Below are 55819 nucleotides of genomic sequence, written 5' to 3'. Positions count from 1 at the left end.
GGCCGACGGCATCGGCGCGCGTACCCGATCGAAGTTCCACGGTGACCGTCGAATCGGTCTCGGTCACGCCGGCATCCACGCCGTAGCACTCCGGCGATCCGGTCTCGAAGTTGACCGCGATCCGATCATCGGCCACCCGTGACCAGGACGTGAACGGAATCGGATGCGCGCCAACGATCGTCGGATCGGCGACGAACATCCGGCCCGCGTCGGCGGGTGTACCCTCGGTCGGCGTACTCTTCGCCGCACTCGTGGTCGTTTTCACTTGTGTCCCACCGTTATCGGAGCCACCGCATGCGGTGACGGCGAGGCCGACGAACAATGCGACGGCGACTGCGGCTGGCCGAACTCGCGACATCCGATACATACCGACCACCCTAATCCACGAGCCGATGCGTCGAGGCAAACCGTGTCAGCAAACCAGGAGAACAGTCGCGTCCGATTGTGCGACAAGATGATAGAGCTATGAAGCCAACACAGTGAACATTCGGCTAAGCCTGCGCGTAATACCTCCGCGCCGCTCGCCCGCACAGTACATTCGGGGGCCGATGCGTGCCAAGCGGCACGCATCGAGTCGGAATGGTTGGCACAGTAAAATCTTCGAAAGGAAGAACGTGGGCGACACGCTGCGCGTAGGTGAAGAACTCGGGCTCGGCCAGTCTCTGGTCGGCGGTGCGTACACCCTGACCCTGCAGCCCGATGGCAATCTGGTGCTGTCGGAACCGGATGGAAATGTCGTGTGGTCCACTCTGACTCACGATCAAGGTGTCGAGCGGGCCGTCCTGCAGGAGGACGGCAACTTCGTGCTCTACAAGGGTGAGGGCGCCGCCTGGGCGACCGAAACCAATGGCCGGGAAGCGGACCGGCTGACCGTGCAGGCCGACCGCAATGTGGTGCTGTACGGCACGGACGGCAGCGCGCTGTGGGCGTCGGACACCCAGACCGACAACCCGCTGCCCGCCCCGGAGCCGGAGCCGGTTGCCGAGCAGGCCGCCGCGCCCGCCGCCGAAGAGGTTCCGCCCCCGCCGCCGGCCGCGCAAACCTACACGGTCGAGCCGGGTGACACCCTGTGGGCGATCGCCGAGCGCTTCTACGGCGACGGCAACCGCTACCAGGAGATCGCCGACGCCAGCGGCATCGACAACCCGGATGCCATCAACCCCGGCCAGGTGCTCACCATCCCGTGACAATCCCCGTGACGTGCTGACGACGAAGGGCCCCGAGGCTGTTTCAGCTTCGGGGCCCTTCCACGTCGGGGTCTACCGGCTGGTGAACGGCAGAAGTGCCATCTCGCGGGCGTTCTTCACCGCGACGGCGACCTGGCGCTGCTGCTGCGGGGTGAGCCCGGTGACCCGGCGGCTGCGGATCTTGCCGCGGTCGGAGATGAAGGTGCGCAGCAGGTTGACGTCCTTGTAATCGACCGTCTCGACGCCCGCCGCGATCAGCGGGTTCTTCTTCGGGCGACGGGCCTGCTCGGCGCGAACCTTCTTCGAGGGTGCTCGCTTGACTGCCATGTGACGGGTTCCTTCTCGAGATCAGTGGTTGTCTACCAGCTCGATTTGTGCACACCGGGGAGCTCACCCCGATGGGCCATCTCGCGTACGCGTACGCGGGAGAGTCCGAACTTCCGGAGATGACCGCGCGGTCGTCCGTCCGCGGCGTCCCGATTGCGCAATCGTACCGGACTGGCATCGCGGGGCAGCCGCTGTAGCGCCGACTGTGCCGCCGCGCGGTCTTCCTCGGAGGTGGTCGGCTTACGGATCAGTTCCTTGAGCTCAGCGCGCCGCACCGCATGGCGGGCGACGATCTCCTTGCGCTGCTCATTGCGGGCGATCTTCGACTTCTTGGCCATCAGCGCTCCTCGCGGAAGTCGACGTGCCTGCGCACCACCGGATCGTATTTGCGCAACACCATGCGGTCCGGATCGTTGCGCCTGTTCTTCCGCGTGACGTACGTATATCCCGTTCCCGCAGTGGATTTCAGCTTGATGATCGGCCGGATCTCGGTCGATTTCGAGGCCATGATGCTCCTGTCAGATCTTGTCGCCGCGGGCTCGGCTGTGTCCTTTTGACCGCTTCGCTTCGCTCCCGCGGATCCGGGCGACGACCGCCTCGATCCCGTCCCGGTCGATGGTCTTGATGCCCTTGGCGGAGACGTTCAGCGTGATGCGCCGGTCCTCGCTGGGCAGGTAGTAGGTCTTGCGCTGGATATTGGGATTCCAGCGCCGGCTCGTCCGTTTGTGCGAGTGCGATACGGACTTGCCGAATCCCGGCTTGCGCCCGGTGACCTGGCAGTGGGCCGACATGCGGACTCCTTCCAGTATTTGACAATCATTTTCGACAACGGCTGTTCGACAATGTACCGTTGCCTGACAGCAAATGAAAATCGTTATCGAAAGGGGTGCTGCGTGGAACCCGCCCTACTCCCACCCGGGAGGCAGTCCGACCGGAGAACGCCCGTCGTGGTGCTCGCCGGATGCGCCGGAGCGGCCGCGGCGGGTGTGGCACGACTGGCCGCCGCGCTGCGCGAGACACCGGGCACCGTCACCATCCGCCACGACCTGAGCGGACTCGGCGAGGGCATCGTGCATCGCACGGTGCGCATCGGCGAGCAGGAGACCTCGACCGTGCTGGAGTTGGCGCACGGCTGCGTGTCCTGCACCCTGCGCATCGATCTGCTGCCGCTGCTGTGCGCGCTCGCCGCCCGTGAATCGGTGGATCGCATTGTGCTGGAACTGGATCCGGCCTTCGAGGCGGAAGCGGTATGCCAGGCGATCGAGAATATCGCCGTCACCGGAGTGGTGGGCCGGGTCGACGGCCCGGCCGGCCGTGACGTGCGGGTCGAGGCCGTACTCACCTGTGTGGACGCGCGGACCTGGATGGCCGATGCCACCGGCGAGGACACCCTCGCCGAGCGCGGACTGGCGACCGCCGACGACGACCGGACCGTGGCCCAGGTGGCGGTCGGCCAGGTCGACTTCGCGGATGCCGTTGTGGCACACGGCAGTACCGGCGATCCCATCGATCGGGTGCGACTCGCCGCGGTGCTGTCCCGGCTCGTGCCCGAAGCGCCGGTGGCCTGGATCGACGATATCGATCTGCTCGACTCGGCCGATATCGAGGGATTGCTCGCGCGCATCCCGGCCCATTCGCGACGCGGCCGCGTCTTCGATGCCCATGCGCCGCTATTGCGCGGCCAGCCGCCGCTCGGCGCCGAATACGGTGTCGCCCTGGTCGAATTCGCCGCGAGCCGCCCGTTCCATCCGGCCCGCCTGCACGAAGCCCTCGATGTGCTGTTCGACGGCGTCGTGACCGCACGCGGACGGATGTGGCTGGCCACCCAACCGAACGAGGTGGTGTGGCTGGAATCGGCGGGCGGCGGATTGCGCGTCGGCGGCGCGGGACCGTGGCTGGCCGCGATGAGTCCGAGCGAGCTGGAACAGGCCGACCCCATGCGCCGGGCCATGGCCGCGCTGCGCTGGGACGAGCAGTTCGGTGACCGCGATATTTCGCTGGTCATCCTGGCCCATGACGCGGACCCGGCCGAGATCCGGCAGGCCCTGCACTGGGCGCTGGTCGAGGACGACGAACTGCGACTGGTGGAACGCGCACCCGAGCGGGTCGCGCAGTGGGAGGACCCCTTCGGCGAATGGCATGCCGACCCCTGCGAGTCGGGCGAACCGACCGGCCTGCCGATCGACGGTCAGGCGAAAAGCCCTGGAGGAGAAGCGAAATGAAGACTTGCCGAAAAAGAGTCACAAGCCATCCGGATTACCACCCCGTGGTGTTCGAGGATTCGAGTACCGGAAAGCGGTTCCTGACCCGGTCCACTGCCGCCAGCGCACGCACTGTCGAGTGGGAAGACGGCAATACCTACCCGCTGCTGGTCGTGGACGTCACCTCCGATTCGCACCCGTTCTGGACCGGCGCGCACCGCGTGCTGGATACCCAGGGCCGGGTGGAGAAGTTCGAGCGCAAATACGGCAAGCGACCGCGGGCCGCGTCCCAGCCTTCACGAGGGGAGGGCTGATATGGCGGTGCCCAAGCGCAGGATGTCGCGGTCTAATACGCGCAGCCGCCGCTCGCAGTGGAAGGCGACCCCACCGGACCTGGTGCCGGTCAGTGTCGGTGGGGTCGTGCACAAGGTGCCGCGTCGGTTGGTGCGGGCGGTGCGGCGCGGGCTCATCGATCCGGAACGGATCTGATCCGCGCTCGAACGAACGGCGGCCCGGCAGATGGTTCTGCCGGGCCGCCGTGTACTGCCGAGGGGGCGCTCAGCCCTCCTTTTCGGCGAGTTGCACCAAGGTGGCGGCGAGCTGGAAGAACTTGTTGTTGCCGAGGTCGGCGATGGTCTTGATTTTCAGAGCCTCCAGCAGCTGCTTGTCGTGCGCCGGGGTGAGGCCCGCCAGCGCCGACGGCGGGGCGGAGAGGATGTCCTTCAGCGACTTGTTCTCGAATTCCTTGTCGAGAGCCTTGTCGAGCACCACGTTTACGGTCATGCGAACTCCTTCGTACGAACCGGTATGTGCAAGCTGACGATAACTCGTGCGCTGCTGGCGTGGGATGGAACGCGCAGGGTCGATGGTCGGTCGACCGGAATGACTCGATGTCGGTCTCGGATCGGAACCATTCGAGAATGTGGCAATCGGATAGCTATCCAAGTGGATCGTGTTACGTGGCAATTTTTCAGTTCCGCGATTGCGATGTGGTAGCTCATCGGTCAATTACGTACTGTGAGTTGGTTTTTCGTATCCGTAAAAGTCCTGGTGCAGTGATGATTTCGTGCTCTCGCGCCGGTACCCTCATCCGGGAGGGCGGGTTCTCGGAACCCCGGTTCACCGGATCTCCGGGAACCCGCTCATCGCCAAACTTCCGGCCTCTCTGCCGATTTCCCCACTTCCCGGCCACCGGCCAGACCTGGCAAGTCCGGCAACAGGGACTCCAGTCGAGCCAATTGTTCGCCCAGGAAGTCGGCCGGACCCTCGATCAATGAGAGCGGCCACGGCCAATGCGGCCCGTCCAACCGCTTCACCTCTTCCACCAGATCCGCGGTGGTGGCTTCGAGTTCGCTGATCTCCGTACGCAATTCGCCGACTTGCGTACGCAAATCGGCAGATTCGTCCTCCAGCTCCTTGATCCGCTGCAGCGCCGCCGCCACACCGTCCACCAGCGTGCGATAGCGGCCCTCCGCATCGGTGCCGAGTTGCGGCCAACCGGACAGCTCCGGACCACGCAGCTGGATCTGGATATCGCGCAGCACTGCCTCTTGTTCCGGCGTCACGTCCGGTTCCTCCTGTACGAAGTCCCACTGACCGAAATCGATTGTCTCGGCTTCGTTTACATCGCAGAGCACGCCCCCGACGACCACCTGCCGCAATGTCTGATGGATATTGCGCCTGGTCTCCACATTGGCACCCGACCAGGCGTCGGTCTGCCACGACCAGGCCGCGGCGTCCGCGTCCAACGCCCGGCTGATCGACCAGAACCCGCCGTAGATACCAACATTCGCGGCCCCGAGCACGGTGGCCGCACCTTCGAGATAGGCGTTGATCGCCACCTGATCCTGCGGTGTCGAGTCGAAATCCCCGGAGAAGTAGATCGGCCGATCCGACCGACCGCCACAGCGCAGAACCTGCGCCAAACCCGCACGGGCATCGACGATTCCGGCGTTGTAGCCGTCCAGCATCCTGGCCGCGGTGGTCTCCCAGTTCGACACGATGGAGATGCCATTCGCCCGCAGATCGTCGGCCTCGGCCGGGGTCAACTGTTTGCCGGGCAGGGTCGGACCACCCTCGGAGAGGTAGCGCACGACGAAATCGAAACCGGCCGCTCGAATTGCCGCGCCGCCGGGACGGCCCGCTGCGTAGTCCAGCCCCAAACGCATATCTCTCACTGTAGGGGGTGTCGTGGGCCGAAATCGGCGGCATTGCCGAACCCACCGAAACTGTCGGCGCCCGGTGGTTGACCAGGTCCGTGGAGGTGCCTATTCACTGGAAACGGAGATGACCGATGCCCATACGCAACGAGGCATGGCCGGAGGGAACACCGGCCTGGATCGACTGTCAGGTCGAGGATCCGGGTAAGGCCGCGCAGTTCTACGAGGGTTTGTTCGGCTGGGAGATCCAGGACGGCGGCCCGGATTCGGGCGGCTATCCGATGGCATTGAAAGCCGGCGCGCCGGTGGCTGGAATCGGTCCGAAACCGCCGTCGATGCCGGGCACGCCATCGGTCTGGACCACCTACTTCGCGGTCACCGATGCCGACGCCACCGCGGCGAAGGTGCAGCAGGCGGGCGGTGAGCTGATCGTGCCGACCTTCGATGTCATGGAGTTCGGCCGGATGTTCGTCGCGACCGATCCGGTCGGCGCGGTCTTCGCGGTATGGCAGGCGACGGGACACAACGGCGCGGCCGTCTACAACGAGCACGGCGCCTACGGCTGGAACGAACTGCACACCCGCGATATCGAGGCGGCCAAGAAGTTCTATGGCGACGTATTCGGCTTCAGCTACACCGAATTCGACTTCGGCGACGCCGAGTACGTGGTGTTCACCCCGCCGTCCAGAACCGAGGGCGTCGGTGGCATAGCCGACGAGTCCAATAAGCCCGCCGACGGTATGCCGTCGTATTGGCTGGTGTGGTTCCAGCACGACGATGTGGACGCCGGTGTCGCCAAGACAACGGAATTGGGCGGCCGGGTGCTGCAGGCGATCGCGGATTCACCCGCTGGACGCTCGGCTGTCATCGCCGGTCCGCAGGGCGAGGCGATCGGCATCATCGATCCGAGCAAGACCGTCGGGGCGATGCCGGCACCCAAGGCCTGACCCTCCTCGGATCCGATCGGCAGCGAGCTCCAGTCGGCTCAGCGCACCGACTGGAGCTCGGACCGGAGCCGGTCCGGCCGCAGCTCGGACCGGCGCTTGGCCTCGAGCGCCGCCGCCGTCTCGCGTCGGTCCGGTGCGATGAGCACCGCGCTGATCGGGACCGTCAGCGCGAGCGATCCGATGACGAACATCGGGAAGACGAATTCGAACAGCGTGAGTCCGTCCGGTGCCTTCGCGGTGGTATCGATGTTCGGGTCGACGGCCGCGACCCCGGCGTAATACATGCCCGCCACACCGACGGCGAATAGCAGCACCGTGGCCGCTCGCGCGAGCAGACCGTGCAGCGCCTGGAACGACCACAGCGTGCCAACACCGGTGAGCACCGCGACCGCCATCGCCACCGCCGCGAGCCACGGGGAGATATCGATCGAACCCTGGATGCGGATGGATCCGAGCCCCAGATACAGGGTGAGGCCGATGCCGAATCCCATGACCAGTCCGCCCGGGATGAGCCGGGCCAGTTGCAGCCGACGGCCGATGATGATCAGCGCGACGAATACCGCGACGAACGAGGTCACCATGGCCGTGATCATCTTGCCGCCGTCGAAGCGCGCGGCGGTACCCGAAATATCGAGGCCGAGCAGCGCGACCGAGGTCGACAGCCAGGCCCCGACGCCGCCGAGCGCCACCGCGGCCGAGGTCACCCACACCAACCGGAACCGCGACGATCGCGCCGCGTGTAGTACGCAGGCCAGCCCGACCACGGCGCCGAGCACCGAAACACCGAAGGAGAGTGCGGCGACCCAGTACCCCATCGAGAACTGGTCCACCACTGCGCCGTTGTCCGCCGCAGCGAACAACCGGACGTCATGCATGTCGAGCGGTTCCTTCCAATTCGAGCGCCTTCAGTTGGGCGATCGCGTATTCGGTGACGGCCGCCAGCGCCTGGCGGACCTCCATGGCATTGCGCGCGTCGATATCCACGATGGGCACCCCTTCACGCACCGAAAGCGCCTCGCGCAGTTCGGCGATCGGGAAGCGGGGCGCGTCCGGGAAGCGGTTGACCGCGATCAGGAACGGCAGCTTGCGCGCCTCGAAGAAGTCGACGGCGGCGAAACTGTCTTCGAGCCGTCGGGTGTCGATGAGCACCACCGCGCCGATGGCGCCGCGGATCAGGTCGTCCCACATGAACCAGAAGCGGCGCTGGCCGGGCGTGCCGAACAGGTACAGCACCAGGTTGCCCGGCAGGATGATGCGGCCGAAATCCATGGCGACCGTGGTGGTTTCCTTATCCGGGGTATCGGCGAGATCGTCGATACCGTCGGAAAAGCGGGTCACCATGGCCTCGGTGCGTAGGGGAACGATCTCCGATACCGCGCCGACGAAGGTCGTCTTGCCCGCGCCGAAGCCGCCCGCGACCACGATCTTGGTCGAGGCGACGCGAGTGTCGGCCTCGGCGGATCCGGCGTTGCCGGATCCGGAGTTGCCGGGCTGCCCGTAATTTCCGCCTTGCCTATAGGGCACGGAGTCCACGCAAAGTCCTCTCCATAAGGGAACGGCGCTCGTCGAAGCTCGCCTCGTCGGTCAGTGTCGAATGCACGCGCAGCGCGCCGTCGACGACGAGGTCACCGACCATGACCCGGACCATGCCGAGCGGTCGATCCAGGTGGGCGGCGATCTCGGCGACCGACAGCCGGTGCGTGCCCAGCCGCAGGATCTCGGTGCGCAGATCGCCCGCCGGCCAGTCGAGATGCGCAGTGTACGACAGGGTTTCGATAACCGCTTCGAGCGGTAGGTCGACCGCGGGTTCGGTACGCCCGGAGGTCAGGGCATACGGTCTGACGCGGGTGGTCGGCCGGTTCGGTCCGTGGCCGAATGGACTCGACATCGTTGGATCAGACGGCTGTCCGGGCGGTGGCCGTGACCACCGTGCCCACACGGTCGACGAGCAGGGCCATTTCGTAGCCGATCCGACCGATGTCGTGCGACTTGTTGGCGAGCACGGCCAGGTGCGACCCGTTGCCGACGCTCATCACCAACAGGTAGCCGCGCTGCATCTCCACGATCGACTGCATCACCTTGCCGCCGTCGAACAGCGATGCCGCTCCGGTGGCGAGGCTGGCCAGACCCGCGGTGACCGCGGAAAGCTGTTCGGCGCGGTCCGCGGGTAGATTCGGGCTGGTCGCCTGCAGCAGACCGTCCGCCGTCACCAGCACCGCGTGCGACACTCCGGGCACATCCTTGGTGAAGCGGGCAACCAGCCAGTTGAGGTTCTCGTCCGTGGTGCTGTTCGGGTTGGTCATACAAGCCCTCCGTCGTTGTACTGCGCTTCGGCCCGCCCGCTGCGGACCCCACTGAGATGCCTGGTCAAGTTGTTCCGGATCTCCTCCGGATCGCGTACGCCTGGTTCCTCCACCGGTGCGAGGCCGCCGGGCACCAATTGCGCTCCGGGCCTGCGGATCGGCAGTCCGCCGACGGTGCGCGCCTCGGCGGTCGGATGGCTGGCCTGCTCGGCGGCCGTCCAGCCCGCGTCGGCGGGGGAGGTCCATGCCGAGGGCGATGGTTGCGCCGTCGCAGGTTCGACCAACCACTCCGAGACCATCCGCTGATAGATCGGGGTGGGCGATTCGCCCTGCACGGGCTGTAGTCGGGTCGAGGTATTGGTTGCGGCGTCGGCCGAGACCGGCTGTAGTCGGGTCGAGGTCGGCTCGGGTTCCGTTGCGGCGCCGGGCCTTCTGGTCGGCAGCGGCGGCCGCAGGACGGCGGTCGGATGCGGCTCGGCGGGCTCGCGGGAGACTATCGGGTTCGATCCGGTGTCCACCGGTTCGTCGGGCTGTTCGGCCCACAGATCGGTGACTGCGCCGAGGGGCACCTGCGGTTCCACGTCGATGACCGAATTCGGTCCGGTGGCAGGCTCATCCGTCGGGGTCGGCGGCCCGAACGGCGCGATGCGGGACCGGTCGTCCTCGCCGCGGCGGCTGCTCGGGTTCTCCGCGAATACGTCGACCGAGGTTTCGGTGTGATCATCGCCGGGTATCTCAGGAGCGTCGGCGACGCGCATGGTCGGACGACGTTGTGGCAGACCGGAACTGGTGACCGCGAACCGCGACGGTTCACGCTGTGGCAGGCTCGGCACCGGCACCAGCGTGCGCGGCGGCTGTTGTTGAGAGGTAGCGGGCAACGCGGCCATGGCCTGCGCTTCGATGGCCCGCTGGTTCGGATCGGTCGCATCGAGCGGCGGCGCGACCAGTGCGCCGGGCAGGTGCACGCTCGCGGTGATGCCGGGCTGCTGCGCCATGGTGGAGGTGCGGCGCAGGCTCACCGTGATGGTGTGCCGCTTGGCGAGGCGGCCGACGACGAAAAGGCCCATGCGGCGGGCGGTTTCGACGGTCACCTCACCACCGGAGGCCAGCCGGTCGTTGGTGAGCTGCAGATCCTCGAGTGACATGCCGAGGCCGCGGTCGGTGATCTCGATCAGGTAGCCGCCGTCGACCGCGCGCGCCACCATCACCGCGACCGGTGTGGTCGGCGGGGAGTAGCGCAGCGCGTTATCGATCAGTTCGGCCAGCAGATGTTCGATATCGACAGCGGGCTCACCGGCGACGATGCCGTCGGGAACCGCGCCGATTTCGACCCGCTGGTAGTCCTCCACCTGGGAGACAGCACTCCAGAGCATGTCCGATAGCGGCACCGGGTGTAGTTGACCGCGGCGTAGCGCGGTACCGGCGAGCACCAGCAGGTTGTCGCCGTTGCGGCGCATGCGGGTGGCGAGGTGGTCGAGGCGGAACAGGCTTTGCAGCCGCTCGGCATTGTCCTCGTCGTGTTCGAGATCCTCGATCAGCGACAACTGCTGTTCGACGAGGGATTGACTACGGCGGGAAAGGGTTTCGAACATATTCCCGATCTGCAGTCGCAGTCGGGCCTGATCGGCGGCGAGATTCAGCGCCTGCTCGTGGATTTCGTCGACGGCGCGGGCCAGCTGGCCGACCTCGTCGGTGGTGTGCACGCCGACCGGGGTGATCTCCGGGGTGGCGCCACCGCTGCGCACAACCGCGAGTTCGTCGGGCAGCTTGACGTGCGCGACCTCGAGCGCGTCGCGGCGGAGCCTGCGCACCGGCACGACCAGCGTGCGCGCGACGGCGAGGGCCAGCGCAAGACCGGCAAGCAGCATGCCGATGACGATCGTGGTCTCGCGCAGCGCACCGGTCTGCGCCTCGGTGGTCCGATGCGCCAGCGCCCTATCGATGGTGTCGGCGAGGGAATTGGTCGTCTTCTCGTAGGTGTCCGAGCTGACCTGTAGTGAATCCAGGACGGCCGGATTCGATGTCGGATCCCCACCGTTCTGACTGAATGCGCCGAGGCGGATGCCGACCGCGTCCAGCAGTGGCCGCATATTCGGCGCATTGTCCGGAAGGATGATGCCGTAGGTATTGACCATGGTCATCTCGGCACCGGCGGAGGTGAGCACCTTCGCGCGCACGCTCGGATTGCGGCCGGCTTCGGGGGAGCCGATCATCATGCGCTGCTGGGTGAGTACCCGCCGGGCGTTCTGGATCGCGCCGATCTGCAGGAAGTAGCGCTGGATGACGAGGTCCTCGACCGAGGGCGAGAGCGCATACGCGTTGCCGATGCGAACCGCGATCTCATCGGCCTGTTCACCGACCATCATCGGCGATCCGTTGCGCAGGCTATTGCGCATCGTGGTGCCGGTGGCGACGGCCGAGGCCAATTCGGAGGTGACCCGGGTGCTCACCTTGGTGGTGCGCATTCCGGCCTCGAGATCGGCGAGCGCCTGATCGAATTTCGTCAATGCCGCGTCCGTCGCCGGATCCGCGGTGTTACCCCAGGAGGCGGTCGCCGCGACCGCGAGTTGTTCGGTGGCCGTTCCGAACTTGACGATCGGGCGAATGATGATGACCTGTTCGGTCGCCGCATCCAACTGGGACATGGTGCGCAGTTCGTTGTTGATGCGGAGCACGGCGAAGACGGTGGCCAGCAGCACGGGCAGGACCAGCACGATGCCAACCTTGCGAGTGACCGACCAGTTGGACAGACTGAATTGCCAGGACCGCGGTGCAGCTTCCATCCGCTTCCGTTGCCTCCGCTTCACGAGCTTGCACGTGTGCCCCCGGATGGCGCGTGGCTGTTCGGTTTTGATTCAACCCGCTGAGAACCAACTAGAGGTCTTCTTTTTACCGCAGGGAACATACCGCGCAGAGTGACTAACGGCAATCTGGGGCAGTCACTCTGTAATTCACTCGAATATGGCTACTCAGAACGGGTTTCGTCGCCCAAAACGGTTGCCCGTTTCCGTCGAGATCTGTACGTGATCACAAACCTGCTGGTCGCTCGTCCAGCCCCTAGTGGGCGGCATCGATGCTGGCGCGGCGTGTCGGGCAGCGCCCTCTCAGTCGACTCTCAGTCGATGCGGTCAAACTGGGGGCATGCGCATTCTGGTGGTCGACGACGATCGTGCCGTCCGGGAATCGCTGCGCCGGTCACTGACCTTCAACGGCTACACCGTCGATCTCGCGGTCGACGGTGTGGACGCACTGGAGAAAGCAACCGTGCAGCGACCGGACGCACTCGTGCTCGATGTGATGATGCCCCGGATGGATGGGCTCGAAGTTTGCCGACGCTTGCGCAGCACCGGAGACGATCTGCCGATTCTGGTTTTGACGGCGCGGGATTCGGTTTCCGAACGGGTAGCCGGACTCGATGCCGGAGCCGATGACTATTTGCCGAAACCATTCGCGCTAGAGGAATTGCTGGCCCGATTGCGCGCGTTGTTGCGCCGCCGGGCCACCGATTCCGGCGAGGTTTCCGAGACCATGACGTTCGCTGATCTGTCGCTGGATCCGGTGACCCGCGAGGTGACGCGAGGCGACCGCTCGATCAGCCTGACCCGTACCGAGTTCTCGCTGCTGGAAATGCTGATGGCCAATCCGCGCCGGGTGCTGACCCGCAGCCGCATTCTCGAGGAGGTCTGGGGCTACGACTTCCCGACCTCCGGAAATGCGCTCGAGGTCTATATCGGCTACCTGCGCCGCAAGACCGAGGCAGAGGGCGAGACCCGGCTCATCCACACCGTGCGCGGTGTCGGCTACGTGCTGCGCGAAACACCCCCGTAGGCGAGTCGACACGCCATGGCCAGAACCAATCCCAAGCGACAAGTGGTCGCCGCGCTCGGCGCATATCCCTCGGAACCGCCGGATATGCGCCCGCCCATGCCCCTGACCAGGTCGGTCTCCCTGCGCTGGCGGGTCACCCTGCTCGCCGCCTCGGTGGTCGCCATCGCCGTGGCCGTCACCTCTATCGCCGCCTATGCCATGGTGGCCCGCGCACTGAACGCCGATGTGGACGCACAGCTCGAGGCGCGCGCGAACACCATGATCAACAATAATTTCGACAGTTTGGGTTTCCAGTCGATCGTGCTGGCCGGCCTGTACTCCAATGATGTCGGAGTGGCGTTGATATACGCGAAAGACAAGGCGTATATGCCGCCACAGCAAACGATTCCGCCGGTCGGTACCCAGGAACTCGCGGTCGCGAACGGTGAGCTGCCCTCGTCACTGCGCACCGTGAGTAATCAGCGGGTGCTCGCCATGCCGACGCATTCCGGCGCGACGCTGGTCATCTCGCAACGGCTGCAACCGACCCGCGAGGTACTGGACAGGCTCGCTTGGTTGCTGTTCGTCGTGGGCGGTTGTGGTGTGGTGCTGGCAGCGGCAGCGGGTACCGCGGTCGGTCGCACCGGGCTGCGCCCGATCGGAAGGCTCACCGCGGCGACCGAACGGGTCGCCCGCACCGATGATCTGACGCCGATTCCGGTAACGGGTGACGATGAACTCGCAAGGCTCACAGAGAGCTTCAACACAATGTTGCGCGCACTCGCCGAATCGCGCGGTAGGCAACGTCGATTGGTCGCCGACGCCGGACATGAATTGCGCACGCCGCTGACTTCGCTGCGCACCAATATGGAATTGCTGATCGCCTCCAGCCGCCCTGGCGCACCGCAGATTCCGGAACAGGACATGGCCGAGCTGCGCGCGGATGTGATGGCTCAGATCGAGGAATTGTCGACCCTGGTCGGCGATCTCGTGGATCTGGCCCGGGAGGACGCACCCGAAACCGTTTACGAGCGAGTGGATCTCGGCGAGGTGGCCGAGCGCGCGCTCGAGCGGGCCCGCCGCCGCCGCGGTTCCATCGAGTTCGCCGCGCAGCTGCAGCCCTGGTTCGTATACGGCCATGAGGCGGGCCTGGAGCGGGCGATTCTGAATGTCCTCGACAATGCCGCGAAGTGGAGTCCGGCGGGCGTGCAAGTGAAGGTCACCATGCGGGAAACCGGTCGCGGCTTGCTCGAGCTCGATGTCGACGACGCCGGACCGGGTATCCCCGCCCCCGAGCGCGAGCTGGTGTTCGACCGTTTCTATCGGACCACGGCGTCGCGGTCCATGCCGGGCTCGGGGCTCGGCCTGGCGATCGTCAAACAGGTGGTGACCAAGCACGGCGGCACGATCACCATCGAGACCTCCGAGCGCGGCGGCGCCTTGATCCGGATCGTGCTACCGGGTGCCGCGAGCATGCTCGACGGCGTGGTCGACTCCGTAACCGATTGACGCCGTTCGAGACTAAGGTGGTGGCGGGCCGTACCCGGTCCGTCCGCAATACTCGGAAAACTGAAAGCAGCGTCTCAGTCCGCTCTCAGTCGTCGTCGCCAAGCTGGTCGAAGACGTAAGGAGAAAAATGACCGAGGATTCCAAGGAAGGCTTGACGCCGCAGCCGGATAACGCCGACGCCGCGCCCGGTCCGCATCCGACCCAGGAGATCCCGGTCGCACCACCGGGCCAGACCTACGCGCAATCCGGATACGGGCCTCAGGCACCGACACCGCGTCCAACGATCTGGCAGCAACGGCAGCAACGCATGCCGCCCAACCCGACTCAGCAATTCCCCGGTCCCGAAGCGGGTCCGGAATATTCTCGGCAATTCCCGGGTCCCGAGGCGGGCCAGGAATATGCCCAGGCGTCCTATGCCCCGCCCACCCCACCCGGCGGGCCGTATCCCGGCGCCGTATTCGCCGCCGAGCCGCAGCCCGAACCCGCACGCCGCCCGGTCCGCACCGGTCTCGTCGTCGGCGCGGTCGCGCTCGCACTCGTCAGCGGTGGTGTCGGTGGCGCGGTCGGCTCGCTGGTCACCCGCTCCGATAACGGCCACGCCACGGTGACCAATGCCCTGGAAGCGCCCAAGCCCAATGTCAGCAATGTCGCCAACGCACCGGCCGGCTCCACCCAGGCGGTGGCGCAGAAGGTGCTGCCGAGCGTGGTGATGATCAAGGTCGCCAGCAATCGCGCACAGGGCGAGGGCTCCGGTGTGGTGTTGTCCTCCGACGGTCTGATCCTCACCAATAACCATGTCGCCTCCGGAGGTGGCGCCAACGCCAAAATGGAGGTCGCCTTTGCCGACGGCACCACCGCACCGGCCACGCTGGTCGGCGCCGATCCGGTCTCCGATCTGGCCGTGATCAAGGTGCAGGGCAAGGACGGACTGACCCCGATCGAACTGGGCAGCTCGTCGGATCTCGCGGTCGGCCAGCCGGTCATCGCCATCGGCTCGCCGCTCGGGCTGGCGGGCACGGTGACCACGGGCATCGTCTCGGCACTCAACCGTCCGGTCTCCACCAACGGTGAGGGCACCCCGAGCCAGGTGCAACCGGTCATCGACGCGATCCAGACCGACGCCGCGATCAACCCGGGCAACTCCGGCGGCGCCCTGGTCGATGCCAACGGCAAGCTCATCGGCATCAATACCGCCATCGCCAGCCTCGGCGGCAGCGAGGCGACCGGTCAGCAGAGTGGTTCCATCGGCCTCGGCTTCGCCATCCCGGTCGATCAGGCCCGCCGGGTCGCCGGCGAACTCATCAAGACCGGTCACGCCACCTACGCCCAGATCGGCATCAAGCTGCGCCCGCAGGACGCCGCCGCACGGGTGCTCGAGGCGACCGCGGACGGCCCGGCCGCCAAGGCGGGCATTCCGGCCGGTTCCATCATCACGAAGGTGGACAGCCGCACCATCGACTCGGGCGACGCGCTCATCGCCGCCGTCCGTTCCCATCAGCCAGGAGACAAGGTGAAGGTCACCTACACCGATGAACAAGGCAACAACCCCAAGACAGTCGAGGTGACGCTCTCCGGTGCGGCCGCGGACGGTGGCCGATGATGCGGGTCCTGCCGGGCGGATTGTCGGCACGACCGGGAGCCGACGCCCACCTCGTCGATCTGGACGCTACGGTTACCAACATGGAAATCGATGCTCCTGTCGCGGGGCGTGCTCTGGTGGTGGTCGTCGACGATCGAACGGCGCATGGAGGTGTGGATTCGCTCGGGCCGCTGGTCACCGAGCTGCTCACCGAGGCGGGTTTCCTGGTGGACGCTTCGGTATCGGTGCAGGCCGATGAGGTGGAGATCCGCAATGCGCTCAACACCGCGGTGATCGGCGGTGTCGACCTGGTCATCTCCGTCGGCGGCACCGGTATGTCCCCGCGCGATGTCACGCCGGAGGCCACCTCGCAGGTGCTCGACCGGGAACTGCCGGGGATCAGCGAGGCGCTGCGTTCCTCCGGTCGCGTAGCCGGTTCGCTCGACGCCGGTCTCTCGCGCGGTCTGGCCGGAATCTCCGGCAGCACATTGGTGGTAAACCTGCCGGGCAGCCGGGCCGCGGTCCGCGACGGCATGGCAACCCTCGGTCCGCTCGCCAGCCGAGTGATCGGCGAGCTGTCCGGATTGGCGGAATAAATTACCGCCGCCGACTCTTCCGACGACCCTCGTCCGGCGACACGCCGGGCGAGGGACGCGGCGCGTCTGGCAAAAATTTTCGGTGAGGTCCTCCCGGAGACAACCGGTGACGAGCGCGGCGACGAGACCGAATCGTTATCCGACGACTGGCTCAGGTCGCAGGTGCCACCCCATCACGGCTCGTGACTCATCTACGGTCCAGCCACGTACCATCGTTCGCGATTGCGCCTTCATCCATTGCGAATTCCTCACGCTGAAGTTTGCTAGAGCTTCAAGTACGGTGCTGTCCCGTAGTTACCATCGGCATCGTTGCGACTGCGGCCACCTTTTGAGGGTGTTCGGGTGGCGCTTATTTCCTGTTTATGCACGTCAAGCAATATGAGCATTTGAGACCCTGTGATCTAGATCACATTGATCTTAACGAAAACTTACGTTGCCAGACCGTTACTGGTCGGTTTAATCTCGCCACGAGCCACCCACGCTGCTGGACCTCGCGGGCCCGGGTGCGGCACGTACGTTTGTCGACTCGGCGGAACCCGGCTCGGTTCCGATGCCAGCACTGACCGTTGCGCCGAAATAACAGCCGGTTACATATCGGCAACAATCGGGGCACAAACTGAGCTGGGCCTGAGAGGACCAACGTCCAGCCTCGATGGTCGAGGTTGACTGTTAGAACCTGATGAGGGGAAGTATGAGCGAGAACCGCACCAACGGTCTGCGCCGCGGTGCCCGGATCGCGGGCGTCGGCGCTGCCGCGGCCGTGGCCATGGGCCTGCTTTCGACCGGTGCTGCCAATGCCGATACCTTCGTGCCGTTGCCGGACGGCCAGAAGAACGGACCCGATGTGACGCTCACCCGTACTGGTGAGCACGCCCTGATTTCGCCTTCGTTGGCGGCCAACGGTGCCGGCCGTGTGGTCTGGGTTTCGGGCAACGCCGTTGCCGATGTGAATGTGACGCCGGAAGGTACGGTCGGCCCGAACAACGGTGCCTCCGGCGCCCCTGGTACCAACAACTCCTCCACCCACGGCGCATCGCAGCTGAGCACCGGCTACATCGTCGGCTGCCAGGTCAGCATCGCCAGCGACGCCATCTCGGCCGGTGTTTCCGGCGGCATCAACCTCTCGGGCGGTTCGCTCGGCGGTTCGATCGGCCTCAACCTCGGCCCCGGCGAGGTCAAGTTCGTGCAGATCGACTACAAGGACATTCTGAAGCCGGGTCGCTACTCGGTCGAGTACCAGGATGCCGAGATCGAGATCCAGGGCTGCGCGGGCTACGCCCAGGCGCGTGCCTACACCGTCGTCGAGATCATCGGTGACCACTACTCGAAGACCACCCTCTACGGGCAGCCGTTCAGCATCGGCTGACGTCGGTCAATCCACGAATATTCTTCTCGCTCAAGCGATTCAACCCTCGAGGGATTAATAGCATGATCAACCGTAAGAACGTGGCACGGGTGGCCGGTGTCGGCGCCGCTGCCACTGTCGCTCTTGGCCTGTTCTCCACCGGCGCCGCGAACGCCGATACCTTCGTGCCGCTGCCGGGTGGCTCGATTACCAAGACGCTGTCCGACGGCACTGTCGTCACCATCAGCCTGACCGGCGAATCCGCCAACATCAACCCGTCCATGGGCTCGACCCCGCTGCACCGCAACGCGTGGGTGTCCGGTAGCGCCCAGGTCTCCGTGTCCGGTGACGGCGGCGGCTCGATCTTCCCGGGCTACACCGTCGGCTGCCAGGTGAACATCTCCGGTGGCGGTGCCACCGGTGGTGTCGACGGCAGCGCGGACTGGAGCGGTGACACCGTCACCGGTAGTGTCGGCGCGACCAGCGGTGCCAACCTCACCCTGGGCCCCGGCCAGTCGCAGTCGTTCTACGTGCTCGACCTCGAGCAGGCCGACGACTTCGGCAACGAGGCGCACAAGAAGCGCAACAAGTTCAAGAACGGCAGTGGCTCGGTCACCTGGGCCGATGAGACCATCGGTCTGACCGGCTGTGGTGGCTACGCGCAGGCGCGTGCCTTCATCAGCGTCGAGGTGGAGACCGACAACGTCATCACCTGGACCACGCTGTGGGGCCAGCCGTTCAGCCTCGGCTGATCGACAGGGGCATCATCGAACCCTGAAAACGTAAGCGGGCTCGTCGCATTCGCGACGGGCCCGTTTTCGTTGTGAAACCCGCTGGTACCCAGCCAAATTCGCAGATCGTAGCGGATCGAGCGGTAACATGTGCGAAATCTCACAGGAATTCGGCGGAAACCACTAATATTGTGCGCACCCAAGATCGTCCACAGACGAGATTGTCGGCAAACTGCTTGCTGGCCAATGTCTTTCCAGCGAGCGGTGTCCGCATGAAAGGGTTTTCGGCCTCGGTACCCCGAGGACGACCGCTAGAATCCGATGAGGGGAAGTATGAGCAAGAACCGCACCAGCGGTCTGCGTCGAGGTGTCCGCATCGCGGGTGCCGTTGTCGCCGCCGCTGCTGGGATGGGCCTGCTTTCGACCGGCGCTGCCAACGCCGATGTTTTTGTGCCGTTGCCGGACGGCCAGAAGCTGGGCCCGGGTGTGACCGTCAGCCGGACGGGTGAACACGCCTTGATTTCACCATCTTTGGCCGCCAATGGCGCGGGCCGAGTCGTGTGGGTCTCGGGTAACGCCATTGCCGATGTGTCCATCACTCCCGAGGGCACCATCGGCCCGAATAACGGCGCCTCCGGGGCGCCGGGTACCAATAACTCCTCGACGCACGGCGCATCGCAGCTGAGCACCGGCTATATCGTCGGCTGCCAGGTCAGCATCGCCGATAACGCGATCTCGGCCGGGGTTTCCGGCGGCATCAACCTCTCGGGCGGTTCGCTCGGTGGGTCGATCGGCCTCAATCTCGGCCCGGGCGATGTCAAGTTCGTTCAAATCGATTACAAGGACATTCTGAAGCCGGGTCGCTACTCGGTCGAGTATCAGGATGCGGAGATCGAGATCCAGGGCTGCGCGGGCTACGCCCAGGCGCGTGCCTACACCGTTGTCGAGATCATCGGCGACAACTACTCCAAGGTCACCCTGTACGGAGCGCCGTTCAGCATCGGCTGACCGCGGTGGGATCTGTCGAATCTCTACTCGCCGAATCGAATTCATCGAACTCAATCGCTAGGGGTAGTACCAATCATGATCGATCGTAAGTTTGTGGCGCGCGTCGCCGGGCTCGGCGGTGCCGCCGCGCTGGCACTCGGCCTGTTGTCCACCGGTGCGGCGAATGCCGACACCTTCATTCCGCTGCCGGGCGGTCAAATCGTCAAAACGCTTTCCGACGGAACGGTTCTCACCATTCGGCTGGTCGGCGAATCGGCCAATATCAATCCGTCCATGGGCGCAACACCCGTGCACCGCAATGCGTGGGTGTCCGGTAGCGCGCAGGTCGATGTGACCGATGGCTGGAACGGCGCGATCTTCCCGGGTTATGTCGTTGCCTGCCAAGTGAATATCGACGGCGGCGGTGCCGACGGCGGCGTCACCGGTAGTCTGGACTGGAGCGACAGTCAGAACGTCAAGCCGAGTGTTGGCGCCACCAGCGGCGCCAATCTAAGTCTCGGCCCCGGCCAGGCGCAGTCGTTCTATGTGCTCGATCTCGAGCAGGCCGACGACTTCGGCAATGAGGCGCACAAGAAGCGCAATAAGTTCAAGGGCGGCAGCGGCTCGGTCACCTGGGCCGACGAGACCATCGGTCTCAGCGGCTGTGGTGGCTACGCGCAGGCGCGTGCCTTCGTCAGCGTCGAGGTGGAGACCGACAACGTCATCACCTGGACGACGTTGTGGGGGCAGCCGTTCAGTCTCGGCTGAGTCTTTCGCTCGAATATGTGAACGGGCCCGTCGCGTGTGCGACGGGCCCGTTTGCCTTGTGGCGCAGTGAATTACCGTATGCGATTGTGGCGCCGCCGAATTCCTGTTTCTTTTGTCGGGCAGGGAATTCGATTCAAAATTCGTGACGTCCGCCCGCGCTGCGCTGGCTGTCGGAGAGCAGGTCGCGGATCTGGATCAGCACCTCGGAATCGCTGAGTTTGGTGTCCGGGGTGGTGCCGAACCGCTTCTTCGCGTGCAGTGCGGGCAGCACCAGCACGAAGTACAGCACCGCCGCGATGACCACGAAGTTGATGGCCGCGGTGATGAGCGGACCCACCTGTACGAAGGTTGCCGGTCTATCGGCAATCAACTGGAAACCGAGGCCGAGGTCATCCCGTTCGCCGAAGACGGCGAGAATCGGGTTGATGATGCCATTGGTGAACGCGGTGACGACCGCGACGAACGCGGTACCGATCACCACGGCTACTGCCAGGTCAACAACGTTTCCGCGGAGTAGGAAATCCTTGAAACCCTTGAGCATTGCCGATATCTCCTCTTCGGGTGGGAGCTGACTCGTTGTGCTCGGCGGTTCGGGCTGCCGTATCGACCGATGCTAGTTGACCTTGATGGCAAATTCTCGGCGAATTCTGGTCAATGAAAAACTACGGTAAGCGCGGTGCGCAGCGAGGCGGCGGCAACCGCGGTGGCGTGTTCGGCGTCCATCGCGACCAGTACCACGCGCTCGGGCGCGCCGCGCCGGTCACCGGGGCCGGATACCAGTACGACCGCGGCGTCGATTGCGAGCAGCCGGGCCGGCCGGGTACCGGGACCGCTCTGTTCCTCGGCCCCGATGACATCCACCCGGTCACCCGCCCGCAGAATCTCCGCGACCGCGGAATCGGCCAGCCGGATGGGCACGATGCGGGCATCGCCCGCGCCGGTGGCGACCGCCGCAAGTCGCGGTCCGACGATGCGCAGATCGGTGAATACCTCGCCGGTGCGCATCCCGCCGGTCAGTGTCGCGCCGACCAGGACGGCGATATCGGCGACCGCGCCCGCGGGCAGTGTGCCGGATTCCAGAGGTGTCGAACGTAGATCGGTCGCATCGAGCAGATGGCCCGGCGGTAGATCGCGTCCGGCGACCACGACCTCGGTGCGTGCGCTGCCGGGATCGCCGCGCAGGAAAAGGACGATCGCGAGTGCGGTGAGTGCCGCCGCCAGCAGCCGGCGGGCGAGTAGCGCGTTCACCCAGGGCGGTCTATTCCAGATCGCCGAGCGCAGCGAGTCGCCGCGACCGAGATCGGCGAAGGATCGGGTCTTGCCGGACGGAATGATGCCCAGGGGAGCCATGCTCGGAGCGTATGGTCACCGGCACTGCGACTCGCCCGAGAAAGGCGTGCCCTGTGGATAACGACAGCCCTGGGGATAACTCCCACAGGGCTGCTTCTACCAGGGGAAACTCAGCTGGCGACGGCCGTGCTGGTTGTGCTGGAGCTGCTGGCAGAACCGGAATCCGAACCCGACGCGGAGCTGCCGGCACCGCTGTCCGACTTCGCGGGCTCGCTGGCGGTCGAGGAGCCACCGCGGCTGTCGGTGCGGTAGAAACCGCTGCCCTTGAACACGATGCCGACCGAGTTGAAGAGTTTGCGCAGCTTGCCCGAGCACTCCGAGCAGACGCTCAGCGCCTCATCGGTGAAGGACTGAACGATGTCGAAGCGGTTGTCACACTGGGTGCACGCATATGAATAAGTTGGCACTGGATCCTCCGCATGGTTCGTCAATCTGGCACTCTACAGCCGACAGTGCCAACACCGCTAATCGGCATTTCATTCCGCATCCTCAGCGCCACCCAATCGATGCAGTCCGCCGTGCGGTGTGAGGGCCCAGCCCATGCGCAGATCGTGCGGTTCCTCGGGGAGCCGGTCGAGCAGTTCGTCATCGCGGACCACCGCGATCAGCCGCGCCGTCGGCCGGGCCGCGGGCAGCGTCCGGTCGTAGTACCCGGCGCCGCGGCCGAGCCGAACACCGCGGCGATCCACTGCCAGCGCGGGGACCAGGATCAGCTCCGCCAATGCGATCGCATCGGCGAGCACCTCGCCAACGGGTTCCAGCAGTCCGAATCTGGCGCGCCGCAGGTCATCGACGCCGGTGAACTCGGCCCATTGCAACGGTCCCGGCGGTCCGGTGACCGGCAGCAGCACCCGGGCGCCTGCCGCTCGCAGAGCCGTCAGCATCGCCGTCGATCCGGGTTCACCGCGCACCGGCACATACGCGCACACCCATTCGGGGACGTCCAGTTCGGCGACACTGTGGGCTAGCTCACGCGCCTCGTCTTCCTGGTCGGCGCTGGTCATCGCGGCCCGTCGAGCACCTATTTCCGCCCGCCAGGCATGTTTGTCGCGCTTGCCGGGCATCTCCACGGTGATCACCTTAAGCTCACCGGGACCCGAGTCGGCGTGATGGCCGCTTCGGGCCGGTGACGGATGGATAGGGTAGGCGTATGACAGCAAAGGCCGGACAATCCGCGAATGGCGCGGTCGTGTCGTGTTTCCGCACGGCCGTCGTGCCCGCGGCCGGACTCGGGACGCGGTTCCTGCCCGCGACCAAGACCGTGCCCAAAGAGTTGCTGCCGGTGGTGGACACTCCTGGCATCGAACTGGTCGCGACGGAAGCCGCCGATTCCGGTGCGGAGCGGCTGGTCATCGTGACCTCGCCGGGTAAAGACGGTGTGGTCGCACACTTCGTAGAGGACTTGGTGCTGGAAGGCACGCTCGCCGAGCGCGGCAAGTTCCACCTGTTGGAGAAGGTGCGCAAGGCGCCCGCGCTGCTGGATGTCACCTCGGTGGTCCAGGACGAGCCGCTCGGCCTCGGCCACGCCGTCGCTCAGGCCGAGAGCGCCCTCGATGACGACGAGGACGCCATCGCCGTACTGCTGCCCGACGACCTGGTGCTGCCGTGTGGCGTGCTCGATGTGATGAGCCGGGTCCGGCGCAAGCGCGGCGGAACTGTGTTGTGCGCCATCGACGTTCCCAAGGAACAGGTCAGCGCCTACGGTGTCTTCGACGTCGCGCCGGTGCCCGATGCGGTGAACCCGAATGTGCTGCGGGTCAACGGGATGGTGGAGAAGCCCGCGCTCGCGGACGCGCCGTCGACCTATGCGGCCGCGGGCCGATACCTGTTGGACCGCGCCATCTTCGACGCGCTGCGCCGGATCGAACCGGGCACCGGCGGCGAGCTACAACTCACCGACGCGATCGCACTGCTCATCGAGGAGGGCCATCCGGTCCATGTGGTGGTCCACCGTGGGTCGCGCCACGATTTGGGCAACCCGGGCGGTTATCTTCGTGCTGCGGTCGATTTCGCTTTGGAACGAGACGAATACGGCCCCGCCCTGCGGGAGTGGCTGCAGCATCGGCTCAGTGCGGACTGGGACCCACAGCTGACGACCTACGACTGATAGGCGCGGGCGTCGGGTTTCGCCGATAGTGGACCGTCGGGTACGAATGATGGTTCATCTTCGTCGCGCGGGTTCGGTTGCGCGGTCGCGGAATCGGGTCGGTGCGACAGGGATCAGGAAGGGCTGGATGCGCTCGGTTGAGGATCAGCAGATCAAGGTGACGGCCGCGGCGGTCGCGCCCCGGCCGGTCCGGGTCGCGATCTCCGAGGCGCAAGGCCTGCTGTGTGCCGAGGATGTGGTCACCGAGCGGCCGCTGCCCGGCTTCGATCAGGCCGCGATCGACGGTTACGCGGTGCGCAGCGTCGATGTGTCCGCCGCGGGCACCGATATCCGCAATGAGAACGGCGAACTCGTCGATTTGACGCTGCCGGTGGTCGGCGAGGTGGTCGCCGGTTCCAAGCAGCCGATCCGATTACAGCCGCGCCAGACCGTGCGGGTCGATACCGGTGCGCCGCTGCCGACGCTGGCCGATGCCGTGCTGCCCTTGGATTTCACCGATGGCGGCCGGGCCAGGATCAAGGTGTACGAGCCGGTGCGATCCGGTGACTATGTCAGGCGCATCGGTGACGATGTGCAGCCCGGCGACGTCGCGGTGCGTGCGGGCACCATCATCGGTGCGCCGCAGGTCGGTCTGCTCGCCGCGGTCGGTCAGGACAAGGTGCTGGTGCATCCGCGCCCGCGGCTGTCGGTGATCTCGGTGGGCGGCGAGTTGATCGATATCGATCGCACGCCGGGACCGGGACAGGTCTACGACGTGAATTCCTATGCGCTGGCCGCCGCCGCGCGCGACGCGGGCGCGGATGTGAACCGGGTCGGCATCGTGAGTTCGGATCCGCGGCGGCTGCGCGATGTGGTGGAGGGGCAGCTGGTTCGCTCCGAGGTCGTGGTGATCGCGGGCGCCATCGGCGGGTGGGCCTCCGAGCAGGTGCGCGAGGCACTCGAAGGTCTCGGTGAACTCGAAATCGCCAGGGTCGCCATGCATCCTGGCTCCGTACAGGGTTTCGGTCGACTCGGGCGCGATGAGGTGCCGACTTTTCTCCTACCGTCGAATCCCGTTGGCGCTCTGGTGGTTTTCGAGGTCATGGTGCGACCGTTGATCCGAATCGCGTTGGGGCGCAGACATCCCATGCGCCGGATCATCCGTGCCAGAACGATCACCCCTATCACCTCGATGGCCGGACGCAAGGGTTACCTGCGCGCGCAACTCATGCGTGATGAGGCCACCGGCGACTACCTGGTGCAGCCGCTGGGCGGCGGCGCGGGTAGTTCGTCGCATCTGCTCGCCACGCTGGCCGAGGCGAACAGTCTGATCGTGATCGACCCGGACGACACCGAGATCAGGACCGGTGACGAGGTCCGGGTCGCATTTCTCGCACAGCGTGGCTGAGACGTGGAGACGATGAATGTGTTCCGGGTCACGCAGCATCCAGGTTGGCCCGCGCATCTGGGACCGGTGCGCGTCGCGGCCGGGGAGGTGACATTGCGTCCGGTGCGGTTGCGCGATGCGACGGCATGGAGCCGAATCCGGTTGCGCGACAGGGCACATCTGGAGCCGTGGGAGCCGACCGGGCGCGGTGCGTGGGAGGCGCGCAACCACGTGTCGAACTGGCCGTCGCTGTGGTCGAGTCTGAAGGCCGAGGCCAGGCGCGGTGCGATGATTCCGCTCGTGATCGAGGTCGACGGCTCGTTCAGCGGGCAGCTGACCATCGGCAATATCGTGCGTGGCGCACTGCGTTCGGCGTGGATCGGCTATTGGGTGGCGAAGGATTTGGGCGGACAGGGCGTGGCTACGGCCGCGTTGGCGCTCGGGCTGGACCATTGCTTCGGGCCGGTCGGGTTGCATCGGGTCGAGGCGACCGTGCGGCCGGAAAACCTGGCCAGTCAGGCGGTTCTGCGCAATGTGGGGTTCCGCGAGGAGGGGCTGCTGAAGCGGTACCTCGACGTGGACGGGGCCTGGCGCGATCACCTGCTGGTCGGCATCACCGTCGAGGAGGTGGCGGGGACCGTCATCGATCGACTGGTGCGCGACGGTCGGGCCACGCTGCCCTGAAAAATATCTGTACGGCCGTGCTGTTTCCGACGCGCCCGGTCGGGTTCGGCGCGCGGCGAAAATGGTGGAACTGTGACGGGTGTGGCGTATGTGCACGGCGCGCCTGACCGAACTTGGTGCGCCACGGAATTAACCTACGGACGTCGGAGGTGCGTCCCGCGCCACCGGCAATCAGCCTGTGAGGCAGTGCCGAATACGCCTCACGGCGGCCGGACGTTCCGTCCGTCCGAGGCGTTTTGCGGCGAGCGAACGCACCGCGACGGGGCGCGGTGCGACCCGGTCGAAAGGCCGAGCGGACGATGCGGCGGGGACGGAGGTGCAGAGGCGAGATGCCGAATTCGATCCTATGGATCGGCCTGGTCGTGCTCTGGGTCTTTGTGCTGTTCCCGATCCTCGCCGACCGGCACCCCAGGATCAGGCAGACGACCGACGCGGCGTTGGCGACCCGCGTATTGCACCGCGGAGGTTCCAAGCGGCGCACCAAGAGTGGCCCGGCAGCCGGACACGACAGCGATCCGGATTACCGACCGACCCGAGTGCAGAGAAAGCTTTCCCACAGCGATGATGCGGAGGACCGGATGACCCCACCGGCCGACGAGCAGGTCACCGAGGACGACAATCCCGCGGACAACCCGCCCGAAGCCGAGTCGGCGGTATCCGATGCCGAAATCGACGACACGGATGACGAATTCGACGGTGCGGATAGTGAATTCGACAACGAAGCCGAAGAACCTGACGACGCCGATTCCGATGATGCCGAAATCGCAACGGCCCGAACGGCTGCGAAGCAACGGGCGACCGCCGATGATGACCGGGTGGCTTTAGAGCACACCGAATCGACCGGTGCCCGAATCCCGCCGGCCCGGACGGCGGCGCCCGCCCGATTCGACGAATCCGACTCCGACGACTCGGATTTCGTGCCGACCCGGCGCGGTCGCGGCGGCTTCGACCCGGAGGCCGACGCCATCGCGCGCGCGGCCCGCTACACCTTCCGTCAGCGCGCGGTGCTCGGCCTGGTCCTGGCCGCCCTCGCGTTCGGTGGACTCTCGGTGGCGCTGAGTCCCATGTTCTGGTGGGGCTGCGGCGGCTCCGCGCTCGTCCTGGTGACCTACCTGGCGTACCTACGCAAGCAGGTCCGCATGGAGGAGGAAATCCGCCGCCGTCGCCTCGCCCGCCTGGCCCGCAGTCGCGGCGAGCACATCGAGGCCGAACGCGAGGCCGAGCAGCGCGCCCAACAGCGCGTCATGGACCGTGATACCGCCCGCGCCCTGCGCCGCCGCTCTGCCCTCATCGAGGTGGACGACGAAGACCCGATGTTCGACCACCTGGAAACCTTCGACCCCGCCACCGCCCGCGCCCTCCGCCGCGGCACCGGCGACATGCGCCGCGCCGCAGGCGCCTGACCCATCCGCCCAGGTCACCGACACGATTCGGAGTCTGCCCACCCCGCCTGATACAGTGTCACAGCGCGGTTCCCCGGAGCCGCACGGGGCTATAGCGCAGTTGGTAGCGCGTCTCGTTCGCATCGAGAAGGTCAGGGGTTCGATTCCCCTTAGCTCCACCAATAGGAGGCGAGTGCTCGTGTAGAGCACTCGCCTCTTTGGTTTTGCGTGTTTTGGGTGGGTGCGACCCTCACGCCCACCCAGAGGGCCTCCTCCCCGCCGCGCTCGGCAGCGGTCCCGGAAATCCTGTGACGACTCGCGGGGACCTACGCGGCGATGGTAGCGAGGCGGAGGTGATCCTCGATATCGGCGGGTGAGCCGGTGTAGTGAAGAGCGCGTAGACCCAGGCTAGCGGCGGCTTGGCAGTTGTCGGCACGGTCGTCGACGAACAGGACGCGGCCGGGATCGTGAACTCCGGTCGCGGCGAGTGCTTTTCGGTAGGTATCGGGGTGGGGTTTGTTCATGCCGAGCCGAGCCGAGTAGAGGGCGTCGGTCATCAGCGTGCGCCAGTCGGAGGCGTCGAGGGCATCGCTGACCGGATGGGGTGCGTTGGAGAGCAGCACCATCGGGAGATCTGCCCGCCGGGCACGGTGGAGGAGTGCGACGACGCGGTCGTCGGTCCGGGTCCACAGTGCGGTGTCGACGGCGCGCAACCGAGTGAGCAGTTCCGGGTCCGGGCGATGGCCGAGCACGGCGGTCCAGAAATCCGTGTCATCGAATTCGCCGGAATCGTAGGGTTCGCGCGCGCTCCAGAAGGCGGTTTGGAAAAGCCCGAGCTGGTCTGCGTGCCATCCGGCGAGTTCGGCGAGCCTGTTCCACATAGGAAAGGTGGGCTGCAGGCCGATGACGCCGTTGTAGTCGAAGATGACCGCGTCGAGTTCCGCGGGCTGGTGAGGTAGTGCGGTTGCCACCGGTTCTCCAAGGCTTGATGGGACAGGACATGCACCCCTGCGAGCAGGCGTGCAGCATGCGGGGTGGGCGGTGTCGTCGCGGTGCGATGAGTGAAAGTTCCATCGGTGCCGCCACCGATTTCGCCGTCGAGAATGGCCGCGAAATCGGCTGCGTGGGTATGACGATTCCCACCTGCTTCCATGACGAAAGAGGCGCACAAACTTGGATCGAAGGAAGGTTCTGCGAGTCGAAGGCTGGAGGTGATGCGCGACGCTGCGCGAATAAGCCGAAACCTACCAAGGGGTACGGCGAGGTACCACTCGGAACGCGGCTTGGTGATCCGCTCCACAAAGTGCCGTCCGAAGGTCTCACCGGCGTCGTAGCCGAGATCACCGACAGCCGTACATCGATTCGCTCGGCGCGGGAGAAGCGCTGCTGCTCATGGATTTACGCTGCTGCCCGGTTGGTCAGGCCTTGGGCCGCTATCCTGGCGCCAGGCGAGGCGGCCGTCACTCGGCGAACGACACTTCACCCACTACCCGGGGTTCGACGCAGACGCTCGGCGCGACCCAGGGGTGGCGTTGCGGGGGTGATGTGGAGGGCACCTTGGTCGAGGTCGAGCATCAGTGCCCCGGGTGTTGTTTGCAGTTGGCTGCGTAACTGGTCGGGTATGTAGTCCATCGTGGCGATTCGGTTGCGGTAGCTGAGGAAACTGTGGCATCCGATCGCCCTGACTCCCGCCCGGCGGAGGCTGGTGACAGCGTCGGTCAATGTCCACAAAGCGTTTTCGGCGGGCTGGATGATGTCGATGGCGTCGAGGTGTCGTGACCGGATCTGTTCCGGGAAGAACTTCGCTGCGAAGTGGCGGTAGAGCACATACTCCGAAGCACCGGTCCATTTGGCGTGTTCGATCGTCGCCAGGAATGCCTCCCAGAACGGTCGCCGGTGCTGGTCTTCGACTCGCCGCATCAGGTCCGCAAGGATTTGTCTGTCGAACACCATGTGATGCTGCATCCCGCTGTAGGGGTCGACCGGCCGCCACTCGGCGAGCAGTCGGGTCGCTGCGGTGATCGCGGAGTGGCGGTCGGGGATCGCGTGCTGGCGGGTGTCGAGGCGCCATTGCAGCGGATAGCCGAGTGCCAGATAAGATCTGCCATCGTTTTCGACGAACACGACATCGTCGACGAGCGCGTAGTCCGCGTCGAGCACCAGGACGTGCTGGACCGTGCTCGCCAGGATGCGGAAGCAGTTCAGTTTGATCAGCTGCTGGAAATACCAGGACGAATTGTGGTGATCGCCGCCCGCTGTGCGCAGGGCCGCCTCGATGGAGGCCGGTGTCGGTGAGACCGCTTCCTCATCGATCCACTGCACCATATGTTCGGTCCGTACCTGTGCATGCAGGCGCGCGGACCCAACGATATTCACCGATTGGATCGGATTGCGGCAGTGTGCCCTCAGCCCGGTGATACAGGCGTCGAGGCCGGGCAGATCCTTGGCTGCTACCGGGATCATGACCTCGATCGGCGGTAGGCGCGCAGTTTCGGTCACGTTCACGCTCCCCGTAGGCTGATCGTCGCCGGTAACCATAGCCAGGCCGACCGGTTCACCCGGACCGAGGCCGGCATCGCGCTACCGCGACCGCTCATACAACCGATCGAATTGGTTGCCCAGCACCGTGTAAGTCTCCAACCACCCACTGCTGGCCGCGATCTCACACAGCGGGCCGGTCGCGAGGAAGAGAAATCTCAGATCGGGCAATCGGCTCATATCACCTCGCCGAATCAGCTCGGAATGGTCGGTGAGATCGCCCATGAGCTCCGCCGCATCCGCATACCGAGATTGCCAGCTCATATCCTGCGGCCCGGCCTGCACGATCGCCATCACCTGATCGAGGATGTCGAGTATCTCCGCCGCCTCCGACTTCACCCCGCCAGCTTGGCACGCCCGAATCTGCTCGACGAGCGCGGCCGCTGGCGCGACGAAATGTTCGTACCGTTCGAGTAAGGTGCCCGCAGCCCGTGGACTGGCTTCGTGCCGGATCAGCCCAGCCGGGCGCACAGCAGCCAGGCGGGAACCGACTTGCGGCCACCGGGTTCGTCGCGGATGCCCTCGAACCGGAACATCGGACCGTCGGCAGTCGGCCCGAAGTCGCCGACAGGCAGGTTGCCATGTATTCGCGCCGGCCTGATCTCATCGACCACCCAGTACTTCTCCACTGCCTCGCGAAGCTCGTCAGCGGTGACCGGCGCCGGTCCCGGTACTGGTGCTTCGGGCAGGGCGGCCCGGTCGAATACCAGCGCGAAATACGATGCACCCGGCGCCGCGGCGCGCACGATCGACTGCTGGTAGCCCGCCCGCGACTCGACCGGGATCGAATGGAACAGCGTGCTGTCGACGATGGTGTCGAAGCGGCCGTCGTAGCCGGTGAAGGAGGTGGCATCGGCGACCTCGAAGGAGGCGTTGGCCAGGCCGCGCCTGGTTGCCTCGGCGCGGGCCAGCTCGATCGCGGTCGGCGACAGATCCAGTCCCACGGTGGTGTAACCCCGCTCGGCCAGATACAGCGAGATCGCCGCCTCCCCGCATCCGATATCGAGGACATCACCATGGAATTTGCCCTGCTCGATCAGCGCGGCGAGTTCCGGCTGGGGTTCCCCGATACTCCACGGCGGTTTGACGCCCGGCCCGAACGGGCCACCCGTGCCTCGGTAGACGGCTTCGAACTCGAAATCATCCGGCCCAGTCATAGCATATGAGTATCAGTGGCTTTGGTGTCTGTCAACGTCCTCACCGTTCGCGACCCTCGTTTCTGAGCAAGGTCGTCCATCACCCGCGCCGTCGAGTTCATCGGCATCACCAGCGCATGAGCCACCGCTCATCACCTTCGTACCTGACAGAATGCGCTCATGAACGATGCGTCCTCGGCCGCTCCGACGATCGCCTGCGGTGGGCGGGTGCGCGCTCAGTCGGAGGCGCATCGCCGCGCTGGGTGTCTTGCTTCGGCGTTTATTGCCGCGGGGATTGCTCGTGGTGATCGTGTCGCGGTGATGTTGCGCAACGACATCGAGTTTCTCGAGTCCTCCCTTGCGATCGCCGCCTGTGGAGCCAATCCCGTTCCAATCAATACCGGCTGGCGGGCCGCCGAGGTTGCGCATGTCCTCGAAGACAGCAGCGCTTGCGTCGTTCTCGCGCATACAGAGTTCATCGACACCATCGAAAAGGCGTGCGAGACAGCCGGGGTGGGGCCGATGATTGTCGAGGTCGCTATGCCGACCGAACTGCTCGAGGAGGCAGGGTTCGACGCGGCGTTGGCGCAGCCCACCGGTCGGCACCGCACTGTTGAGCAGTGGATCCGGGATCATCCCGAACCGCTCGGCTATCTCGAAGGTGCGATCGCGGATTCTATGGGGCTCATATATACCTCGGGTACTACAGGGACGCCGAAAGGTGTTCTTCGGGAACGTATGACGCCGCATCAGCTGCTGTCCATCGCGGGTGGGACCGCGAGACGGATGGGATTGGCGCCTGGTGGGCAGATGTTGGTGGCTGGGCCGCTGTATCACACCAGTCCCAATGCGGTTGCGGTGTTGGGGCTGCGGATGGGGACCAATATTACGATTATGCCGCGTTGGGATGCGGAGCGATTTCTGCAGCTGGTCGCGGAACGGCGGATCACTCAGGCCAAGGTGGTGCCGACGATGCTGTCGCGGCTGTTGTCGGTGCCTGCCGAAATGGCTTGTCGCTATGACGTTTCCAGTCTTACGCACCTGATCCACTCTGCGGCGCCGTGCCCGCCCGCTGTCAAACGCGCGGCAATCGAGTGGTTCGGCGATGCTGTGATCGAGTTCTATGGCTGTACCGAGGCGGGCACCATTACCTGGATCAGCGCCGCGGAATGGCTCGAACATCCGGGGAGCGTCGGCCGTGGCGCAGACGGTTCCGATGTTGTTGTCGCTACCGAAGATGGAAAACCATTGCCACCGAACGAGATCGGGAATGTATTCGTTCGTGGTGCCGACTACTGGCCCGATTTCCGGTACCTCAACCGCGATGCCGGGGCGGCCGGTCCGGTTCCTGGCTTCCTCGACGTCGGTGATACCGGGTACCTCGACGACGATGGCTATCTCTACCTCACAGGGCGTTCCAGCGAGATCATTATCTCGGGAGGCGTCAATATCTATCCTGCCGAAATCGAGGCCGCTATCGCTGCAATAGCGGGGGTAGAGGACGTCGCCGTATTCGGCGTCCCGCATGCGGGCGATTTGGGGGAAGCGGTCGCGGCTCATGTGGTTGCGCGATCCGGGACAACGCTCACCGAGAGCGCGATTCGTGCGGGGCTTGCCGACCGGATTGCCCGATATAAGATTCCCACCCACTTGCGTGTGGTCACGACTCTGCCGCGGGACGAATCCGGCAAAGTGTACAAACGCGACCTTCGGGCGCTTTACGGAGCTTGATTCCCGGGTGACGGTGTAGCTTTTCGCACCGGTGGGCTGCTCAGCAGCCTCGCCGCGGACTGACGCCGACGGCTCCCGGCCGGTCAACCGGTCGGGAGCCACAGCCGTGCGATCTACACCAATTCGGGGACGCGGAGATGGGCGATGGCCAACTCGAATTCGCACATGTCGACCACCTCCATTCCGGCCTGACGGGTGATTCGCTCGCGCAGAGCGTTTGCGTCTTCGCGATTGCGTTCCATCGCCTCGGCGGTGTCGAAGGTGACGCAGGAGACGCCACGGCCGGATTCGCGCTCGACCAGGAGGCTCGCGCTGCAGAAACCCTCGAGGGATTCCATGCCGGGCAGGGCTTGGGATTTGTAGGTCTCGATTCCCGCGTCCTGTCGATCCGGGTTGGTCCTCATCCAGACTGCGCGGGCGCAGGCACCCTGCTGGACGCGGTGGTCACGATGTAGGACGGCGATTTCCCATTGCTCGATTTGGGTGCCGCCGCCGCCGAATGCCGCGGCCGCGCGATCTCGAATGGGGCGAACCCGGTCGGCGCTGCGGTTCATCGCCTCCTCGGTTTCCCATGAGGTAGTGACGATGCACCGGCCGGACTGGCGATCGACCAGCAACGATAGTCCGACACAGCCGGGTATGTCTTCCAAAGCCGGCATTGTCTCGTCACGTACATGCGCAATCCCGGCATCGATAGCGGAGGGTTGCGCCTGAATAGTGGTAGAACGTGCGTACACGAGCGACTCCCTCGGTGTTCAGGGCAGCGCCCCGGTGGCGCCACCGACATCTTCACACTGCTCCGCTGCGGCGCTCATGGCAATAGGCCCAGCATACTTCGCGCAACATATGTTCGTGGCCGGATACCGCCGCTGCGGCTCGAGGAGTTTGCGGTAGCTGAATGCGGGGTACTTCCGGCGCTGAACGAATTCCAGGCAATCGGCGGCCGTGGCAGTTCAGTGAATCTGTCCGGCAAGAGGAATTATTATGTGGGACACGCAGTTCGACCGCATCGCCACGCATCGACAGCCCGAGAGCGGCGAATGGGACAGTGACGCAGTCGCTTTCGCTGAAATCGCGGATAACCTGGTTCGAAGTCTGCTCGATACCGGACTGCAGCTCAACAAGATCGGTATCGAATTCGACAGGGAGCCGGCCGCATCCGCGCAGGCGGATCGGACCCGAGATGCGATCAGCGACATCATCGACGACCTCGACCGCATCATCCGCGATGCCGGTCGGGCGGTTATCGCGGTGACTTCGACGCTGCCGAGGACAGAGTCGGGTATATCGCGGTACAGATGAACAAGGCGGCGACACTCCGCCGGTATTTGCCTCGCGGCTGCACTGCGTCGCGAACCTTGTCGGCATCGGCGGAGATCGCCCGGCAGTTGTTCGAGCCGAACGGGCGTATCTGCCGTGGACCTATCAGCTGCCCCGATGATCACCGATCCGAACCGCAAGCGATCACCGGGACAACCCGTAGGCCCTGGCGATGACCTTCTCGATGACCGTGCGCGGCAACAGGCGACGCAGCGCGAACATGGCGGGTGCATTGCTACCGACCGCATACAACGGCCGCGGCCGCCGGTCTTCGACGGCGGCGACGATGGTGGCGGCAACCCGTTGTGGCGTAATGCCTTTGGCCTGCTGCTGATCGAGAGCGGTCATGAAGCGGGTGAAATCCGCGGTGTGCGGGGAGTTCTCGTCGATGTACTTGGTGCGCCGCTCACGCAGCCCGGTATCGATCTGGCCCGGTTCGACGGCGGTGATCCACACGCCGAACGGCGACTCCTCGAATCGAGCCGCGGTGGCGAATCCCCGCACGGCCGCCTTGGTTGCGACATAAGAGGACCGGTACGGCATCGGAAAGCTGGCGAGCATGGAGCCGACCATGACCACCCGCCCATATCCACGGCTCCGCATTCCGGGAAGCACGGCCTGGGTGAGCGCGACCGGCCCGAGCACATTGAGCTGGAACAGCCGTTCGACTGCCGCGGTCGGTAGTTCGGCCAGCGGTCCGGCCTGGCTTTCGCCGGCATTGTTGATCAACACATCGACACCATCCAGCCCGTCGACGAATTCGCGAATCGACTCGGCATCGGTCAGATCGAGCGCGCGATAGTCGACCTCCGCCACTCGGTCGGCGGCCGGGATCGACTCCGGATTCCGGCTCGTCCCGATCACTTGGAAGCCGCGCGCCACCAGGGCCGCGGCCGTTGCCTTTCCGATGCCGGACGACGCACCGGTCACGACTGCCAGTCGGCTCATGACCGCACCTTGCCAGCGCTGCAGGGCGCTGTGCTGTTGATTCGCTCGCTCACGGGTCTCTCCTCAGTTCGGCCAACGGTCGCATTATCCAGGCTTGGGCGCGAAAGCCGAAGTGGCATGGGCTACTTCGTGTCAGCCGCGAGTTCGATCAAGCGGGCGCGAACGAGTTCGGGGCGTTCGTCGGCGACGAAATGTCCACAGCCGGTTACCGGTTCGAAGGTGTAGTCGTCGGCGCCGCGGGCGGTTTCGGCGGCGGCGAGGGAGCGGTGGACGGCGGGGTCGTCGACGCCGAAGAGGACGCGGATCGGGATGGTGACACGGCGGCGTTCGGGATGACGTGCGGCATCCGGTATTTCGCGCAGCCAGAAGGTGCGGTAGGTGTCGGTGGCGGCGCGGGCGCAGACCGGATCTCGGAAGCGGTCGGCGAAGATGCGGATCACTTCGGGACTGACCCTGCTGCGGTCGGTGATCGCCCCGCTGATGAGCCATTCGAGGAAGCGGGTGCGCTGCTGCAGCGGTACGCCCACCGTGGCGACCAGCGGCTGGTAGGTGAGGAAGCGCCAGATCTGTCGCATGACCGTCGTCGGCGGTACCCACGGATGGGCCATATTCAGCACCAGATAGCCATCGAAGCGGTCGGGTTCGCGCAGCACCATGCGATAACCGATGTAGCCGCCCCAGTCGTGGCCGACGAGCAGTACCCGCTCCAGGCCGAGCGCATCGAGGAGCGCAAACACATCGGAGGCGACCTCCTCCTTCGACCACCGATGCGGCGCGGGACCCGACCAGCCGTATCCGGGCAGGTCAGGGGCGATGATCCGGAGTCCTTCGGGCGGGTCGGCGAGGAGATCCCGATAGGCGTAGTGGTGCTGTGGCCAGCCGTGCAGCAGCACGACCGGGCGACCGTCCTCGGGTCCGGATTCGGTGACGTGGAACCGGACATCGCGGGCTGTCACGAACGACCGGCGCACACCGGAGATGACTGGCGGTTCGGTACCGTCGGTAACAGGCATACGCTCACGATAGTTCGCCGCCCGTCTGCCGAACCACCTTCTGGAGTCGGATTCGGACCACCGCCCGTGGTCGGATAGCGCGTCGCCGGACCGAGGATCACACAGGACGGCCACAAGTGAATCGATGACCGAACCAGAACGAGCGACACGCCGAACCCGACCGGTGGTAAAACCAGGTGAATCCGGTGCTACCGACAAGGTAGGAATGCCTCATGCCAACTGAATTCGCCCCGAGTTTGTTCGCCGGACAGGACCTCGCCGCACGGGTGGAGCACGCCGAACGGACGCTGATCGAGGAGGGCGCTCGCGCGGCCGCCCACCGGGACCCGCAGCAGCGAGTACTGGTGCGCCCCATCGGCGGTGGCCTCGCGGTGTGGGCGGGCCCGGGTTCGCCGCTCGACAAGGTGGTCGGCGTCGGCATGAACGGCGCTGCCTTCGATGACGCCGAGTTGGACGCGGTCGAACAAGCCTTCGCCGAGCGAGAGGCGCCGGTCCAGGTCGAGGTCTCCACGCTGGCCGATCCGGCCGTTGTCGAACGCCTGACGCGGCGCGGCTACGTGCTGTTCGGATTCGAGAACGTGTTGGGCTTGCGGCTCGAGCCGGGGCGGCAGGCGCAGCCGATCGAGGACATCGAGATCCGCGATGTCGGGCACGACGAATTCGAGACCTGGGTGAACGTCGTCGTCGACGGCTTCGCCACCCCGGACACCCAGGGCGTCGCCTCGCACGAGGACTTCCCGCGCGAGGCCCTCGAACAGGCCGAGCGGGATCTCACCGCGACGAGCGGTTTCGTCGGATCGCTCGCCATGATCGACGGTAAGCCCGCCGGCGGTGCGAGCCTGCGCCTCAGCGACGGCGTAGCCCAATTATGCGGTGCGGCAACCCTTCCCGAATTCCGCCGCCGCGGTGTGCAGGGCGCACTGCTGTCGATGCGCCTCGCCGCGGCGGCGGCCGCCGGTTGTGACCTCGCGGTGGTTACGACACTGCCGGGTTCGAAGTCGCAGCAGAACGTGCAGAAGCTCGGATTCCAGCTGCTCTACCCGCGCGCCATTCTCGTCCGCTAGTACCGGCCGAAGGCGAGCGCGACATTGTGGCCGCCGAAGCCGAACGAGTTGTTGATCGCGTACTCGATCTCCTGGTTGCGCGCCTCGCCGTGCACGACATCCAGATCGATTTCGGGATCGAGGTTGTCCAGGTTCAGGGTCGGCGGCACGACACCGTCGCGGATGCTGAGCACGGTCAGAATCGATTCCAGTGCGCCCACCGCGCCGATCGAATGTCCCAACGCGGATTTCGGCGCGTAGACCGAAGCGTGGTTACCCACGGCTTTGTTGATCGCGTTCGCCTCGGCGGTGTCACCGATGGGGGTAGCGGTCGCGTGGGCGTTGATGTGGGTGATGTCCTTCGGGGTGAGACCTGCGATCTGCATGGCCCGGGTCATCGCGCGTGCCGCGCCATCGCCATCAGGGGCGGGAGCGACCAAATGGTATCCGTCGGAAGTGATGCCGGCACCGAGCAGGCGCGCGTGGATGGTCGCGCCACGAGCCTTGGCATGCTCCTCGGTCTCGAGGACCATCAGCGCACCGGCCTCACCGAAGACGAAACCGTCGCGATCCTTGTCGAAGGGACGCGAGGCGCCCTTCGGGTCGTCGTTGCGGGTGCTCATCGCGCGCATCATGGTGAACGCCGCGATCGGGAGTACATCGATGTATCCCTCGACGCCGCCGGTGACGACCATATCGGCGTCACCCATCGCGATCATGCGCCACGCGTTGACGATTGCCTCCGACCCCGACGAGCACGCCGAGACCGGCGTGATCACGCCTGCCTTCGCCTTCAATTCCAGACCCACGACCGCCGAGGGACCATTCGGCATGATCATCTGCACGGCCAATGGCGAAATCTTGCGGTAGCCACCGTTTTTCAGCTTGGTGTTCGCATCGGTGATCGCATCCGCGCCGCCGAGCCCGGTGCCGATCGCCACACCGAGCCGCTCGGGATCCACCTCCGGACTGCCCGCATTGCGCCACACCTCGCGCCCGAGAACCGTCGCGAGCTGCTCGACGTAGGCCATCCGCCGCTGTTCGACCCGCGTCAGCAGGGTTTCGGGGCGAACCTTCAAGTGACCGCCGATGCGGACGGGCAGGTCGTACTCCTCGACGAAGGGATCCTCCAGCACGTCGATTCCGCTTTCGCCGTTGAGGAGTCCCTTCCAAGTCGCGTCGACATCACCCGCGATGGAGGTGGTCGCCGCGAGACTCGTCACGACGACATTCGGGAATCGCCCGTCGGCAGCAAAGAGGTTTCGCACGAGAGTCGCTCCTGGTTTCTCTTCCGATAACGCGGTTTTCGGTGTCCTGGCGAGTGCCTTATCTGAATTGGACAGGCGTTCGACGGACTACGGCGGCCGGACATCGTTGTCGTGCGGCATCGTCGCAGGCGTTCTACTATGCCGCCGCATGCACCGAAATGCGCTGCTGAGCTGGTATTTTCGCTGGACATCGTTCCCGGAAGAGCATACCGGCGCGGATTGATCATGGTATGCCCGTCGTTACGAACCTTCGGCCCGGCGCTTGTGGGAAACCTCCAAAGTCGCAGGAACCGCGCTCATCCGCGACCGATTCGGGCGTAGCGTGCTGGTCCATTGACCGGTTCTCTCCGGCCCATTCTGTCGCCTTACCGACGCATCTATGCAATCTTGTTATTGCACAACGGCATTGAAAGGGTCGCCCCAGCGGCACCGGTGAAGGGGTGTGGCGAGATCATGGTGTCGTCGAACACAGCCGAGTCCGGCGGCAATACCGCCGCGCAGAGTTCACCGACCCCGCCGGCTGCCATCCCCCGGCACGTCGGCACGCGCGGGAGTCGCTCGGCCGATCCGCTGTGGCCGGGCATGCTCCCGCCCGGCCCCGCGCCACGTGTCCTCCCCCCGACGCGCCCACACCGTCGGAAGCGGCGTCCGCCGCGTCGGCCCTGGCTGGTCGGCAGTGCCGCGGTCTTCGGGACGCTGGCGGCGGTGGCATTGGTGCTCGTGTACACGGCCGAGGCGAGCAATACCCGGCAGTCGACGGCCACGATCACCGATCGGGTGCTCGGCGGCGGACCGAACTGCGAGCCGACGCGCACCGAACAGTTGGTGCGCGGCAACGGAACCGGGTCGACCGAATCCGGGCCGGATGTGATCCTGGCCTTCCAATATGCCTACTATGTGACCCGCTCGGGTGCGGATGCCCGCGCGCTGACGACAGCGGACGCGGCGGTGTCCTCGGTCGCATTGATCGATGCGGGCATCAAATCGATTCCGCCCGGCACCCAGCACTGCGTAATGATCACCCCGATGCCCGACGGTCGCTTCGATGTCGTCATCACCGAGTTCCGACTAGATGCGACGGTGCGCACCTATCGACAGTTCGTCACCGTCGCGCCCCACGAGGGCAGCACCGTCATTACCAAGATCACCGCGCCGTCCTGAAACTTCCCTCAGCTGCGGCGGCCAGGAAGACCCGCAGCGGTCGCCGCAGCGGTCAGCACTGTTTCGAGCATTTCGGGGGTGAGCCGACCGGTGAAGGTGTTCTGCTGGCTGACGTGGTAGCAGCCGAACAGGTGCAGCGGCGCACGATCATCGACGGTCGGCGGCAGCACAACGTGAGCGCCGTGCCCGAATTTGGGACGCGGACGCGGCACGGTCCAGCCCGATGCGGCAAGTACCGGAAGCAGTGCCTGCCAACCGAACGCACCGAGTACGACCACCGCCCGCAATGTCGGTGTGAGCAGGCCGAATTCGGTCTTCAGCCAGTGACTGCAGCGGTCCCGCTCGTCGGGTGTCGGCTTATTGTCGGGCGGCGCGCAGTGCACCGGCGCGGTGACCCGAGCGCCGATCAGCCGCAGTCCGTCATCACGGTGCACCGCCGTAGGTTGATTGGTCAGCCCGACGTTGTACATGGCGGCGTAGAGGAAATCTCCACTGCGGTCGCCGGTGAACATCCGCCCGGTCCTGTTGCCGCCGTGGGCGGCTGGGGCGAGCCCGACGATCAGCAGCCGAGCGTCATCCGGGCCGTAACCGGGAACAGCCCTGCCCCAGTAGGTTTCGTCACGGTACGCGGCGCGCTTCTCCCTGGCCGCCCGTTCCCGCCAGGCGACCAGTCGCGGGCAGGCGAAGCAATCCGCGACCGCGGCGTCGAGTTCGGCGATGGTCTCGCACACGATCACATGGTGCCGCAGGTCATTTCGGCGCGAGCAGGCCGGTCAAGTGGTCATGGGCGACGTGCGCGTGCAGCCGCACACCGGTGACCAGCGTGCCGTCGTCGGCATAGAAGTGCGGGTTGTGATTCATCGCCATACCTCGGCCGCCCGGAATCGGCACGGGCATACCGGTTTTCGGGTCGATTTCCGAATCCTGCACGCCGAGGGTCACATACAGGCCACCGTACTTGTTGACGAATTCGGAGACATCGTCATAGCCAAGCGTCGGGATCGTCGGGGTGACCTTATCGGCCCCGGCGACGCGCTGGAATATCGGCAGCGCCGCGTTGATCCACTCCTCGGCGTTGTGCACGGCTGGCACATCCTGCAGGTATTCGACCGTCGCCGAACAGTTGTATGCCTGCGCCGAATGCGCGGCGAGGGTGTCCAGGCGCTTCTGGATATCGCCCATATCGGTCTCGACCGTGCAGCGGATGGTGCCCCAGAGCGTCACGGTCTGCCCGATGATATTGAACCGGCCCACATCCTCCACGTGGCCGATGCTGACGGTGAACGGATCGAATGCGCTGACCTGCCGGTACAGCTGGCCGATGCCGGTGATGACGGCGCCCGCGGCGGGCATCGGGTCCACGCCCATCCACGGTGTTGACCCGTGTACCTGCTGTCCGGTGATGGTGATCTTCGCCAGACAGGAGGCGCCGAACTGATTGCCGATCCGATATCCGATGTAGCCCTTGGGATATGGCGTGACATGGAAGCCGAACGCCATGGTCGGTGACGGATCGTCCAGTGCGCCTTCGTCGAGCATCTGCTTCGCGCCGCCCTTTTCGTCGACCGGCGGCCCCTCCTCGGCGGGTTGGAAGACGAAGAGCACCGTACCCGGCAGCCGATCGCGCACGCCGGTCAGCACCGAGGCGGCACCCATCAGCATCGCGGTATGGCAGTCGTGGCCGCAGGCGTGCGAGACCGGGAACGGTCCGCCGGGATAGTCGTTGTCCACGATCTTCGATGCGAAATCGACACCGCACAGGTCGGGTACCGGCAGTGCGTCGATATCGGCGCGCAGCGCGATCGTCCGGTCGCCGCCCATGCCGCCGCGCAGCACGCCGACGATGCCGTGTCCGGCGATGCCGGTGCGCACCTCGTCCAGATTCAGCGAGCGCAGATGATCGGCGATGAATGCGGCGGTATTCGACTCCCGGTTGGACAGCTCGGGATGCTGGTGCAGATGGTGCCGCCACGTGACGACCTGATCGGCCACTTGTGCCGCGCGCCTGTCCAATTCGTCATAGATCGCGCCTGCGGTCATCTGAACTCCGTTCGTTGTGTCGGGATGCCACATGATCAGCGACAGACGAAACGATCATCTCCACTATGCATCGATAGCCACTCGTTTGCGTACAGGTCGCACGACCAGTTCGGCGCGGCGGTGAGGTGTGCGTAACGACGCGGACATGTGAGCCGGACCACGCGGTCGAGTTGATAGCATGGCCTTTCTGGCCGACCGGATGCGGGCACCGCCCCCGGGTTCACCTCGAAAGAGTCTTTCCATGCAGTTTGAAATCGTCGAGCGAGACGAAACGTGGGTTGCCGGGCTCCCGGTGCGCAGCCCGAAACGTGCGCTCGGGGAACTGCGTGACCACGATCTCGAGGCCGCGTGGGCGGCGGTACTGCATCAGGAACTCGGCGGTCAACTGGCCAGCGCCTACACCGACTACTCCGGTGAACTCGGCACCTACAACACGCAGATCGTCGGCTATGAGTGCGTATCCTTCGGCGAAGTCACCCGCGGCCACCTGGTGGCGCGGCTACCGCGCGGCACCTATGCCAGGTTCTCCTCGGTCGGTAACTTCCCGCAGGTGATGACGGACCTGTGGACGCAGATCGCCTATGCCGAGGAACACAACCAGATAAAACGCACCTACACCGGCGATTTCGAGTGTTATCCGCACGCCTACAAGATCGATCTCTACCTGGCGGTCGAGGCGCGATGACATACGCGATCGTGGTGCGCCGCGAGGCCATCTACGGCGGTCTGGTGGTGCCGCGGGTACGTCCGAGCTTCAAGGTCAGCAATAGCGACCTGATCGAATTCCTCAAGGATCGGCTGCGTGACCGCGCGGGCTCGGACCAGCCGATGTACACGGTGTACGTGCCGGATCCGGCCGGAAACTACAACGCCGTCGTGTGTTTCGAGTACTCCGATCCGGGCGCGGTTCCGGTCGGTGACGTCCTGGTCAAGGTGCCCAAGGGTGTCTACGCTCGGTTCGAGCCGAACGGGGATTACCACGATCCGGTCGAGGATGTGTGGGCCCAGGTCGACGATGCGACGGCATCCGCCGAGATCACCCGTGCGTACCGGGAGGAAATCGAGATCTGGCGTGGGCCGGAGTCGGTCGAACTGTTCATCTCTATCCTGGTCTGAGATTGCCTCGTATTAGCTGCGTCAGTACCGACTGGTCTCGATGATCTATTCGATGGCATGTTCGAGGGGTCTGACCTGCGGTAATTTCGCTACAGACAATCAGTTTTCGGAAGATTAACCAGATATCTGGTTAATTCTTGTCCTATGACGGATACTGCCCTAGGCAAACTCAACCGATCGGCGAGTCGTCTGGCGAGTCGGTCAGGCCGGCTCGATGACCGTGCAGATGTGCGGTAGCAAACGGAGTAGGAACACCATGACTGTCGAAACAATCGCAGTCGGCCCGGGGGGCACACGCGATGCCGAGGTGTTGCGGTTTCGCGACATGCATTCCGGATATGTCTTTCATGTCGCCACTCCGGAGGCTCATCCCGATCTGTGGCGCCGATATCTGTGCGGTGCGCTGCAGGTTTACCGGCATTACGGTGTTGATCACGCTTTGGAATACGACAGCGTTGTCGACGGCCGTTCGACGTCGCTGTTCTTCGCCGCCGTGGATCCGTCCGGCGCGGTCGTCGCGGGATTGCGGGCGCAGGGGCCCTACGGTGTGGCCGACGAAGTGCACGCACTACGCGCCTGGGCCGGTCGACCCGGTGCCGCCGAGTTGCGCGCGATGGTTGCCGATCGGATACCAGAAGGTGTTGTCGAGGTGAAAGCGGTCTGGGTATCCCGTGCGGCCGAGCATCGTGCCGCGCTCGCCGCAGCGGTCTCCCGCTGTGTCGTGCATGCCGCTCGACTGCTCGATGCGAGATTCGGTTTCGTCACCACTGCCACGCGAAATATCGGTCTGTACCGCTCGAGCGGTGGGTATGTCGCCGATCGGATACTGGCGGTGCCTTATCCTGACGACCGCTATCGGACCATTCCGATGTGGTGGGATGCCCGGACATATCGGTCATTAGCCACCAAATTGCAGAGTTCGTTGACTGCGCTGGAGCGTGCGGCACTCGATGCCTGGCTGTCGCCGCATGGTCGGGCGCCCTCGGGTGGATCAGGGATCGGAGGATTGGCGCAGGCATGAACGGTGAGCTCACCGCGGACCACCGCCCGCTGATTCTCGATGAAAATTCCACCGACGACGCACGGATCCTCGTGCAATTACGGAAATCGCCGCAGGTCCGCATTCTCGACCTGCGTGATGTGCTGCGCGCCGAACTCGCCAAGGTGCGTCGGCCGCCCGCGGATCTCGGTGGGCCAGAAACGGACCGGTGGGTCTATTACTCGTGGCGGCACACGCTCGTCGGATTGCCCGGCGAAAAGACATTTCGGGCAATTCGCTTGGACCGCAACCAGAACAAGCTCACCCGCGCCGAACAGGAGCGTTGCGCCGGTCTCGCGATCGGCGTGGTCGGGCAGAGCGTCGGGCACGCTGTCGCTTACACATTGGCCCTGGAAGGCACCTGTGGCTTATTGCGCCTGGCCGATTTCGACGACATCGAGCTGTCGAATCTGAATCGGGTGCCCGGCGGGATCTTCGATATCGGTGTGAACAAGTCCATCGTGACCGCGCGCCGGATCGCCGAACTCGATCCGTATCTGCCGGTCGAGGTCGCCACCGCGGGCGTGGACGAGGACAGCGTCGACGCATTCCTGCACGGGTTGTCGCTGGTCGTCGAGGAATGCGATTCGCTCGATATCAAGTTCGCCGTCCGGGAAGGTGCACGCCGACACCGTCTTCCGCTGTTGATGGATACCAGCGATCGCGGCCTGCTCGATGTCGAGCGCTATGACCTGGAACCGGACCGTCCGACGTTCCACGGTCTGCTCGGCGCGACGGTCGGCGCGGATCTGCGCGGGTTGTCCACCAAGGACAAGGCGCCGCACGTCATGCGGATTCTCGACCCGAAGGAGCTATCGGCGCGGATGGCGGCGAGTCTGGTCGAGATCGACGAAACCGTGACGACCTGGCCGCAACTCGGCGGTGACGTACAGCTGGGCGCGGCCATCGTGGCAGCGGCGGTGCGCCGGGTCGGGCTCGGGCACAAGCTGTCCTCGGGCCGGACCCGGTTCGATCTGGAGCGTGGTCTCGACGAGCTGGCCGAACCGGAGCCGGTGTGCGAGAAGGTGTCCGACGAATTTCCGGTGCCCGAAGGCGGTGTTCCGGATCCGGACGGGTCCGCCGTCGAGAAGGTCCTCGAATCCGCGCAGCGGGCACCGTCGGGCGGCAATACCCAACCGTGGTACCTGCGGGTCGATGGCGACGAGCTACGCATCGATCTCGTCCGAACCCGCTCGTCGGCACTGGATATCGGCTATCGCGCCAGCGCGGTATCGATCGGCGCGGCGCTCTACAACGCCCGCGCCGCGGCCGCCGCGCACGGCATACTCGGCGCGCACGAGTTCATCGAGAACAACTCCACCCCATTTTCCGTGGTGCTACATCTCGGCAACGGCACCGATGCCGCACTGGCCGCGGACTATCCGGCCACGCTGACCCGCGAGACGAACCGACACCTCGGCGCGGGCGCGCCGCTAGCCGATCATGTTCTGCCTGCCCTGGACGCGGCCGCCACCGATGCGGCGGTCCATGCCGTCACCGCACCCGATGAGCTCGCCGCTGCCGCCGCGCTGCTGGGCGAATCCGATCGCATTCGCTATCTGACTCCGCGCCTGCATCAGGAGATGTTCGGCGAACTGCGCTGGCCCGGCGAGGATTCGCGCACCGGGATCGATATTCGGAGTATGGAATTGGCCGCCGACGAGCAGGCCAAAATCCAGATCGGGCAGCGCTCGGATGTCATGGATCGGCTGCGCGAATGGTCCGGTGGGACCGCACTCGGCGAGTACAGCCGCGATCGCGTGCTGTCGAGTTCGGCGCTGGTCGCGATAACTTTTCCGCGTCGATCCGGAGCAGAGTCGGTATCACTTGCCGACTACGCCCGCGGCGGCGCGGCCGTGCAGCGGGTCTGGATCGCGGCGCAACGGCTCGGTCTTGCGGTGCAACCGGTCTCGCCTTTGTTCCTTTATGCGCGGCACCCCGACGAGCTGAAAGGGATTTCACCGGATTTCGCGGATACACTTACGACACTTCAGGGCCGTTTCCTGGACCTGCTGGGAGTGCCTGGGCATGAGATCATGGCATTGGTGCTTCGCCTGAGCTATGCGGCAGCAGCCACGGTCCGCAGCAGGCGGCTTCCAGTGCCGGGCGCGGGCAACCGCAGCTAGCGCGATCGGAGATAGGGTGCCTCGGCGAACGCTCGACTCATTGGTGACCCAGGTCGCCTCCGAGTTGATGGGCGTCGACGCCACAACGATGGTGGCGGCGAGTGAGCGCGTGCTGGCCAGGTTGGTCGAGCATTTCGATGTCGATTTCAGCTACCTACGCCATACCGATAGAGAGCAGCGGGCGACCGTACTCATCGCGGAGTGGCCGCACCGTGGTGACATACCGGATCCGGACCCGCTGAAGATCGTGCATTTCGAGCACGCCGACTCGGTATTCCGGGAATTGGAACACGCGACCGAGCCGATCATTGTGCGGCCGTCCCAGCAATCCGCCGATTATCAGGAGACGATCCGGCGTTCGTCGGGTATTCCGCAGGTCGCGATGGCCGCGGTGCCGCTGTTGTCGCGCGGCGAGTCGACCGGCGTGCTGGGATTCATCAAACAGGGCGATCGCGACTGGAGCACCCGGGAACTGAACGTGCTCAAGGCGATCGCCGCACTCTTCGCCCAGTTGCAGGCGCGCGTCGTGGCCGAGGAACGATTGCGCTATATCGCCCTGCACGACGATCTGACCGGGTTGGCGAACCGGCGGGCGCTGCTCGAACATATGGAGGAGCGGCTCAGACAGGGAAGTCCCGGCCCGGTTGCCGCCTTCTTCCTCGATCTCGACCGGCTCAAAGCGCTCAACGATTTTCTCGGACATACCGCGGGGGACAACTTCATTCGCACGCTCTCCTCGCGATTGCGGGAGAATCTCGATCCCAATGACATGATCGCCCGACTCGGCGGCGACGAATTCGTCATCGTGCCGGCCAAACCGATGGATGCGGTGGCGGCCGAATTGGAGGCGACGCGGATTCAGCAGCTCATCGGACGGCGGGTGACCGTCGGCGGGGAATCGGTCAGCCGCGGCGCCAGCGTCGGTGTCGCGGTGGGTATTCCGGGGGAGACCACGGTCGCGGATGTGCTGCGCCGGGCCGATCACGCGCTGCTGTCGGCGAAATCGGGCGGCGGCAACGGTGTCGCGGTCTTCACCGACGCCATGCGCGCGCAGTTCGAACTGCAGGACGATGTGGAGCTGAATCTGCGCGGCGCGGTCTCCGACGGCTCGCTGCTGCTGCACTATCAGCCCGAGGTCGATCTGCGCACCGGCCGGGTGGTGGCGCTGGAGGCGCTGGTGCGCTGGTTGCATCCGACCAGGGGATTGCTCCCGCCCGGTGCGTTCGTCACGGTTGCCGAGGCCACCAATCTCGCGGGTGAGCTCGGGCGCTGGGTGATCCGCTCGGCCTGTGCGCAATTCGCCGAATGGCGCAGGCGGGGGCTGGCGGCGAATGTGGTGATGCGGATCAATGTTTCGCCGGTGCAGCTGGTCAGCCTGGATTTCGTGGAGCGGATCGAGGATATTCTGCGGCTGTTCGGGATCGACGGCAGTTCGGTCTGCCTGGAGATCACCGAACATGTGGTCGTGCAGGATCTGGCGCGCACCCAGGTCACGCTGCGCGGACTCAAGCGAATGGGCGTGCAGATCGCCATCGACGATTTCGGCACCGGATACAGCTCGCTCTCGCATCTGAAGGCGCTTCCGGTCGACGCGGTGAAGATCGACCGCGGCTTCGTGCAGCGCCTCGGCGCGAGCACCGATGATCTGGCGATCGTGAAATCCATTATCGGGTTGGCCGGGTCGTTCGGGCTCGGTGTGGTCGGCGAAGGCGTCGAGACGCCGGTGGCCGCGCGGACCCTGGTCGGGCTGGGTTGCTATCGGGCGCAAGGATTTCTGATCGCGCGGCCGATGCCCGCCGATGAGGTCGAGGCACATCTGGCCGTCGGGCGCATCCCGCTGGATCTCGATCTACCCAGGGCGGGCCGGGGTACCACGCGCGCGTGACCGGCATACCTGCTGCTGCGAGTGTGGTGCGAACCCGATACCCGTTAGCAGGGTCTTTCACGGGTGTTCATGCGGTGTTGGGCGCATCGGTCCCAGGGGGAACCCGATTCGCTGCACGATCGGCGATGTGCGCATCGTGCAGCTGGCGAACTTCTACGGTCCGCGGTCGGGTGGGCTGCGCACCGCTCTGCACCACCTGGGCGAGGGGTATGTGGCCGCCGGGCACGAGGTGGTGCTGATCGTGCCCGGACCGCGCCGGGCCGAGGAGATCCTGCCGACCGGTGCGGTGCGGATCACCCTGCCTGCTTTGGCGATTCCGTGGACCGGAGGGTATCGGGCGGCGGATCCGCGCCGGGTGGCCGATGTGCTGGCCGGGTTGCGGCCGGACGTGCTCGAGGTTTCGGACCGGCTGACGCTGCGGGGATTCGGACGCTGGGCGCGGACCCGCGACGTGGCGAGCGTAATGATCTCGCACGAGCGTCTGGACCGACTACTCGGCCAGGTCATGCCCGGCCCGGTGGCTCGCCGATGCGCCGATATCGCCAATCGGCGGACTGCGGATGACTACGACATCGTGGTTTGCACAACGGAATTCGCGCGCGCCGAGTTTCTGCGCATCAACGCGCCCAATGTCGAACTGGTGCCGCTCGGAGTGGATCTGGAGCTGTTCAGCCCGCGTCGGCGCGACTATCGCTTGCGCGCCGATCTAGGCGTGCCAGGGCATCCGCTGCTGGTGCACTGCGGCAGATTGTCGGTGGAGAAGCGGGTGGATCGCAGCATCGAAGCCATCGGCGCACTGCGCAAGGCGGGGATCGAGGCCCGGCTGGTCGTGGCGGGGGAGGGGCCGCGGCGGGAAGCCCTGGAGCGTCGGGCCCGTTCTTTGCCGCCGCTGACCGGCGGTCTGCCTGCGGTGCACTTCACCGGATTCATCACCGATCGGGCAATGGTGGCGAAACTCCTTGCCACCGCCGATGTTTCGCTGGCACCGGGACCGCACGAAACCTTCGGACTCGCCGCACTGGAGGCATTGGCCGCAGGTACGCCGGTCGTCGCCAGCCGATCCTCAGCGCTCGCCGATATCGTCACCGCCGAATGCGGCGCGGTCGCCGCCGACCGCCCATCCGCCTTCGCCCAGGCCGTCACCGATGTGCTCGCGATGCCGACCGCCGGTCGCCGGAAGGCAGCGCGCAGCCGGGCTGAGCAGTTCACGTGGCCGCGGGCGGTGGCAGGGATGCTTGCGGTGCTCGGGCGGTAATTCGTCCGGGGGATCTCAGGCGCACTTCCCGCCGATTGCCCGTTCGCTTTCTCCTGGGCCGTCACCGATGTGCTCGCGATGTCGACCGTGGGGCGTCGGAAGGCGGCGCGGCGGCCGGGCTGAGCAGTTCACTTGGCTGCGGGCGGTGGCAGGGATGCTCGCGGTGCACCGGCGGTAGCCCGCGGGGTCCGACGCGCGCCGGCTCGAACTCCGCGACCCGCTTCGGCCGTATGAACGTCGGAACGTGACGGTTGCCGCGTACCCTGCGTGCAACCGATTGGGGAAATTCGAGATGGGATCCGGTGTGCTTGGCTTTGGGCGCAGGAAGACAGTGCGGGATGCGAAGGTGCTCGTCACCGGGGCGGCGAGCGGGATAGGCCGGGCGACCGCCTTGGCCTCCGCGGCCGGAGGTGCCGAACTGGTGCTGACCGATATCAATGCCGAGGGTCTCGAGGATACGGTTCGCACCATCAAGGAGGCGGGCGGCACCGTGCTCGCCGCGCGTGCCCTGGATATCACCGACTACGACGCGGTCACCGCCTTCGCCACCGACGTGCACGCCGATTTCGGCAGCCTCGATATCGTCATGAATATCGCGGGCACCTCCATCTGGGGCACCGTCGAGAACCTCGAGCACCGCCACTGGCGCAAGATGGTGGACGTCAACCTGATGGGCCCCATCCATGTGATCGAGAACTTCGTACCGCCGATGGTCCGGGCAAAACGCGGTGGGGCACTGGTGAATGTCTCCTCGGCGGCCGGAATCCTCGCGCTGCCATGGCATGCCGCCTACAGCGCGGGCAAATTCGGCATCCGCGGTGTCTCCGAGGTTCTGCGATTCGATTTACGGCGCCACGACATTTCGGTGCATCTGGTGGTGCCCGGCGCGGTGAACACACCGCTGGTGCACAGCGTCGAGCTGGTCGGCGTGGACAGGGAAGACCCGAGGATAAAGCGACTCACCACCACGTTCACCAGGCACGCCGCATCGCCGGAACATGTTGCGGCGGCGATCCTTCGCGGTATCGAGCGCAATCGGTTCCTCGTCTATACCTCCTTCGATATCCGCTTCGGCTATTGGTGGGCCCGCAAATTCGCCTACCCCTACGAATTCGTGATTCGCCGCACCAGCGATCGGTTCAGCAGGCTGCTGGCTTCGATGGGCAGTTGAGCGTCACATCGAGCACGCGGGCGCCCGGCCCCTGTTCGCCGAGGCGGTCGTGTTCGTTGACCAGTCGGCAGCTGCCGAGCGACAGGCAGCCGCAGCCGATGCAGCCGGTCAGGTTGTCGCGCAGGCGAGTCAGCTGGGTGATCCGGTCGTCGAGGTCGGCCTGCCACGCGGTGGACAGGGTCTCCCAGTCGCGCCGGGTCGGGGTGCGGCCTTCCGGGAGTTTGTCCAGTGCGGCGCGGATTTCGCTCAATGGAATGCCGACCCGCTGGGAGATGCGGATGAAGGCGACGCGACGCAGTGTTTCGCGCGCGTATCTGCGTTGGTTTCCACTCGTGCGGCGACTCGAAATGAGACCCTCGCGTTCGTAGAAGTGCAACGCGGAGACCGCTACTCCGCTACGCTCGGACAGCTGCCCGGGGGTCAGCTCCTTCGCTCGCCAATCGGTTGTCGACATCACGCTCCTCCATTCACCTAAACAATACTTCAGGTTAGGGTGTGCTGGGGTCGGAATCGGAGACACCCAATTGCGTGCTCTTACGCCATCGGCGAACTACGGTCGGATCATGGGAGCAGACGTGGTGCGGGCGGGGCACGATGGCGGTGCGGACGATGAGTTGGCGGGTGTCGGCGATCCGGGCGGTCGGCTAGCGGTCAGCTCGGAGGTCGGAACCCTGCGCACGGTGCTGCTGCACCGGCCCGGCGACGAATTGCGGCGGCTGACCCCGCGCAATAACGATCAATTGCTCTTCGACGGCATTCCCTGGGTCGAGCGGGCCCAGCAGGAGCACGACATCTTCTCCGGGGTGCTGCGCGAACGCGGCGTCGAGGTGCTGCTGCTCGCCGATCTGCTCGCCGAAACGCTCTCGGTCAGCGGGGCGGCCCGCATCCAGGGCATCTCCGGCGCGGTCGACGCACGCAAACTCGGACATATGCTGGCCGACGAGCTCGCGGCCTTCCTGCGCGGCGTCCGGGCCAGGGATCTGGCCAACATCCTGATGGCCGGGATGACCTTCGACGAACTGCCCTTCGAGGGGGACAACACCTCGCTGGTGCGGCGCATGCACCACGGTGCGGATTTCGTCATCGATCCGCTGCCGAATCTGCTGTTCACCAGGGATTCGTCCTTCTGGGTCGGCCCGAGGGTGGCGATCACCTCACTCGCCCTGCCCGCCCGGATGCGCGAGACCTCGCTGACCGATCTCATCTACGCATTCCATCCGCGCTTCCTCGGCGTGCGGCGGGCCTACGAATCGCATACCGCGCCGATCGAGGGCGGTGATGTGCTGTTGCTCGCGCCCGGCGTGGTCGCGGTCGGGGTCGGCGAGCGCACCTCGCCCGCGGGCGCGGAAGCGTTGGCGCGCAGTCTGTTCGACGACGATCTCGCCCACACGGTACTGGTCGTGCCGATCGCGCAGAGTCGCGCGACCATGCACCTGGACACGGTTTGCACCATGGTCGACACCGATGCCGTCGTGATGTATCCGGCGGTCCGGGATTCGCTGTGCGCGTTCACGATTCATCGCGAGGACGATTACGGCGGACGCAACGACCAGGCCCGGGTCAGCATGCGCGGCCCCGATCCGTTCCTGCCGGCGGCCGCGGATGCGATGGGGATCGGCAAGCTGCGGGTCATCGATACCGGGCTCGATGTGGTCACCGCCGAACGCGAGCAGTGGGACGACGGCAACAACACGCTGGCGCTCGCGCCCGGCGTGGTCGTCGCCTACGAGCGCAACGATATGACCAATGCGCGGCTCGAGGACGCGGGCATCGAGGTGCTGCGCATCCCGGGCTCCGAATTGGGTTCCGGCCGTGGCGGACCGCGGTGCATGTCCTGCCCGCTGTCCCGAGATGACGTGTGAGCGTGCGATGTTCACTATTACCGTGACCCACGATTCGTCGATTCCACCCTACGAGCAGTTGCGGCTGGGTGTCATCGCGCAGGTGCGCTCGGGGGAGTTGACGGCGGGAACGAAGATCCCGACGGTGCGAGCCCTGGCCGCACAACTCGGGCTGGCGCCGAATACGGTCGCTCGTGCCTATCGGGAACTCGAGGCCGATGGGGTCGTCGAAACCCGGGGCAGGCAAGGATCTTTCATCGCGTCTTCGGGTGACCCGACGAAAGATCTGGCAGGGCGCGCCGCAACCGATTACGTCGCCACCATTCGACGGCTCGGTCTCGACGACGAGGCGGCCCTGAAGTACGTCAGGGCGGCCCTGGAGAGTTAGTTCTCAGCGCCAGCTGGGCAGCCACAGGTGGTCGTGCCAGTTGCCCGGCGTGATCGGCAGCGCGGTCAGAATCGGCCAGAGCCAGATGAAATTGGCGATCACCAGGCCGAGGTAGATGCAGACCGCGAGCAGTCCGAGACTGCGCCGTTCACTGGGTACCGCGGGCAGATAGGTGCCCGCCGGACTTCGCGGTATGTGCACCGATCGGGCCGGACCGAGAATATCGCCGCACACCAGTGCGATCCCCATCACCAGGAACGGGGCCAGCGGCACGGCGTAGAAGTAGTACATCTGCCGATCGAGGGTGAAGAACCAGGGAATGAGTCCGGCGCCGTATCCGGTGAGCACCGCCGCATAGCGCCAATCCCGACGGACCACACTGCGCCACAGCATCCAGCCCAGCACCGGGAATGCGATCCACCAGATCGCCGGGGTGCCGATGAGCATCACGGCCTTCACGCACTGGGTCTGACCGCACCCGGTGACACCGGTGTCCGCGTAGTAGTAGAGCATCGGCCGCAGCCCCATCGGCCAGGTCCACGGCTTGGATTCCCAGGGGTGATGGTTACCGGCCGAATTGGTCAGACCTTCGTGGAAGCGCAGCGTTTCGCCGCTGTAGTACCACAGTGAGCGCAGCGCATTCGGCAGCCACGACCACGGTCCATCGCGACCGACCTGATTGCCGACCGCATAGCGGAAGACACCGTCCTCGCTGGCGAACCAGGCCCAGTAGCTGGCCAGGTACACCCCGAGCGGAATCAGCACCAACGAGTACAGCGCGGGCCCGACATCACGCACCGCCGTGCCGACCCAGGGCCGACGCACACCGTATGCGCGCCGCGCTGAGACGTCGAAATAGACGCTCATGAGACCGAACGCGAGGATGAAGTACATCCCGGACCACTTTGTGCCGCAGGACAGTCCGAGCAGCACACCGGCGCCGAAGCGCCACCAGCGCACTCCTAGTCGCGGACCCCATTCGCTCGCATCGATTCGACCCTCGTAGTCCGCGTTGGCGATTCGGGCGCGCACCTCGTCGCGGTCCACGATCAGACAGCCGAATGCGGCAGTGACCAGCACCCCCATGAAGATGTCGAGCATGCCGATGCGCGAGGAGACGAAGGTGAGGCCGTCGGCGATCAGCAGAATGCCCGCGATCGCGCCGACCAGGGTGGACCGCGCCATCCGGCGCACGATCCGGATGACCAGCAACACCAGGATCGTGCCCGCCAGCGCCGCGCTGAATCGCCAGCCCCAGCCGTTGTAGCCGAACATCCACTCGCCCACCGCGATCAGCTGTTTGCCGATCGGGGGATGCACCACCAACCCGTAGGCGGGATTGTCCTCGACGCCGCCGCCGGTGAGGATCTGCCAGGCCTGTGGCGCGTAATGCTTCTCGTCGAAGACCGGGGTGTAGGCGTCGGTCGGATAGTCCAACAGGATGAACCGCGTCAACGCCGCGATCGCGGTGAGTACCGCGGTGACCACCCACCCCTGGAGCTTGTCGAGCGGCCCGAAGTCGGGCGATGGACGCAGGGGCGCGGGGCTCGACCAAGAGGGCACGGCCTTAACTAGGGTCGCGCGCTTGTCGGTCACCTGGGTCACGCCCCGATCGTATGCTGTGCGCGCCACCGTGACCCGCACCGGTGAGCGCGCCGCCGCGCGAATCACACCCTGAGCTGCATTCACGGATTTTTCCATGAGTCCGCCATTCGAATGCCGAGATCGACGGGGTGCGGCGCAGATGGGGATTGCATGGCGGTGGTAGTCCGCGGCGTGGTCGGCCGCATTGGGCCGATACGCTGCCTTGGGACTACACGGTCGAGGGACAGGAGCGTGGTGGCGGACCAGGTGGGGCGATTGGTGCTGGCGGCGACGCCGATGGGCGAGATCGGCGATGCCTCACAGCGGCTACGCGAGGCGCTCGGATCCGCCGAGATCATCGCGGCCGAGGACACCCGGCGCACCCGCTCGCTCGCCAAGGCCCTGCAGGTGGAGATCACCGGGCGGGTCCTGCGGTTCGACGACCATGTGGAGTCCGCCAAGATTCCGGCGCTGCTCGATGAGATCGAGGGCGGCAGCACGGTGCTGCTGGTGACCGATGCGGGCATGCCGTCGGTGAGCGATCCTGGCTATCGCATGGTGGTGGCCTGTGTCGAGCGTCAGCTGCCGGTCACCTGCCTGCCGGGACCGTCGGCGGTGACCACCGCCCTGGCACTGTCCGCGCTCCCGGTGGAACGCTTCTGCTTCGACGGATTCGCGCCGCGCAAATCCGGCCAGCGTCGAGAGTGGTTGCGCACCTTGCTTACCGAGCCGCGCGCCTGCGTATTCTTCGAGGCGCCGCACCGGCTCGCCGACTGTCTGGCCGACGCGGTCGAGGTGCTCGGTCCCGACCGGCGGGCCGCGGTCTGCCGGGAACTGACCAAGACCTACGAGGAGGTCGTCCGCGGCAATCTCGGTGAACTAGCCGCCTGGGCGGTCGATGGGGCGCGCGGTGAAATCACCGTCGTCCTCGAAGGCGCACAGCCGATCGCGGCAGATCCCGCCGATCTGGTCGACGAGGTCGAATCGTTGACCGCCGAAGGTATTCGCCTCAAGGACGCCTGCGCCCAGGTGGCCGCCGCGACCGGCGTTTCCCGCCGCGAACTGTACGACGCGGTACTGACCGCGCGGCGCAACGGTGGCGATAGTTCATAGCGCGACTCGCCATCGCCGCCACTCCCGGGCGGCCGGATGTGGAGTGTCATAGTGCTATCGATCACGGACGCGACGATGATCGGTGTCATGACCTCTTTGGAAAGCAAGGCGAAGGCGTTTCTCGAATTGCATGTCCCGGGCGATCCCGGTGTCTTTCCGACAGTGTGGGATGCGTGGTCGGCGAATGTCGCTGTCGCGGCGGGATTTTCGGCGCTCACCCTCGGTAGTCATCCGGTCGCCGATTCGGTCGGGCGCAGCGATAAGGAGGGGATGACATTCGCGGAGCTGTTGACCCGCGTCCGGCAGATCACCGGCGCGGTCGATGTTCCGGTCTCGGTCGATATCGAGTCCGGTTACGGCCTCGAGCCCGCGCAGCTGATCGAGGGACTGCTGGAGGCGGGCGCGATCGGCCTCAATATCGAGGACACGGTGCACAGCGAGGGCGGCCGGTTGCGCGGCGCCCAGGAGCACGCCGATCTTGTGCACGGCCTGCGTCAGTTCGCCGATGCCGCCGGTGTGCACGTGGTCATCAATGCCCGCACCGACCTTTTCATGCGCGAGGACGGTGACGCGAGCGACCGCGTCGATCGCGCCATCGCGCGCCTGCGGCTGGCCGCCGCAGCGGGTGCGGATTCGCTATTCCCGGCGGGTCGGCACTCCGATACCGATATGCGCCGACTGACCGGCGAATTGCCGCTGCCGATCAGTGCTGTCGGGCTGCCCGATAAGTCGGATAAGGCCGTCTTCGCCGAGCAGGGCGTCGGCCGC

Annotated in this window: 61 protein-coding genes and 1 tRNA gene (1 of these 62 cut by a window edge); 34 read left to right on the top strand and 28 right to left on the bottom strand. The window is 65.7% G+C overall.

The genetic code is table 11. The features are described from left to right. On the bottom strand, positions 1 to 265 hold the 5' portion of the coding sequence (locus ON44_RS28325; protein WP_306306527.1) for a hypothetical protein. It extends 89 nt beyond the left edge of the window; only the first 265 of its 354 coding nucleotides appear in the window; it begins with the start codon at positions 263 to 265; its stop codon lies beyond the left edge, outside the window. Positions 266 to 614: 349 nt separating this feature from the next. On the opposite strand from ON44_RS28325, the gene ON44_RS28320 reads away from it, so the two are divergent. Further along, complete coding sequence (locus ON44_RS28320; RefSeq protein ID WP_040695441.1) at positions 615 to 1187, top strand: LysM peptidoglycan-binding domain-containing protein; 573 nt, start codon at positions 615 to 617, stop codon at positions 1185 to 1187. Positions 1188 to 1259: 72 nt separating this feature from the next. On the opposite strand, the gene rpsR is transcribed toward ON44_RS28320, so the two are convergent. Genes rpsR through rpmB form a run of 4 tightly spaced genes read right to left on the bottom strand, consistent with a single transcriptional unit; the run spans position 1260 to position 2305 of the window. After that, positions 1260 to 1514: a 30S ribosomal protein S18 gene (gene rpsR / locus ON44_RS28315; RefSeq protein ID WP_040695439.1), complete on the bottom strand. Its 255-nt coding sequence runs from the start codon at positions 1512 to 1514 to the stop codon at positions 1260 to 1262. Between the two features lie 32 nt (positions 1515 to 1546). Next, positions 1547 to 1852 (bottom strand): 30S ribosomal protein S14, encoded by a 306-nt coding sequence (gene rpsN / locus ON44_RS28310; RefSeq protein WP_040695438.1) that lies wholly within the window; start codon positions 1850 to 1852, stop codon positions 1547 to 1549. Continuing rightward, positions 1852 to 2022 (bottom strand): 50S ribosomal protein L33, encoded by a 171-nt coding sequence (gene rpmG / locus ON44_RS28305; RefSeq protein WP_040695436.1) that lies wholly within the window; start codon positions 2020 to 2022, stop codon positions 1852 to 1854. The genes rpsN and rpmG overlap by 1 nt, the downstream gene beginning before the upstream one ends. Before the next feature lie 10 nt (positions 2023 to 2032). After that, entirely contained in the window at positions 2033 to 2305 is a 273-nt protein-coding gene (rpmB, locus tag ON44_RS28300; RefSeq protein ID WP_051182543.1) for a 50S ribosomal protein L28, read from the bottom strand. Positions 2306 to 2407: 102 nt separating this feature from the next. Between rpmB and mrf the strand changes: the two genes are divergently transcribed. The 3 genes from mrf to rpmF are packed head-to-tail and all read left to right on the top strand — an operon-like array spanning position 2408 to position 4204. Next, entirely contained in the window at positions 2408 to 3736 is a 1329-nt protein-coding gene (mrf, locus tag ON44_RS28295; protein WP_051182542.1) for a ribosome hibernation factor-recruiting GTPase MRF, read from the top strand. Beyond that, positions 3733 to 4029 carry a type B 50S ribosomal protein L31 gene (locus ON44_RS28290; protein WP_040695433.1) on the top strand — a complete coding sequence of 99 codons (297 nt, stop codon included), beginning with the start codon at positions 3733 to 3735 and terminating at the stop codon, positions 4027 to 4029. Before mrf ends, ON44_RS28290 begins: the two co-directional genes overlap by 4 nt. A gap of 1 nt (position 4030) precedes the next feature. Then, positions 4031 to 4204 (top strand): 50S ribosomal protein L32, encoded by a 174-nt coding sequence (gene rpmF / locus ON44_RS28285; protein ID WP_040695431.1) that lies wholly within the window; start codon positions 4031 to 4033, stop codon positions 4202 to 4204. 69 nt (positions 4205 to 4273) lie between these two features. Here the strand turns inward: rpmF and ON44_RS28280 are convergent, their stop codons facing one another. Both ON44_RS28280 and ON44_RS28275 read right to left on the bottom strand, forming a co-directional pair. Next, positions 4274 to 4498 (bottom strand): hypothetical protein, encoded by a 225-nt coding sequence (locus ON44_RS28280; RefSeq protein ID WP_040695430.1) that lies wholly within the window; start codon positions 4496 to 4498, stop codon positions 4274 to 4276. Positions 4499 to 4857: 359 nt separating this feature from the next. Then, positions 4858 to 5883: a DUF1906 domain-containing protein gene (locus tag ON44_RS28275; RefSeq protein WP_051182541.1), complete on the bottom strand. Its 1026-nt coding sequence runs from the start codon at positions 5881 to 5883 to the stop codon at positions 4858 to 4860. Between the two features lie 125 nt (positions 5884 to 6008). Between ON44_RS28275 and ON44_RS28270 the strand changes: the two genes are divergently transcribed. Next, positions 6009 to 6821, top strand: a complete 813-nt coding sequence (locus ON44_RS28270; RefSeq protein WP_040695429.1) for a VOC family protein — start codon at positions 6009 to 6011, stop codon at positions 6819 to 6821. Between the two features lie 38 nt (positions 6822 to 6859). Here ON44_RS28270 and ON44_RS28265 read toward each other — a convergent pair whose 3' ends face one another. From ON44_RS28265 to ON44_RS28245, 5 genes are all read right to left on the bottom strand, one after another. Continuing rightward, complete coding sequence (locus ON44_RS28265) at positions 6860 to 7696, bottom strand: MHYT domain-containing protein (protein WP_063721648.1); 837 nt, start codon at positions 7694 to 7696, stop codon at positions 6860 to 6862. Next, positions 7689 to 8246, bottom strand: a complete 558-nt coding sequence (locus ON44_RS28260) for a GTP-binding protein (protein ID WP_040695543.1) — start codon at positions 8244 to 8246, stop codon at positions 7689 to 7691. The genes ON44_RS28265 and ON44_RS28260 overlap by 8 nt, the downstream gene beginning before the upstream one ends. A gap of 88 nt (positions 8247 to 8334) precedes the next feature. Continuing rightward, complete coding sequence (locus ON44_RS28255; RefSeq protein WP_040695427.1) at positions 8335 to 8709, bottom strand: DUF742 domain-containing protein; 375 nt, start codon at positions 8707 to 8709, stop codon at positions 8335 to 8337. A gap of 7 nt (positions 8710 to 8716) precedes the next feature. Next, positions 8717 to 9124 carry a roadblock/LC7 domain-containing protein gene (locus ON44_RS28250; RefSeq protein ID WP_040695425.1) on the bottom strand — a complete coding sequence of 136 codons (408 nt, stop codon included), beginning with the start codon at positions 9122 to 9124 and terminating at the stop codon, positions 8717 to 8719. Next, a complete protein-coding gene (locus tag ON44_RS28245; RefSeq protein WP_040695424.1) occupies positions 9121 to 11907 on the bottom strand; it encodes a sensor histidine kinase in 2787 nt (928 codons plus the stop codon). Before ON44_RS28245 ends, ON44_RS28250 begins: the two co-directional genes overlap by 4 nt. Before the next feature lie 358 nt (positions 11908 to 12265). On the opposite strand from ON44_RS28245, the gene ON44_RS28240 reads away from it, so the two are divergent. The 9 genes from ON44_RS28240 to ON44_RS28205 all read left to right on the top strand — a co-directional run bounded on the left by ON44_RS28240 (position 12266) and on the right by ON44_RS28205 (position 20446). Further along, complete coding sequence (locus ON44_RS28240) at positions 12266 to 12952, top strand: response regulator transcription factor (RefSeq protein ID WP_040695423.1); 687 nt, start codon at positions 12266 to 12268, stop codon at positions 12950 to 12952. A gap of 15 nt (positions 12953 to 12967) precedes the next feature. Then, on the top strand, positions 12968 to 14440 hold the full coding sequence (locus ON44_RS28235) for a HAMP domain-containing sensor histidine kinase (protein WP_051182540.1): 1473 nt from the start codon (positions 12968 to 12970) through the stop codon (positions 14438 to 14440). A 127-nt stretch (positions 14441 to 14567) separates the two neighbouring features. Further along, positions 14568 to 16040 carry a S1C family serine protease gene (locus tag ON44_RS28230; protein ID WP_157187337.1) on the top strand — a complete coding sequence of 491 codons (1473 nt, stop codon included), beginning with the start codon at positions 14568 to 14570 and terminating at the stop codon, positions 16038 to 16040. An 80-nt stretch (positions 16041 to 16120) separates the two neighbouring features. Continuing rightward, a complete protein-coding gene (locus tag ON44_RS28225; RefSeq protein WP_157187336.1) occupies positions 16121 to 16615 on the top strand; it encodes a MogA/MoaB family molybdenum cofactor biosynthesis protein in 495 nt (164 codons plus the stop codon). Beyond that, positions 16616 to 16801, top strand: coding sequence for a hypothetical protein (locus ON44_RS52830; protein WP_083898204.1), 186 nt, complete (start codon positions 16616 to 16618; stop codon positions 16799 to 16801). It begins immediately after the preceding gene. Between the two features lie 505 nt (positions 16802 to 17306). After that, positions 17307 to 17981: an MspA family porin gene (locus ON44_RS28220; protein WP_040695422.1), complete on the top strand. Its 675-nt coding sequence runs from the start codon at positions 17307 to 17309 to the stop codon at positions 17979 to 17981. Between the two features lie 62 nt (positions 17982 to 18043). Then, entirely contained in the window at positions 18044 to 18712 is a 669-nt protein-coding gene (locus ON44_RS28215; RefSeq protein ID WP_040695420.1) for an MspA family porin, read from the top strand. A 312-nt stretch (positions 18713 to 19024) separates the two neighbouring features. Further along, entirely contained in the window at positions 19025 to 19699 is a 675-nt protein-coding gene (locus ON44_RS28210; protein WP_040695419.1) for an MspA family porin, read from the top strand. A 75-nt stretch (positions 19700 to 19774) separates the two neighbouring features. Continuing rightward, positions 19775 to 20446 carry an MspA family porin gene (locus ON44_RS28205; RefSeq protein ID WP_040695417.1) on the top strand — a complete coding sequence of 224 codons (672 nt, stop codon included), beginning with the start codon at positions 19775 to 19777 and terminating at the stop codon, positions 20444 to 20446. Positions 20447 to 20579: 133 nt separating this feature from the next. Here the strand turns inward: ON44_RS28205 and mscL are convergent, their stop codons facing one another. The 4 genes from mscL to ON44_RS28185 all read right to left on the bottom strand — a co-directional run bounded on the left by mscL (position 20580) and on the right by ON44_RS28185 (position 22860). Then, positions 20580 to 20987 carry a large conductance mechanosensitive channel protein MscL gene (mscL, locus tag ON44_RS28200; RefSeq protein ID WP_040695416.1) on the bottom strand — a complete coding sequence of 136 codons (408 nt, stop codon included), beginning with the start codon at positions 20985 to 20987 and terminating at the stop codon, positions 20580 to 20582. Positions 20988 to 21097: 110 nt separating this feature from the next. Continuing rightward, the gene (locus tag ON44_RS28195) at positions 21098 to 21796 is read right to left on the bottom strand and encodes an SAF domain-containing protein (protein ID WP_051182538.1); all 699 of its coding nucleotides are present in this window, start codon (positions 21794 to 21796) and stop codon (positions 21098 to 21100) included. Positions 21797 to 21906: 110 nt separating this feature from the next. Continuing rightward, complete coding sequence (locus ON44_RS28190; protein WP_040695414.1) at positions 21907 to 22203, bottom strand: FmdB family zinc ribbon protein; 297 nt, start codon at positions 22201 to 22203, stop codon at positions 21907 to 21909. Positions 22204 to 22272: 69 nt separating this feature from the next. Further along, positions 22273 to 22860 (bottom strand): 5-formyltetrahydrofolate cyclo-ligase, encoded by a 588-nt coding sequence (locus ON44_RS28185; RefSeq protein WP_040695536.1) that lies wholly within the window; start codon positions 22858 to 22860, stop codon positions 22273 to 22275. 86 nt (positions 22861 to 22946) lie between these two features. On the opposite strand from ON44_RS28185, the gene ON44_RS28180 reads away from it, so the two are divergent. The 5 genes from ON44_RS28180 (at position 22947) to ON44_RS28160 (ending at position 27517) form a co-directional block, all read left to right on the top strand. After that, positions 22947 to 23903 carry a UTP--glucose-1-phosphate uridylyltransferase gene (locus ON44_RS28180; protein ID WP_040695413.1) on the top strand — a complete coding sequence of 319 codons (957 nt, stop codon included), beginning with the start codon at positions 22947 to 22949 and terminating at the stop codon, positions 23901 to 23903. A gap of 127 nt (positions 23904 to 24030) precedes the next feature. Next, on the top strand, positions 24031 to 25290 hold the full coding sequence (gene glp / locus ON44_RS28175; protein WP_040695535.1) for a molybdotransferase-like divisome protein Glp: 1260 nt from the start codon (positions 24031 to 24033) through the stop codon (positions 25288 to 25290). Positions 25291 to 25302: 12 nt separating this feature from the next. Continuing rightward, positions 25303 to 25953, top strand: coding sequence for a GNAT family N-acetyltransferase (locus ON44_RS28170; protein ID WP_085998632.1), 651 nt, complete (start codon positions 25303 to 25305; stop codon positions 25951 to 25953). Positions 25954 to 26282: 329 nt separating this feature from the next. After that, positions 26283 to 27356 (top strand): divisome protein SepX/GlpR, encoded by a 1074-nt coding sequence (sepX, locus tag ON44_RS28165; RefSeq protein ID WP_051182537.1) that lies wholly within the window; start codon positions 26283 to 26285, stop codon positions 27354 to 27356. Positions 27357 to 27441: 85 nt separating this feature from the next. Further along, a tRNA-Ala gene (locus ON44_RS28160) sits at positions 27442 to 27517 on the top strand. 144 nt (positions 27518 to 27661) lie between these two features. Here ON44_RS28160 and ON44_RS28155 read toward each other — a convergent pair. The 4 genes from ON44_RS28155 to ON44_RS28140 all read right to left on the bottom strand — a co-directional run bounded on the left by ON44_RS28155 (position 27662) and on the right by ON44_RS28140 (position 31030). Further along, a complete protein-coding gene (locus ON44_RS28155; RefSeq protein WP_040695410.1) occupies positions 27662 to 28306 on the bottom strand; it encodes an HAD family hydrolase in 645 nt (214 codons plus the stop codon). A 508-nt stretch (positions 28307 to 28814) separates the two neighbouring features. Continuing rightward, positions 28815 to 29834: a DUF6492 family protein gene (locus tag ON44_RS28150; protein ID WP_157187335.1), complete on the bottom strand. Its 1020-nt coding sequence runs from the start codon at positions 29832 to 29834 to the stop codon at positions 28815 to 28817. An 81-nt stretch (positions 29835 to 29915) separates the two neighbouring features. Next, the gene (locus ON44_RS28145; protein WP_157187334.1) at positions 29916 to 30212 is read right to left on the bottom strand and encodes a hypothetical protein; all 297 of its coding nucleotides are present in this window, start codon (positions 30210 to 30212) and stop codon (positions 29916 to 29918) included. Between the two features lie 113 nt (positions 30213 to 30325). Beyond that, on the bottom strand, positions 30326 to 31030 hold the full coding sequence (locus tag ON44_RS28140) for a class I SAM-dependent methyltransferase (protein WP_040695406.1): 705 nt from the start codon (positions 31028 to 31030) through the stop codon (positions 30326 to 30328). Between the two features lie 207 nt (positions 31031 to 31237). On the opposite strand from ON44_RS28140, the gene ON44_RS28135 reads away from it, so the two are divergent. Beyond that, entirely contained in the window at positions 31238 to 32740 is a 1503-nt protein-coding gene (locus ON44_RS28135) for an AMP-binding protein (protein ID WP_245567364.1), read from the top strand. Positions 32741 to 32853: 113 nt separating this feature from the next. Here ON44_RS28135 and ON44_RS28130 read toward each other — a convergent pair whose 3' ends face one another. Continuing rightward, entirely contained in the window at positions 32854 to 33477 is a 624-nt protein-coding gene (locus ON44_RS28130) for an antibiotic biosynthesis monooxygenase (protein ID WP_040695404.1), read from the bottom strand. Between the two features lie 247 nt (positions 33478 to 33724). On the opposite strand from ON44_RS28130, the gene ON44_RS28125 reads away from it, so the two are divergent. Continuing rightward, on the top strand, positions 33725 to 34042 hold the full coding sequence (locus ON44_RS28125; protein WP_040695402.1) for a hypothetical protein: 318 nt from the start codon (positions 33725 to 33727) through the stop codon (positions 34040 to 34042). A gap of 162 nt (positions 34043 to 34204) precedes the next feature. Here the strand turns inward: ON44_RS28125 and ON44_RS28120 are convergent, their stop codons facing one another. Both ON44_RS28120 and ON44_RS28115 read right to left on the bottom strand, forming a co-directional pair. Further along, the gene (locus ON44_RS28120) at positions 34205 to 35008 is read right to left on the bottom strand and encodes an SDR family oxidoreductase (protein WP_040695400.1); all 804 of its coding nucleotides are present in this window, start codon (positions 35006 to 35008) and stop codon (positions 34205 to 34207) included. A gap of 122 nt (positions 35009 to 35130) precedes the next feature. Beyond that, positions 35131 to 36021, bottom strand: coding sequence for an alpha/beta fold hydrolase (locus tag ON44_RS28115; protein ID WP_040695399.1), 891 nt, complete (start codon positions 36019 to 36021; stop codon positions 35131 to 35133). Positions 36022 to 36233: 212 nt separating this feature from the next. On the opposite strand from ON44_RS28115, the gene ON44_RS28110 reads away from it, so the two are divergent. Beyond that, positions 36234 to 37085 (top strand): GNAT family N-acetyltransferase, encoded by an 852-nt coding sequence (locus tag ON44_RS28110; protein ID WP_040695398.1) that lies wholly within the window; start codon positions 36234 to 36236, stop codon positions 37083 to 37085. On the opposite strand, the gene ON44_RS28105 is transcribed toward ON44_RS28110, so the two are convergent. Then, a complete protein-coding gene (locus ON44_RS28105; protein WP_040695396.1) occupies positions 37082 to 38332 on the bottom strand; it encodes a KasA/KasB family beta-ketoacyl-ACP synthase in 1251 nt (416 codons plus the stop codon). The two genes, ON44_RS28110 and ON44_RS28105, sit on opposite strands and share 4 nt — an antisense overlap. 453 nt (positions 38333 to 38785) lie before the next feature. Here ON44_RS28105 and ON44_RS28100 point away from each other — a divergent pair, with 453 nt between their 5' ends. Next, positions 38786 to 39493, top strand: coding sequence for a DUF8176 domain-containing protein (locus ON44_RS28100; RefSeq protein ID WP_245567363.1), 708 nt, complete (start codon positions 38786 to 38788; stop codon positions 39491 to 39493). A gap of 8 nt (positions 39494 to 39501) precedes the next feature. Here ON44_RS28100 and ON44_RS28095 read toward each other — a convergent pair whose 3' ends face one another. Next, entirely contained in the window at positions 39502 to 40224 is a 723-nt protein-coding gene (locus ON44_RS28095; protein WP_083898202.1) for a uracil-DNA glycosylase, read from the bottom strand. A 19-nt stretch (positions 40225 to 40243) separates the two neighbouring features. Further along, positions 40244 to 41533, bottom strand: a complete 1290-nt coding sequence (locus ON44_RS28090; protein WP_040695393.1) for a M20 metallopeptidase family protein — start codon at positions 41531 to 41533, stop codon at positions 40244 to 40246. A gap of 241 nt (positions 41534 to 41774) precedes the next feature. Between ON44_RS28090 and ON44_RS28085 the strand changes: the two genes are divergently transcribed. The 7 genes from ON44_RS28085 to ON44_RS28055 all read left to right on the top strand — a co-directional run bounded on the left by ON44_RS28085 (position 41775) and on the right by ON44_RS28055 (position 50125). Beyond that, a complete protein-coding gene (locus tag ON44_RS28085; protein WP_040695392.1) occupies positions 41775 to 42218 on the top strand; it encodes a GyrI-like domain-containing protein in 444 nt (147 codons plus the stop codon). Continuing rightward, the gene (locus ON44_RS28080) at positions 42215 to 42649 is read left to right on the top strand and encodes an effector binding domain-containing protein (protein ID WP_040695391.1); all 435 of its coding nucleotides are present in this window, start codon (positions 42215 to 42217) and stop codon (positions 42647 to 42649) included. The genes ON44_RS28085 and ON44_RS28080 overlap by 4 nt, the downstream gene beginning before the upstream one ends. Positions 42650 to 42905: 256 nt before the next feature. Continuing rightward, on the top strand, positions 42906 to 43670 hold the full coding sequence (locus tag ON44_RS28075; RefSeq protein WP_063721647.1) for a hypothetical protein: 765 nt from the start codon (positions 42906 to 42908) through the stop codon (positions 43668 to 43670). After that, entirely contained in the window at positions 43667 to 45814 is a 2148-nt protein-coding gene (locus ON44_RS28070; protein ID WP_040695389.1) for an Rv1355c family protein, read from the top strand. Before ON44_RS28075 ends, ON44_RS28070 begins: the two co-directional genes overlap by 4 nt. Positions 45815 to 45881: 67 nt before the next feature. Continuing rightward, positions 45882 to 47699, top strand: a complete 1818-nt coding sequence (locus ON44_RS28065) for a putative bifunctional diguanylate cyclase/phosphodiesterase (protein WP_051182549.1) — start codon at positions 45882 to 45884, stop codon at positions 47697 to 47699. 127 nt (positions 47700 to 47826) lie between these two features. Further along, positions 47827 to 48954: a glycosyltransferase gene (locus ON44_RS28060; RefSeq protein ID WP_040695386.1), complete on the top strand. Its 1128-nt coding sequence runs from the start codon at positions 47827 to 47829 to the stop codon at positions 48952 to 48954. Between the two features lie 292 nt (positions 48955 to 49246). Next, a complete protein-coding gene (locus ON44_RS28055; RefSeq protein WP_051182536.1) occupies positions 49247 to 50125 on the top strand; it encodes an SDR family oxidoreductase in 879 nt (292 codons plus the stop codon). Here ON44_RS28055 and soxR read toward each other — a convergent pair. Next, on the bottom strand, positions 50094 to 50579 hold the full coding sequence (soxR, locus tag ON44_RS28050; protein WP_040695381.1) for a redox-sensitive transcriptional activator SoxR: 486 nt from the start codon (positions 50577 to 50579) through the stop codon (positions 50094 to 50096). The two genes, ON44_RS28055 and soxR, sit on opposite strands and share 32 nt — an antisense overlap. Before the next feature lie 109 nt (positions 50580 to 50688). Here soxR and arcA point away from each other — a divergent pair, with 109 nt between their 5' ends. Together arcA and ON44_RS28040 are read left to right on the top strand one after the other, a co-directional pair. After that, positions 50689 to 51987 carry an arginine deiminase gene (gene arcA, locus ON44_RS28045; RefSeq protein ID WP_245567362.1) on the top strand — a complete coding sequence of 433 codons (1299 nt, stop codon included), beginning with the start codon at positions 50689 to 50691 and terminating at the stop codon, positions 51985 to 51987. A 7-nt stretch (positions 51988 to 51994) separates the two neighbouring features. Next, a complete protein-coding gene (locus ON44_RS28040; protein ID WP_040695379.1) occupies positions 51995 to 52354 on the top strand; it encodes a GntR family transcriptional regulator in 360 nt (119 codons plus the stop codon). 3 nt (positions 52355 to 52357) lie between these two features. On the opposite strand, the gene ON44_RS28035 is transcribed toward ON44_RS28040, so the two are convergent. Further along, positions 52358 to 53959 (bottom strand): dolichyl-phosphate-mannose--protein mannosyltransferase, encoded by a 1602-nt coding sequence (locus tag ON44_RS28035; protein WP_040695526.1) that lies wholly within the window; start codon positions 53957 to 53959, stop codon positions 52358 to 52360. Positions 53960 to 54193: 234 nt separating this feature from the next. On the opposite strand from ON44_RS28035, the gene rsmI reads away from it, so the two are divergent. Next, on the top strand, positions 54194 to 55051 hold the full coding sequence (gene rsmI / locus ON44_RS28030) for a 16S rRNA (cytidine(1402)-2'-O)-methyltransferase (protein WP_281005301.1): 858 nt from the start codon (positions 54194 to 54196) through the stop codon (positions 55049 to 55051). 87 nt (positions 55052 to 55138) lie between these two features. After that, positions 55139 to 55819, top strand: a 681-nt coding sequence (locus ON44_RS28025; protein ID WP_040695521.1) for an isocitrate lyase/PEP mutase family protein, incomplete at its 3' end; no start/stop codon positions are given.

Origin of the sequence: Nocardia vinacea NBRC 16497 (genome assembly GCF_000308835.1) — a bacterium.
Taxonomy (GTDB): Bacteria; Actinomycetota; Actinomycetes; order Mycobacteriales; family Mycobacteriaceae; genus Nocardia; species Nocardia vinacea.
The sequence above is the reverse complement of the archived record's forward strand: the minus strand, read 5'-3'. Positions and strand labels throughout refer to the sequence as shown.

Bases quoted from the DNA above. Each gene is read 5' to 3' on its own strand.
- ON44_RS28180 (WP_040695413.1), top strand. From the start codon at position 22,947: ATGACAGCAAAGGCCGGACAATCCGCGAATGGCGCGGTCGTGTCGTGT.
- ON44_RS28040 (WP_040695379.1), top strand. From the start codon at position 51,995: ATGTTCACTATTACCGTGACCCACGATTCGTCGATTCCACCCTACGAG.
- ON44_RS28230 (WP_157187337.1), top strand. From the start codon at position 14,568: ATGACCGAGGATTCCAAGGAAGGCTTGACGCCGCAGCCGGATAACGCC.
- ON44_RS28140 (WP_040695406.1), bottom strand. From the start codon at position 31,030: ATGACTGGGCCGGATGATTTCGAGTTCGAAGCCGTCTACCGAGGCACG.
- rpsN (WP_040695438.1), bottom strand. From the start codon at position 1,852: ATGGCCAAGAAGTCGAAGATCGCCCGCAATGAGCAGCGCAAGGAGATC.
- ON44_RS28120 (WP_040695400.1), bottom strand. From the start codon at position 35,008: ATGAGCCGACTGGCAGTCGTGACCGGTGCGTCGTCCGGCATCGGAAAG.
- ON44_RS28290 (WP_040695433.1), top strand. From the start codon at position 3,733: ATGAAGACTTGCCGAAAAAGAGTCACAAGCCATCCGGATTACCACCCC.
- ON44_RS28090 (WP_040695393.1), bottom strand. From the start codon at position 41,533: ATGACCGCAGGCGCGATCTATGACGAATTGGACAGGCGCGCGGCACAA.
- ON44_RS28245 (WP_040695424.1), bottom strand. From the start codon at position 11,907: ATGGAAGCTGCACCGCGGTCCTGGCAATTCAGTCTGTCCAACTGGTCG.
- mscL (WP_040695416.1), bottom strand. From the start codon at position 20,987: ATGCTCAAGGGTTTCAAGGATTTCCTACTCCGCGGAAACGTTGTTGAC.
- rpmG (WP_040695436.1), bottom strand. From the start codon at position 2,022: ATGGCCTCGAAATCGACCGAGATCCGGCCGATCATCAAGCTGAAATCC.
- rpmB (WP_051182543.1), bottom strand. From the start codon at position 2,305: ATGTCGGCCCACTGCCAGGTCACCGGGCGCAAGCCGGGATTCGGCAAG.
- soxR (WP_040695381.1), bottom strand. From the start codon at position 50,579: ATGTCGACAACCGATTGGCGAGCGAAGGAGCTGACCCCCGGGCAGCTG.
- ON44_RS28255 (WP_040695427.1), bottom strand. From the start codon at position 8,709: ATGTCGAGTCCATTCGGCCACGGACCGAACCGGCCGACCACCCGCGTC.
- ON44_RS28205 (WP_040695417.1), top strand. From the start codon at position 19,775: ATGATCGATCGTAAGTTTGTGGCGCGCGTCGCCGGGCTCGGCGGTGCC.
- ON44_RS28085 (WP_040695392.1), top strand. From the start codon at position 41,775: ATGCAGTTTGAAATCGTCGAGCGAGACGAAACGTGGGTTGCCGGGCTC.
- ON44_RS28110 (WP_040695398.1), top strand. From the start codon at position 36,234: ATGCCAACTGAATTCGCCCCGAGTTTGTTCGCCGGACAGGACCTCGCC.
- ON44_RS28075 (WP_063721647.1), top strand. From the start codon at position 42,906: ATGACTGTCGAAACAATCGCAGTCGGCCCGGGGGGCACACGCGATGCC.
- ON44_RS28220 (WP_040695422.1), top strand. From the start codon at position 17,307: ATGAGCGAGAACCGCACCAACGGTCTGCGCCGCGGTGCCCGGATCGCG.
- glp (WP_040695535.1), top strand. From the start codon at position 24,031: ATGCGCTCGGTTGAGGATCAGCAGATCAAGGTGACGGCCGCGGCGGTC.
- ON44_RS28280 (WP_040695430.1), bottom strand. From the start codon at position 4,498: ATGACCGTAAACGTGGTGCTCGACAAGGCTCTCGACAAGGAATTCGAG.
- arcA (WP_245567362.1), top strand. From the start codon at position 50,689: ATGGGAGCAGACGTGGTGCGGGCGGGGCACGATGGCGGTGCGGACGAT.
- ON44_RS28100 (WP_245567363.1), top strand. From the start codon at position 38,786: ATGGTGTCGTCGAACACAGCCGAGTCCGGCGGCAATACCGCCGCGCAG.
- ON44_RS28080 (WP_040695391.1), top strand. From the start codon at position 42,215: ATGACATACGCGATCGTGGTGCGCCGCGAGGCCATCTACGGCGGTCTG.
- ON44_RS28055 (WP_051182536.1), top strand. From the start codon at position 49,247: ATGGGATCCGGTGTGCTTGGCTTTGGGCGCAGGAAGACAGTGCGGGAT.
- ON44_RS28235 (WP_051182540.1), top strand. From the start codon at position 12,968: ATGGCCAGAACCAATCCCAAGCGACAAGTGGTCGCCGCGCTCGGCGCA.
- ON44_RS28185 (WP_040695536.1), bottom strand. From the start codon at position 22,860: ATGCCCGGCAAGCGCGACAAACATGCCTGGCGGGCGGAAATAGGTGCT.
- ON44_RS28240 (WP_040695423.1), top strand. From the start codon at position 12,266: ATGCGCATTCTGGTGGTCGACGACGATCGTGCCGTCCGGGAATCGCTG.
- rpsR (WP_040695439.1), bottom strand. From the start codon at position 1,514: ATGGCAGTCAAGCGAGCACCCTCGAAGAAGGTTCGCGCCGAGCAGGCC.
- ON44_RS28125 (WP_040695402.1), top strand. From the start codon at position 33,725: ATGTGGGACACGCAGTTCGACCGCATCGCCACGCATCGACAGCCCGAG.
- ON44_RS28210 (WP_040695419.1), top strand. From the start codon at position 19,025: ATGAGCAAGAACCGCACCAGCGGTCTGCGTCGAGGTGTCCGCATCGCG.
- ON44_RS28065 (WP_051182549.1), top strand. From the start codon at position 45,882: ATGGGCGTCGACGCCACAACGATGGTGGCGGCGAGTGAGCGCGTGCTG.
- ON44_RS28225 (WP_157187336.1), top strand. From the start codon at position 16,121: ATGGAAATCGATGCTCCTGTCGCGGGGCGTGCTCTGGTGGTGGTCGTC.
- rpmF (WP_040695431.1), top strand. From the start codon at position 4,031: ATGGCGGTGCCCAAGCGCAGGATGTCGCGGTCTAATACGCGCAGCCGC.
- ON44_RS28275 (WP_051182541.1), bottom strand. From the start codon at position 5,883: ATGCGTTTGGGGCTGGACTACGCAGCGGGCCGTCCCGGCGGCGCGGCA.
- ON44_RS28170 (WP_085998632.1), top strand. From the start codon at position 25,303: ATGAATGTGTTCCGGGTCACGCAGCATCCAGGTTGGCCCGCGCATCTG.
- ON44_RS28070 (WP_040695389.1), top strand. From the start codon at position 43,667: ATGAACGGTGAGCTCACCGCGGACCACCGCCCGCTGATTCTCGATGAA.
- ON44_RS28115 (WP_040695399.1), bottom strand. From the start codon at position 36,021: ATGCCTGTTACCGACGGTACCGAACCGCCAGTCATCTCCGGTGTGCGC.
- ON44_RS28250 (WP_040695425.1), bottom strand. From the start codon at position 9,124: ATGACCAACCCGAACAGCACCACGGACGAGAACCTCAACTGGCTGGTT.
- ON44_RS28215 (WP_040695420.1), top strand. From the start codon at position 18,044: ATGATCAACCGTAAGAACGTGGCACGGGTGGCCGGTGTCGGCGCCGCT.
- ON44_RS28195 (WP_051182538.1), bottom strand. From the start codon at position 21,796: ATGGCTCCCCTGGGCATCATTCCGTCCGGCAAGACCCGATCCTTCGCC.
- sepX (WP_051182537.1), top strand. From the start codon at position 26,283: ATGCCGAATTCGATCCTATGGATCGGCCTGGTCGTGCTCTGGGTCTTT.
- ON44_RS28270 (WP_040695429.1), top strand. From the start codon at position 6,009: ATGCCCATACGCAACGAGGCATGGCCGGAGGGAACACCGGCCTGGATC.
- ON44_RS28265 (WP_063721648.1), bottom strand. From the start codon at position 7,696: ATGCATGACGTCCGGTTGTTCGCTGCGGCGGACAACGGCGCAGTGGTG.